The sequence below is a fragment of the Streptomyces sp. NRRL S-118 genome, from assembly GCF_000716335.1.
Classification (GTDB): Bacteria; Actinomycetota; Actinomycetes; order Streptomycetales; family Streptomycetaceae; genus Streptomyces.
In genome coordinates this window covers 56,707-114,377 of record NZ_KL591013.1, presented here as the reverse complement: position 1 = coordinate 114,377, position 57,671 = coordinate 56,707, and the positions used below count along the sequence as shown (strand labels likewise).

The window sequence follows — 57,671 nt, the reverse complement described above, 5'->3', positions numbered from 1 at the left end:
GGTCGGGCGGTGGGTCGGCAGGGCCGGTGGACGGCCCCCGCACGCGGGTTACGCGGCCGGGTCGGGCGGGGTCGCGGGCAGGACGTGGCGGGCCGCGATGGTCCTGGCCCTCTCGGAGTCCGGGCCCGGCTGGGGGACGAAGATCGCCTCGCGGTAGTAGCGGAGCTCGGCGATCGACTCGCGGATGTCGGCGAGCGCGCGGTGGTTGCCGCTCTTCTCCGGACTGTTGAAGTACGCCCTCGGGTACCAGCGGCGGGCCAGTTCCTTGACCGAGGAGACATCGACGATCCGGTAGTGGAGGTACTCCTCCAGGGTCGGCATGTCGCGCAGCAGGAAGCCGCGGTCGGTGGAGACCGAGTTTCCGCAGAGGGGAGCCTTGCCGGGCTCCTTCACGTGCTCGCGGACGTACGCCATGACCTGCTCCTCGGCATCGGCGAGGGTGGTGCCGGCGGCGAGTTCGTCGAGGAGGCCGGAGGCGGTGTGCATCTGGCGCACCACCTCGGGCATGGTCTCCAGGGCGGCGTCCGGCGGGCGGATCACGATGTCCACGCCGTGACCGAGTACGTTCAGTTCCGAGTCGGTGACCAGTGCGGCCACCTCGATGAGTGCGTCGTCCGTCAGCGAGAGCCCGGTCATCTCGCAGTCGATCCACACCATGCGATCGTTCATGCGTCCTACCTTAGATGGGCCGCGCCGGAGGGGGTGTGGTCGTGCACCCCCTCCGCCGCGGCCCATCGTCACGGTGCGCTGCGCTGGCCCGGGAAGGCCGGTCTGCCGACCGGCTCCGGCGGCCCGGAGGCCGCCGTCGCCCCCGCCGGGGCGGAGGCCGCCGCCGCGTGCCGCCTGGCCGGCGGCAACACGGTCTCCACGACCGACGTCGGCGGCGGTGCCGTGTCGCCTTGCGGGCGCCGGGCCCGGTAGGCGGCCCGGTAAGCGGCCGGCGACGAGCCCAGCTGGCGCCGGAAGTGGCCACGCAGCGCCACCGGCGAGCGGAACCCGCAGCGGCCCGCGACCTCGTCCACCGAATAGTCGGAGGTCTCCAGCAGCCGCTGCGCCTGCAGCACCCGCTGGGTGATCAGCCACTGCAGCGGTGCCGAGCCCGTCAGTGAACGGAAGCGCCGGTCGAAGGTCCGCCGGCTCATGTACGCGCGGGCCGCGAGCGTCTCCACGTCGAACTGCTCGTGGAGGTGCTCCAGTGCCCACGCGACCACTTCGGCCAGCGGGTCGGCGCCGATCTCCTCGGGCAGCGAGCGGTCGAGATACCGCTCCTGCCCGCCGCTGCGCCGCGGCGGTACGACGAGCCGCCGGGCGAGTGCCCCGGCCGCCTCGGCGCCGTGGTCCGTCCGCACGATGTGCAGACAGAGATCGATTCCGGCCGCCGTCCCCGCGGACGTCAGTACGTCGCCGTCGTCCACGAAGAGCTCCCGCGGGTCCACGTGGACCGACGGATAGCGCTTGGCGAGCGTCGGCGCGTACATCCAGTGCGTGGTCGCCGGTCTGCCGTCCAGTAAACCGGCCGCCGCGAGGACGAAGGCACCGGTGCACAGCCCGACGATGCGGGCGCCTTCCTCATGCGCGCGACGCAGCGCGTCGAGCGCCTCGGGCGGTGGCGGCGAAGTGATCGACCGCCATGCCGGCACGACGACGGTACCGGCCCTGCTGATGGCCTCCAGGCCGTACGGCGCGGAGAGTTCCAGTCCCCCGGTCGTGCGCAGCGGCCCTTCTTCGCCCGCACAGACCAGCAGCCTGTAGCGGGGCACTCCTGCGTCCTGGCGGTCAATCCCGAACACGGAGAGCGGAATGGAACTCTCGAAGATGGGGCCGCCGCTGAACAGCAGCACTGCGACGACCTCGCGACGGCGCCGTCCGGACAATTTTCGCCCGTTCTCCGGCGCGGCGGAGTCCTGGCTCATGACGCTAAGCCCCCCTCGGTGTTCGCGTCTCCTCGGTCCTGTCGCTCCTGCACGTTTCCCCTCGGTTTTGCACGAGTCCCCAGTCTTCGATAGTCATGATCGAATCTACTGCGTCCCGTGGCGCCGGCGTGACAAGTTCCGCATCCGGGACTATGTCGACAAGGCAACTTGGCGCGAAGCATTCGATCACGAAGCGTTCCACTCGTGGGGCCCGCAGGGAAGTGCGCCTCGCGTGCATGGCCCATCCGCATAGGGTTCCTCGGACGGGGAAGGTGCTTTCTCGCCTGGTGACAAGGGGGTTGGCAGGCCATTTCGGCAAGGAACGGCCACATCCCGGAAGTTGGCTGAAAACATACGGGTGCGCGTGTGCGGCCGCTCAATCCAGGGGTGTACAGCGACCCCCGTGACGGCCTCCGCCTCCGCTCCCGGCGCCGCCCCCGCGGTGCGCTCCTCCCGCCGCGCGGCAGTGCCGCCCGCGGGGCGGCCCGCCCGTCGCACCCCCGGCCGCCTGCCCGGCGAGCCGCTCCGAGCGCCGCAGCAGAGCCCGGCAGGCGGCGGTCACCGCGGCCAGGCCGAGCGCGGTCGCGACGGCGCCGCCGACGGACGTCCCGTGGGCCACCAGGACGACCGGCACCAGGGCGCAGCTGAAGGCCGACCACCGCACCACGTCGGTCGCGGCCCGCGAGGCGGGGGAGGGCTCGGACGGGGCGCCGGGCGGCGGTGCGGGGAGGGGCACGAGGAGCTCCTGGGGCGTGCGGCCGCCCGGCCCGGGCGCACCCGGGCGCGACCGGCGGAGGCGGGGGACGGAGGGGCTCGCCAGGGGGCGGGGATCCGGCGGCCGTGTGGCCAACGAGGGGTCCGCGCTCCGGTCACCGCGCGATCCGCCGGCCCCGGCTGTCGTGCCCGCGAGGTCACCCGGTGGTCACGGAACGTGACCGCGGGACGCCTGTAAGACACAACCGGCATTGCCATACGGGGCGGGCTCGGGCATGCTCCCTGGAACGCCTGTGACCGCCGTGGGCAGGGCGGCGAGCACTGGGCGGGGCGGGAGTGTCGCCGTACCCTTGGGGGTATGGGGTCGGGAAGATGATTCCCGGACACGCCGCCTCCCGTTGTTCCCCCGTTCCTTCTCACGAGGACTGTCTTCGCCGAGACTCCGATGGCCGGTCACGAAATCCCTGAACCCGCGGACCGCAGGCAGGTCGCCGACTCCACGGTCGACCCCCTCGCGGCGGACCAGACACGCCACGCCTGCGATCCCGCCTTCCTGCACGGAGTGGTCGTCGGTTTCGACGGCTCGACCTCGAGCGAGCGCGCCCTCGCCTACGCGATCGGCATGGCCCGGCGGTCCGGATCCGGCCTGATCATCGTGCACGTGGCCAACCGGCTGCCCACCACCGTCTGGGCCGGCTGCGAGCCGCCCGTCTTCGTCGACGTGCCGGACCACCGCACCGAGGTGCTCGGTCTGGAGCTGGCCTGCGCGGACTACCTGGCCGAGGTGCCGTGGATCCTCGTGGAGCGCGGCGGTGACATCTGTCACGAACTGGAGGAGGTCGGCCGGGAGTACTCGGCCGACGCCATCGTCGTCGGTTCGACGCACGGCCTCGTCGGGCGGATCTTCGGCTCGGTGGCCGGACGGCTGGCACGCCGCGCGCAGCGGCCGGTTGTCGTCATCCCGTAACCCGCTCCCGGCGGCTCCCAGTCCTCCCGTGGCCGACCTGTGATGAAGGCGTTGCCCCGGCGTCATCGCTGGTGAGGCGGCGTCAACTTCCTTCTCCCCCTCGGTGATTCGGTGACCCTCCCAGGTGGATCGTGCGCTTGTGAAGGGTATATCCAGGTGGCTGGGACGCAGTGCTCAGCACAGGCAGCACACCTGCACACGAAGGGAGCCCGCCGTGGACAACGACGTCTCTGCGGGGAGCACCACCACCTCCACTCTCGGCCACCTCGCACTCGGACTGACGCTGCTGGCCTTCGGCCTCGGCAACACCGGTGTGATCGACGGCGTCGGCGCGGCCGACGCCTCGGCACTCGCCACCTGGGTCGGCGGAGTCGCCCTGTTCATGGCCGGCCTGCTCGCGCTGCGCGCGGGCGACGGCGCCGACGGCACGGCCTTCGCGGGGCTCGGTGCCTTCTGGTTCACCTGGGGCACGGCCGCCGGCGGCGGGGCCTCCGCGGAGGCCACGGGCCTGTTCCTGCTGGTGTGGTCGCTGCTCGCGCTCTCCCTCACGGCCGCGACCTCGGGCCGTGGGGTGCTCGAACAGGGCGTGTACGGACTGCTGTTCCTCTCGCTGCTGCTCTCCGGCGTCGGTGCCTTCGCGGAGGTGTCCGCGCTCGGCAGGATCGGCGGCTGGACCGCCGCGGTGGCGGGCCTGGCGGCCTGGTACGGCGCGACGGCGGCGGTCGCGAAGTGGCCGGCGTTCAGCGGGCGCGCCGCGGGCCGGGGTGTGACGGCCACCGGCTGAGGCCTCCCCTTCCGGGGCGGCCACGCGGCCGCGAGGCCGGTGCGAGGGCGGCACCGGCCGTACGAAAAGGGTGACCCCCGGCGCGTCGGTGGCACGCGCCGGGGGTCACCCGCGTCCGGGTGCGGGGACCGGAACGGGGTCCGGTGCCCAGGACTACTCGACCGTGACCGACTTCGCCAGGTTGCGCGGCTTGTCGATGTCCCGGCCCAGGGCCAGAGCCGTGTGGTACGCGAAGAGCTGGAGCGGGATGCCCATCAGGATCGGGTCCAGCTCGTCCTCGTTCTTCGGGACGATGATCGTGTGGTCGGCCTTCTCCTGCTCGGAGTGGGCGACCGCGAGGATCCTGCCGCTGCGGGCCTTGATCTCCTCCATCGCCGCCCGGTTCTTCTCCAGCAGGGAGTCGTTCGGGACGATCGCGACGGTCGGCATCGCGGGCTCGATGAGGGCCAGCGGGCCGTGCTTGAGCTCGGAGGCCGGGTACGCCTCGGCGTGGATGTAGGAGATCTCCTTGAGCTTCAGGGAGGCCTCCAGGGCGACCGGGTAGCCCCGGACGCGGCCGATGAACATCATCGACTTGGCGTTCGCGTACTCCGCGGCCAGCTTCTTGATGTCCTCCTCGCCCTGGAGGATCTCCTGGATCTGCTCCGGCAGCTTGCGCAGGCCCTCGATGATCCGCTTGCCGTCGGAGACCGACAGGTCGCGGATGCGGCCCAGGTGGAGCGCGAGGAGCGCGAAGGCGACGACCGTGTTGGTGAAGCACTTGGTGGAGACGACGCAGACCTCCGGGCCGGCGTGGACGTACACGCCGCCGTCGGCCTCGCGGGCGATGGCGGAGCCCACCACGTTGACGACGCCCAGCACGCGGGCGCCCTTCCGCTTGAGCTCCTGCACCGCGGCCAGCACGTCGTAGGTCTCACCCGACTGCGAGACGGCGATGTAGAGCGTGTCGGGGTCCACGACCGGGTTGCGGTAGCGGAACTCGGAGGCCGGCTCGGAGTCGGCCGGGATGCGGGCCAGGCCCTCGATCAGCGAGGCGCCGATGAGGCCGGCGTGGTACGAGGTGCCGCAGCCGAGGATCTTCACGCGGCGGATGCCGCGGGCCTCGCGGGCGTCCAGGTTCAGGCCGCCGAGGTGCACGGTGGAGAACTTGTCGTCGATGCGGCCGCGCAGGACGCGGTCCACCGCGTCGGCCTGCTCCGAGATCTCCTTGTGCATGTACGTGTCGTGGCCGCCCATGTCGTACGAGGCGGCCTCCCACTCCACGGTCTCGGGCGTGGCGGTGGTCAGCGTGCCCGAGGTCGTGTAGGTGCGGAACTCGTCGGCCTTGAGGGTGGCCATCTCGCCGTCGTCGAGGGTGACGATCTGGCGGGTGTGGGCGATCAGCGCGGCGATGTCGGAGGCGACGAGCATCTCCTTCTCGCCGATGCCGAGGACGACCGGGGAGCCGTTGCGGGCGACGACGATGCGGTCGTTGAAGTCGGCGTGCATGACGGCGATGCCGTACGTGCCCTCGACGACCTTGAGCGCCTCGCGGACCTTCTCCTCCAGGGTGTCGGCCTGGGAGCGGGCGATCAGGTGGGTCAGGACCTCGGTGTCGGTCTCGGAGGCGAAGACCACCCCGTCGGCCTCGAGCTTCGCGCGCAGCTCGGCGGCGTTGTCGACGATGCCGTTGTGGACGACCGCGACCTTGTTCTCGGGGTCCATGTGCGGGTGCGAGTTGATGTCGCTGGGGGCGCCGTGGGTGGCCCAGCGGGTGTGGGCGATGCCGGTGGTGCCGGTGAAGCGCTTGGGGACGCGGGCCTCCAGGTCGCGGACGCGGCCCTTGGCCTTGACCATCTTGAGGCCGGGGGACTTCGGGCTGGTGATCACCATGCCCGCGGAGTCGTACCCGCGGTACTCCAGCCGCGCCAGGCCCTCCAGCAGCAGCGGAGCCACGTCACGCTTACCGATGTAACCGACAATTCCGCACATAAAGTTTTGCCCCTCCGAGTGATTGCGGGTGTGCCCGGCCTTCTCCGGCCCTGGATCAGCCGTAGACGATGCGGCGCAGCTGCCGGAGCGAGAGCTCCGGGGGCGCCACGGCGCGGTGCGGCAGCTCGGCCGCGATGCGCTCGAAGATCGTGGAGTTCACCTCGCCGCCGGCCTGCAGCTCGCGATGGCGGCGGCGGACGAACTCCTCGGTCGTCTCGTCGAAGTACGCCAGCACGTCGAGCACCACCCGGGCGGCCTCACCGCGCGGGAGCGCGGTGCTGCGCACCAGGTGGTCGATGAGGTCGTCATGCGACGGGCGGCGTTCGAGCACCCGTAGATACTGAGGGCTATGAGGGTCGCTTCGCAAGAATTCTGCCCGATATCGGGCAGACGACTCCTGATCGTCGGCTTGGGGCGCGGCCTAGAGCTGCCGCAGCACCGCCTGCTTGGCCGTCGTGAACTCCTCGTCCGTCAGTATCCCCGCCCGGTGCAGCTCGCCCAGTTCCCGCAGCCGGCGCAGCAGTACGTCCTGGTCCGGCGCCTGTGCCGGCGCGGGGACGGGAGCCGGGGCCAGGACGCGCTCCCCGGTGGCCTTCGCCGCGTTCGGGTGGGGCATCCGGGCGACCACCGCCGCGCCCACCAGCGCCATCAGCGGGTCCTTGCGGAAGCCCCACAGCTCGACGGCGTGCGGGTCGTACTTGGGGGCCGGGGGAGCGGCCGACGTGCCGCCCCGGCCCACCCGGAAGCGCAGGTAGCCGTTCTCCAGGCCGATGGCCGGCAGCCACTCGACGGCGTCCACGTCGGCCAGCGCGATGGTCCGGGCGCCGCCGGAGGCCTTGGAGTCCTCCGTCTTCCAGTTCCACTCCAGCCGGATGCGCTCGCCGTCGAAGGTCGCCGTGCCGTCCCCCGCGCCGACGGTGAGGGGGAGGGACGGCCCGGGCAGGAGGTACGCGTCGACGGGCCCGCCGTCCACCTGCTCCAGCAGCAGCGCGTTGCGCACCTCGTCCACGAGGTACTCCGCGACCCCGGCGCGGTCGTTCGCCACGGTGAGCCGGTACGGGTCGGAGCCGTCCTCCAGATGGCCCCCGGTGATCGCCAGGAGCGGGCAGACCCCGTCCCGCAGGCGCAGCCGCAGCCGCCCCGACTTCTTCCCCGCCTCGAACGAGATCCCGGCCACCGCCCGCAGCGGCACGGTGATCTCACCGAGCGTCCTGCGCAGCAGCCCGACACCCTTGTCGGTGCCCGGCACGATTCGGATGACGTCCCCGTCGAAACTCCAGGTCCCGTCCTTCTGGATGATCTCCGCCATGGCATGGATTCTGGCATCGGCGCCGCCGGGCCGGGCGGGCTGCCCCGTACTGCGCGGGCCGCAGCCGGTGGGGATCCGCGCCGGGGGTCCGGCCCGGGCCCCGGACCCGGGCCCAGGAATGGTCTACACCTTGACCGGCCCTGAGGCGCACGGTACCCATGGTGAGCGTTCGGTTGCTCCGCACCACAGTTGCGATGCCCGTCGAAGGGACCAGCTCGTGAGACAGCACAGAACGATCCCCCGCCTCCGCCTCCTCGGTTCGCTGCTGCTCGTCCTGGCCGCCGGGGTCGCCGGAACCGGGGCCGCGCCGGACGGGGCCGCCGCCGCGCCGGCCGTCCGGCCGCTGGGCGACATCGTGCCCGCGCCCACCTCCGTACGCCCCTCCGGGAGCCCGTACACCCTCACCGCACGCACCGCGATCCGGGTGGACGCCGACTCCCGCGCGGCGCGCCGCGTCGGGGCGTACCTCGCCTCCGTGCTGCGGCCCTCCACCGGCTACCCGCTGCCCGTCGTCGACGAGGACGAGGCCCGCGGCGGCATCCGGCTGCGGCTCGACGCCCGCGGGCGGGAGCTGGGCGACGAGGGCTACCGCATGGAGTCCGGCCGCCAGGGCGTCACCCTCACCGCCCGCACGCCCGCCGGGCTCTTCCACGGCGTCCAGACGCTGCGCCAGCAGCTCCCGGCCGCGGTGGAGCACGACACCCCCCGGCCCGGGCCCTGGACGGTCGCCGGCGGCACGGTCACCGACACGCCCCGGTACGGCTACCGCGGCGCGATGCTCGACGTGTCCCGGCACTTCTTCACCGTCGGGCAGGTCAAGCGCTACATCGACCAGATCGCCCTGTACAAGATCAACACGCTGCACCTGCACCTCAGCGACGACCAGGGGTGGCGCATCGCCGTCGACTCCTGGCCGCGCCTGGCCGCGTACGGCGGCTCCACGCAGGTCGGCGGCGGGCCCGGCGGTTTCTACACCAAGGCCCAGTACCGCGAGATCGTCGCGTACGCCGCCTCCCGGCACCTGGAGGTCGTGCCCGAGATCGACATGCCCGGCCACACCAACGCCGCCCTCGCCTCGTACGCGGAGCTGAACTGCGACGGCGTCGCCCCGCCGCTCTACACGGGCACGCAGGTCGGCTTCAGCAGCCTCTGCGTGAACAAGGACGTCACGTACGACTTCGTCGACGACGTCATCCGCGAGCTGGCCGCGCTCACCCCCGGCCGGTACCTCCACATCGGCGGCGACGAGGCGCACTCCACCAGCCACGAGGACTACGTCGCCTTCATGGACCGGGTGCAGCCGGTCGTCGCGAAGTACGGCAAGACCGTCATCGGCTGGCACCAGCTCGCCGGCGCCCGCCCCGCCCCGGGCGCGCTCGTGCAGTACTGGGGCCTGGACCGCACCGGCGACGCCGAGAAGGCCAAGGTGGCGCGGGCGGCGCAGAACGGCACGGGGCTGATCCTGTCGCCCGCCGACCGGCTCTACCTCGACATGAAGTACACCAAGGACACCCCGCTCGGGCTGTCCTGGGCCGGGTACGTCGAAGTGCGGCGCGCGTACGACTGGGACCCGGGCGCCTATCTGCCGGGAGTGCCCGCGAGCGCCGTCAGGGGGGTCGAGGCGCCGCTGTGGACCGAGACCGTCTCGTCGAGCGCGCACATCGACCGGATGGCCTTCCCGCGGCTGCTCGGCGCCGCGGAGCTGGGCTGGTCCCCGGCCGCCGCGCACGACTGGGAGACGTACCGCCAGCGGCTCGCAGGACAGGGGCCGCGCCTGGAGGCGATGGGCGTCGACTTCCACCGGTCGCCGCAGGTGCCCTGGCGCACGGAGTAGCAACGAGCCGGCGCCCGGGGGGACCGTACCCCCGGGCGCCGGCCGGCCTGTGTTACGCGAACCGCGCGATCGGGTTCTCCAGCGTGCCGATCAGCTGGAGCGCGGCCGACGGGTCCGACAGGTCCACCATCTGCTTGTTGTTGCGCAGCTGGAGCCGGTTGAGGCAGGACAGCGTGAACTCCCCGGCGAACATGTCGTACTGCCGGAACTTGTCCGCCAGCTCCGGCTTCGCGTCCTGGTACGCCTTCACGCACTCGGCCACCGTCCGCCAGAAGCCGTCCTCGTCCAGCACGCCCTCGGCGGCGAGCGTCGCCCCCAGGAAGCGGAAGAAGCAGTCGAAGACGTCGGTGAAGACGGACAGCAGCTTCGTGTCCTCGGGCACGTCGGCCCGGATGCGCTCGACGGCCGGCGGCAGCACCGCGTCGGCGTCCATCACCACGATCTCCTCGGCGATGTCCTTGAAGATCGCGCGCTGGACCGTGCCGTCCTCGATCACCAGGATCACGTTCTCGCCGTGCGGCATCCACGCCAGGTCGTAGGCGTAGAAGGTGTGCAGGATCGGCAGCAGGTACGCGTCCAGGTAGCGGCGCAGCCACTCGGTGGGGGCCAGTCCCGACTCGGCGATCAGCGCGCCCGCGAAGGACGCGCCCTCGTGGTCCGTGTGCAGCAGCGACGCCATGGTGGCGAGGCGCTGGCCGTCCTCGATCGTCGGTACCGGGCTCTCGCGCCACAGCGCGGCGAGCATTTTGCGGTACGGGGAGTACCGGTCGGTCGCCGCCTCGTACTCGAGGTGGCGGTAGCCGACGGCCGCGCGCTCGCGGATGATCGAGAAGCGGGCCGCCCGCAGGACGTCGTCGCCGTCGATCAGGTGCGCCAGCCAGTCGTTGATGGCGGGCGTGGCCTCCATGTAGGCGGCGGACAGGCCCCGCATGAAGCCCATGTTGAGGACGGAGATGGCCGTCTTCACGTAGTGCTTGGCGGGGTCGGTGGTGTTGAAGAAGGTACGGATCGACTGCTGAGCCAGGTAGCGGTCGTCGCCCTCGCCCAGGAAGACCAGGCGCCGCTGGGCGATCTCGGCGGCGAAGGTGACGGACAGCTTGTTCCACCACTGCCAGGGGTGGACCGGCATGAGGAGGTAGTCCGCGAAGTCCAGGCCCAGGCCGGCCAGGGTCTTGGCGAAGCCGTCCACCGTCGTGTCGCCGAGCTCGGCGCGGATGAACGCCTCGTACTCGATGCCCTCGCCCGCCGTGAAGGTGGTGCGGTCGCGCCGGGCGGCCAGCCAGACGAGCCGGAGAGGGCTCGCGGCCTCCGGTGCGTAGGCGTGGTACTCGTCGATGCCGAAGCCGAGACGGCCGTTGTTGGCCACGAAGCACGGGTGGCCCTCGGTCATGCCGGTCTCGACGGCCTGGAAGTCGGCCTTCGCCAGTTCGGAGGCCCGGACCGGCGGCTTGGCCGACTTGTACGCCGTGCCCGACAGGGTGGAGGAGATCTCCTCCAGGTAGACCGGGAGGACCTCGTCGCTCAGGCCGAGCGAGCCGCGCAGCTCGATGACGAACCGCAGCGCGTCGAGCGGAAGCTCCTCGCCGCTCTGGTGGCGGCTGATGGACGCGGCGTCGACCTGCCAGTGGTCGAGGGCGTACCGGTCGGCGGTGAAGCGGTACTCGGTCGTGCCGTCGTCGCTGAGGACGCGGTAGCGGCCCTCCCCGAGGGGCTCGGGCGTGAGGAGGCGCTCATGGGCGAACTCGGCGAGGGCCTTGCGGATCAGGAGGCGGTTGGCGTGCGCCCAGCGGTCGGGCGTGAGGTGCGCGACCGGGTCCACGACGTCGGCCCGGTTCATCGGGCGGCCCCCACGGCGGCCAGGAACTGCTCGCGGGTGCACACGCTGAGGTACGCGTCCTTCTCCGGCTTGGCTATCCGCTCGACGATCTCGAAACCGACGGCCGCGTTCAGGGCGTGGACGGCCTCGTTGCGGACGTCGGGCTCGACGACGACCCGCTCGGTGGCCGGATCGCGGAACAGCTCGGCCATCACGGCGGTGATGACGGCGCGCGTGAAGCCGTGCAGCGGGGTGTCGGTCGGGGCGACCAGGAAGTGCATGCCGACGTCGCCGGGCCGCGCCTGGTACAGGCCGACCAGCTCGACCTTCGCGGGGTCGTAGCGCTCCATCAGGAAGGCCGGCTCGCCGTCGTGCAGCCCGATGAAGGCGTCGTGGTGCTCGTGGGCGGCGATCGCCATGTACTCGCGCTGCACGTCGGCGACGGAGTGGTCCCCCATCAGCCAGAAGGCGGCCTTGGGGTGGGTGACCCAGGAGTGGACCAGTTCGCCGTCCGCGAGCGGGTCGAGGGGCCGGAACGCGAAGGTCCCGATGGCGCGGGTCGTGGTGGTGCTCATACGGAGAACTCCTGGAACGCGATGGTCTTCTCGACGGGGTAGTACTCGGAGCCCAGCAGTTCGCCGATGATGTACGCGTTGCGGTAGGCGCCCATGCCCAGGTCGGGGCTGGTGATCGAGTGGGTGTGCACGCCGGCGTTCTGCAGGAAGATGCCGCGGCCGGTGGTGTCGATGGAGTAGTTGCGGGCGACGTCGAAGCGGCCCTGGCCGTCCCAGCGGATGCGGTCGCGCACCGGCTCCAGGAACGCGGGCGTGACGTACTTGTAGCCGGTGGCCAGGATCAGGCCCTCGGTCTCGATCTCGTAGTCCTTGCCCTGCTCCTCCTGGCGCAGGCCGAGGACGTACGTGCCGTTCTCGTACGTCGCGGTGTTCAGCGACGAGTTGGTGAGCAGGCGGGTCGGGACCGGGCCGGCGATGTTCTTCTGGTACAGCAGGTCGAAGATCGCGTCGATCAGCTCGCCGTCGATGCCCTTGAACAGGCCCTTCTGCTGCGTCTCCAGCCGGTAGCGGGTGGCCTCCGGCAGGGCGTGGAAGTAGTCGATGTACTCCGGGGAGGTCATCTCCAGGGTGAGCTTGGTGTACTCCAGCGGGAAGAACCGCGGGGAGCGGGTGACCCAGTTCAGCTTGTAGCCGTGGACGTCGATCTCGCCGAGCAGGTCGTAGTAGATCTCCGCCGCGCTCTGGCCGCTGCCGACGAGGGTGATCGACTTCTTCTTCTGCAGCGCTTCCTTGTGGGGGAGGTAGCGCGAGTTGTGGATGAAGTCGCCCTCCAGGTCCCGGCAGGCGTCCGGGATGTACGGCGGGGTGCCGGTACCCAGCACGAGGTGGCGGGCCAGGAACGATTCTCCGCCCTCGGTGGCGACCGCGTACAGACCCGCCTCCTCGTCGAACTCGACCGTCGTCACGGTCGTGCCGAAGCGGATGCTGCTCAGCTTGGCGGCGGCCCAGCGGCAGTAGTCGTTGTACTCGGTCCGCAGCGGATAGAAGTTCTCGCGGATGTAGAACGAGTACAGCCGGCCGTTCTCCTTGAGGTACTGGAGGAAGGAGTACGGCGACGTCGGGTCGGCGAGGGTGACGAGGTCCGACATGAACGGCGTCTGGAGGTGGGCGCCTTCGAGGAACATTCCCGAGTGCCACTCGAAGTCCGGCTTGGACTCCAGGAAGAGGCCGTTCAGCTCGTCGATCGGCTCCGTCAGGCAGGCGAGGCCGAGGTTGAACGGACCCAGTCCGATACCGATGAAATCAAGAGGCGTGGACAAGGTTCTCTCCAAGGTACTGCTCGGCGTGGCCGGCGATCAGGTCGAGGACGGCGGCGATGTCGTGCACGGTCGTCTCAGGGTTGAGCAGGGTGAACTTGAGGTACTGGCGGCCGTCGACCTTCGTACCGGCGACCACGGCCTCGCCCGAGGCGAACAGCGCCTTGCGGGCGTGCAGGTTGGCGCGGTCGATCTCCGTGGGGGAGGTGACGTCGGCCGGGATGTAGCGGAAGACCAGGGTGGACAGGGAGGGCTGGACGACGACGTCGTAGCGCGGGTCGCCGGCGAGCAGGTCCCAGCCGGCCGCGGCGAGGTCGCAGACCTCGTCGAAGAGCTGCCCGACGCCGTCCGCGCCCATGACGCGCAGCGTCATCCAGAGCTTGAGCGCGTCGAAGCGGCGGGTGGTCTGCAGCGACTTGTCGACCTGGTTGGGGATCCTCTCCTCCACGGTGCGCCGCGGGTTGAGGTAGTCCGCGTGGTACGTGGCGTGGCGGAGCGTCGCCCGGTCCCGGACCAGCACGGCGGAGGAACTGACCGGCTGGAAGAAGGACTTGTGGTAGTCGACCGTGACGGAGTCGGCGCGCTTGATGCCCTCGAGGAGCCCGCGGCGGGTGGGGGAGACCAGCAGACCGCAGCCGTAGGCGGCGTCGACGTGCATCCAGGCGCCGTACTGGGCGGCCAGTTCGGCGATCTCGGGCAGCGGGTCGATGGAGCCGAAGTCGGTGGTGCCGGCGGTGGCGACGATCGCCATCGGCGTCAGGCCCTGGGCGGCGCACAGCTCCAGCTCGGCGGCGAGGGCGACGGACTGCATCCGCTTGTCGCGGTCGGTGGGGACGGCGACGACCGCCTGCGGGGACAGGCCGAGGAGTTTGGCGGACTTCTGGACGCTGAAGTGGCTGCACTCGGAGGTGAAGATCCGCAGTTTCGCCAGGTCGTCCGTCTTGGCCTCCTCGCGGGCGAGGAGCAGCGCCTGGAGGTTGGACTGCGTACCGCCGCTGGTGAAGATGCCGTCGGCGGCGGGGCCCAGGCCGATGCGGCCGGCCGTCCAGTCGATCAGGCGGCGCTCGATGAGGGTGCCGCCCGCGCTCTGGTCCCAGGTGTCCAGCGAGGAGTTGACGGCGGAGAGGACCGCTTCGCCGAGCACCGCCGGGATGACGACCGGGCAGTTGAGGTGGCCGAGGTAGCGGGGGTGGTGGAAGTAGACGGCGTCGCGCAGGTAGACCTGCTCCAGCTCGTCGAGCGCGGCGGAGGCGTCGCCGAGCGGCTGGTCGAGGTCGACCGCGGCGACGAGGGGCGCCAGCTCGTCCGGGGTGACGCCGGTGAACGGCCGCTGGGTGGAGGCGAGTTTGGTCGCCACCCGCTCGACTCCTTCGGTGACACAGCGCCGGTACTGGTCCGCCGTCGCGTCATTGAGCAGGTGCGAGCGCATGCGATGTCCTTCCGGGGACAGGGGGGTTGTCGGCCCCCCGGGACATGGAGAGGGGGGCGAGGGGCGACGTTCGAACTGAGGTTAGCCTAACCTAAGTTCAACGCGCAATCTTCCCTCGCCCCCCACGGGGCACGGCAGTTACAACGTGATCTGCGTTACGCCGCGTCGCCGGACGGCTCGTCGTCGGACGGCTCCGGCGCCTCGCGCAGGGCGTCCTCGCTCAGGCCCTTGCGCCAGTAACCGACGAACGTCACGCGCCTGCGGTCCAGTCCGCGCTCGTTCACCAGGTGGCGGCGCAGCGCCTTGACCGACCCGGACTCGCCCGCGATCCAGGCGTACGGCGCGGAGCCCCACAGCTCGGTGGCGCGCACGGCCTCGACGGCACCGGGCGCGCCCTCCTCCCGGACGAGCCAGGTGACGGTCGCGTCCGCCTCCGTCGCCAGCTCCAGGCGGTCCGCCGCGTACGGCACTTCGAGCCACACCTGGGCCCGCAGGCCCGCCGGCAGCGACTCCAGGATCGACGAGGCGGCGGGCAGCGCCGTCTCGTCGCCCCAGATCAGCACCTCGTCGGCGTCCTCGGGGAGCCGGAAGCGCACACCGGTGTTGTCGGCGACGGCCGGGCCGAGGACGACCACGCGGTCGCCCGCGGTGGCGTTCTGGGCCCAGCGGCAGGCCGGTCCGCCGTCCTCGTGGACGGCGAAGTCGATGTCGACCTCGGTCGTCCCGTCCTCGGTCAGGCGCTGCTCGCGCACGGAGTACGAGCGCATGACGGCCCGTACGTCGTCGGGCATGGCGCGCCAGGCGCCGAGGACCGCGTACAGGTCGTCGGTGTCCAGCGGCGGCAGGACCGGCTCCGGCTGGCCGGGGTGCGGCAGGAACAGGGACAGCGACTGGTCGCGGCCGCCCGAGGCGAAGCCCTTCAGCTCCCCGGCGGTCACGCCCGTGAAGGTGACGCGGACGAGCGACGGGCCGAGCCGCCGCGTCCGGTCGACCTGGAGGGCGAAGAAGCGGAACGGGACGGTCTCGGCTGTCGTCATCGGGGTCAGGCCACCTTCTTGGCGTTCTCGATCGCCTTGGCGAGGTCCTCGAGGATCGGGGCGCACTTGCCGTACGAGTAGACGGGCTCGGTCACACGCGGGACGACCTGGCCGGCCTTGACGGCGGGCAGCTGTGCCCAGGTCGGCTTGGACTTGAGGGCCTCGGGCTGGAGCGCGGAGGAGCGGTTGTCCAGCAGGATGATGTCGGCCTGGTACGTGTCGACGTTCTCCCAGCTCAGGCTCTCGAACCAGCCGCCCTGGTCCAGCTTCTTGGGCGTGACCAGGTTGACGCCGAGCTCCTTGAAGTACAGCGTGTCGCTGGGCCGGGCCGGGGTGGAGACGTAGAACAGGTCGGCCGCGGCGGAGCCGATCAGGACCTTGATCCCCGGCTTGGCCTTGGCGGCCTGGCGCAGCCGCGCGGCCGCCTTCTCGAAGCGGGCCTTGTCGTCCTGGATCTTCTTCGCCTTGACGTCGGCCCCGAGCGCCGCGGCCAGGTCGACGTGACGCTGGAGCACCTTGGGCATGGTGGCGTCGGCCGCCCACAGGGCCACGCTCGGCGCGATCTTGAGGATCTTGTCCTTCTGCTCCTCCGGCACGTACCAGAGCTGGTCCTTCTCCCACATGTCCGTGATGAGCAGCTCGGGCTGGAGCTTGAGGTACTCCTCGATCTTGAACTCGCCCCAGGTGTTGCCGATGACCTCGACCTTGTCGATGTCGAGGTCGCCGGCCTGGACGTCGGGCGTGCGCTTCTTGGTCTTCGGGTCCTCGACGTACGTCGGGCCGAAGACTCCCTTGACCTCGACACCGAAGTCGTGGAGTGCGGCGGCCATGCCGGTGAAGGCCACGATGTTCTTCGGGGTGGACTTCAGCTCGACGGCCTTGCCGCGGTCGTCCTTGAAGGTGAACGGACCTGACTTGCCGGCGGCGGCGCCGGAGTCCTTGTCGCCCTTGCCGGTGTCGGTGCCGCACGCGACGAGCGCGGCGCCGAGCCCGAAGGCACCGCCTGCGGCGAGCAGACCACGACGGGTGAGATGAGTGGCTCGGGCGTTGCTGGGCATGGCGGGATCGCTTTCGTACGAGCCGATGATCGGCCTGGGCAAGTTCGAAGGTAGGTTAGCCTAACCTCAGGACTTGTCCAGAGGGTGCCCCTGACATATTCGTCCGGGGCCCGCGGTGCCCGCCGCGGCGACGGCTCCCGCGCCAACGGCGGCGGGCCCGGCACGGGGTCCTCCCCGGCCGGGCCCGCCGTGTCGGTCTGCGTCAGGCCGAAAGCCCCAACTCGCGTGCGATCAGCATGCGTTGCACCTCGCTGGTGCCCTCGCCGATCTCCAGGATCTTGGAGTCGCGCCACATGCGGGCCACCGGATACTCGTTCATGAAGCCGTAGCCGCCGTGGATCTGGGTCGCCTCGCGGGCGTTGTCCACCGCGACCGTCGACGAGTACAGCTTCGCCAGCGCCGCTTCCTTCTTGAAGGGCTCGCCGCTCACCAGCCGGGAGGCGGCGTCACGCCAGCCGATGCGGGCCATGTGCGCCCGCATCTCCATGTCGGCGATCTTGAACTGGATGGCCTGGTTGTCTCCGATGGGGCGCCCGAACGCCCGCCGCTCCTTGGCGTACTTCACCGACTCGTCCACGCACCCCTGCGCCAGCCCGGTCGCCAGGGCCGAGATGGCGATACGGCCCTCGTCCAGGATGCGCAGGAACTGCGCGTACCCGCGGCCCTCCTCGCCCAGCAGGTTGGTGACGGGCACCCGGACCTCGGAGAAGGACAGCTCGCGCGTGTCCGAGGCGTTCCAGCCCACCTTGGAGTAGGGCGCGGCCACCGTGAACCCCGGGGTGCCGGACGGCACGATGATGGACGAGATGAGCGGCTTGCCCTCCGGGGTGCGGCCGGTGACGGCGGTGACCGTGACCAGGCCGGTGATGTCCGTACCGGAGTTGGTGATGAAGCACTTCGATCCGTTGATGACCCATTCGTCACCCTCGCGGCGGGCCGTCGTCTTCGTCCCGCTCGCGTCCGAGCCGCCCTCGGGCTCCGTCAGGCCGAACGCACCCAGGATCTCGCCACTGCACATGCGCGGCAGCCACTGCTGCTTCTGCTCCTCGGTGCCGAAGCGGTACAGCGGCATCGCCCCGAGCGAGACGCCCGCCTCGAGGGTGATGGCCACGGACGAGTCGACGCGCGCGAGCTCTTCGAGGGCGATGCCGAGGGCGAGGTAGTCCCCGCCCATGCCGCCGTACTCCTCCGGGAAGGGCAGGCCGAACAGGCCCATCTGCCCCATCTCCCGGACGATCTCGTAGGGGAATTCGTGGCGCTCGTAGAAGTCGCCGATCTTCGGTGCGACGACCTCGTGGGCGAACTCCTCCACGGTGCGGCGCAGTTCCTCGTGCTCCGGTGAGAGCCGGTGGTCCAGTGACATGGGTCGGTCACTCCTTGTGGGAGGCGGCGCCGGCGAGGGCGCGGACGGTGCGGGAGGGGCTGGGACGGCCCAGCCGGCCGGCCAGCCACACGCTCGTGGCGGTGAGCAGGCCGAGGTCGACCCCGGTGTCGATACCGAGGCCGTGGAGCATCCACACGAGGTCTTCGGTGGCGAGGTTGCCCGTGGCGGACTTGGCGTACGGGCAGCCGCCGAGGCCGCCCGCCGAGGCGTCCACGGTGGTTACGCCGTGCTGGAGCGCGGCGAGGGTGTTGGCGAGGGCCTGGCCGTAGGTGTCGTGGAAGTGCACGGCGAGCGCGCTCACCGGGATCCCGGCGTCGTTCAGCGCGGTGAGGAGCTCCCGTACGTGACCGGGGGTGGCCACGCCGATGGTGTCGCCGAGGCTCAGCTCGTCGCAGCCCATCTCCCTCAGCCGGCGGGCCACGCGGGCCACCTGGGCGACGGGGACGGGCCCCTCCCACGGGTCGCCGAAGCACATGGACAGATAACCGCGCACCGTCAGGCCCGCCTCCATGGCCCGGGTCACGACGGGCTGGAACATGTCGAGCGACTCGTCCACGGTGCGGTTGAGGTTGGCCTTCGCGAACGACTCGGTGGCGCTCGCGAACACGGCGACGTGCCGGGCCCCGAGGGCCAGCGCCCGGTCCAGGCCGCGCTCGTTGGGCACGAGCACCGGCAGGCGTACGCCTTCGAGATCCCGGACGAGCGGGAACACCTGCTCGGCGTCCGCCAGCTGGGGCACCCACTTGGGGTGCACGAAGCTGGTCGCCTCCACGGTGGTCAGGCCCGCGGCGGCCAGCCGCCGGATGAACTCGGCCTTCACCTCGGTGGGGACGGTGCCCTGCTCGTTCTGCAGACCGTCGCGCGGGCCGACCTCGTGGATCCGCACACGAGCGGGGAGACCGGGCGCGGGCACGGTCATCGGGAGCCCCGCGGGTCCCGCGGGCCGGGTGGCTCCCGCGGGTTCGGTGGGTCCGGTGGCTCCGGTGGGTCCGGTGGTCATTCCTCCTCCTTCGGGACGACCACGGCCAGGACCTGGTCCATGGCGACGGTGGTGCCGGGCGTGACGTCCAGCTCGGCGACGGTGCCGTCGTGCGGGGCGGAGATGACGTGCTCCATCTTCATCGCCTCCACGACGACCAGCCCCTGACCGGCGACGACTTCGTCCCCGACGGCGACCTTGACGACGGTGACCGTCCCCGGCATGGGCGCGGTGAGCGAGTCGGCGCCACCGTGCGCGGCCCGGCTGAGCGATGCCTCGACGGGGTCGTGGTCCAGGACGTTCCAGCTGTCCCCGTCCCGGCCGAGCCACGTCCCGGCGCGGCGGAAGGTGTGGGTGACGCCGTCCAGGGTGACCGTGACCGCGTCGTCCGTGACCCGCGCCCGGCCCCGGGTCCGGTGGGCGACGGGTTCGGACCCCGCCACCCGCAACCAGTGCGTCACGGGCGAAGGTTCACCGCCGAGGCGCCACCCGCTGGGCACCGAGAAGGGGTCCACCCAGCCGCCGCTGTCCGGCCGGGGCCGCAGCGCGGCCTCCCGGACGGCCGCGGCCGCCTCGTAGACCTCCTCCGGGACGCCGTCGGGGACGAGGCCGTCCACCTCCCGCTCGACCAGGCCGGTGTCCAGCTCGCCGGAGACGACGTCCGGGTGGGCGAGGAGGCGTCGCAGGAAGCCGGCGTTGGTGGGGACGCCGAGGGTGACCGTGCCGGCGAGCGCGGCGCGCAGCGTGCGCAGGGCGGTCGGCCGGTCCTCCGCGTGGACGATGACCTTCGCGAGCATCGGGTCGTACAGGCTGGAGACCTCCGAGCCCTCGCTCAGGCCGGAGTCGGTGCGCACGCCCTCGCCCTGCGGCTCGTCGAGCGCCAGGACGGTGCCGCCGGAGGGCAGGAAGCCCCGGGAGGGGTCCTCGGCGCAGATGCGCGCCTCGACGGAGTGCCCGGTCAGCCGGATGTCGTCCTGGGCGAAGCCCAGCGGCTCCCCGGCGGCCACCCGCAGCTGCCACTCCACCAGGTCGATGCCGGTGACCAGTTCGGTGACCGGGTGCTCGACCTGGAGGCGGGTGTTCATCTCCATGAAGTAGTACGAGGAGGGGTCGCCGCCCGGGACGATGAACTCGACCGTGCCGGCGCCGCGGTAGCCGCAGGAGCGGGCCGCCTGCACGGCCGCCTCGCCCATCGCCGCGCGGGTCGCCTCGTCGAGCAGGACGCTCGGCGCCTCCTCGATGATCTTCTGGTGGCGGCGCTGGAGGGAGCACTCGCGCTCACCGAGGTGGACGACGTTGCCGTGCCCGTCCGCCAGCACCTGGATCTCGATGTGCCGGGGCCGGTCGATCCACCGCTCCACGAGCAGCGTGTCGTCGCCGAAGGAGGCGCGGGCCTCGCGCCGGGCGGCCGCGATCTCGTCCAGAAGCGCCGACTCGACGCGGGTGAGCCGCATGCCCTTGCCACCGCCGCCCGCCGACGGCTTCAGCAGCACCGGCATGCCGATCTCGCGGGCGGCCGCGGCCAGTTCGTCGTCGGTCAGTCCGCTGCCCGAGGAGCCGGGCACCACCGGGACACCGGCGGCCCGCACGGTCTCCTTGGCGCGGATCTTGTCACCCATCAGAGCGATGGCCTCGGCCGGCGGCCCGATGAAGACGAGCCCCGCGTCCGTGCACGCCCGCGCGAACGCGGCGTTCTCCGCGAGGAACCCGTACCCCGGGTGGACCGCCTGGGCGCCGGTGCGCCGCGCGGCCTCCAGGAGCCGGTCCACGCGCAGATAGCTCTCGGCGGCGGCCGGCGGGCCGATCCGTACCGCCGTGTCCGCCTCCCGTACGTGCCGGGCGTCGGCGTCCGCGTCGCTGAAGACCGCGACCGACCGGATGCCGAGGGCCCGCAGCGTACGGATGACACGGACCGCGATCTCGCCTCGGTTGGCCACCAGGACGGTGTCGAACATCGTCGTCCTCATCGTCATCGTCGTAGGTCCCCTCACATCCGGAAGACGCCGAAGCCCGGCTCGCCGAGCGGGGCGTTGGCACACGCGGTCAGGGCCAGCCCGAGCACCTGGCGGGTCTCCAGCGGGTCGATCACGCCGTCGTCCCACAGCCGCGCCGTGGCGTAGTAGGCGCTGCCCTGCCGCTCGTACTGCGCGCGGATCGGCGCCTTGAACGCCTCCTCGTCCTCGGCGGGCCAGTCGTCGCCGCGCGCCTCCAGCTGGTCGCGCTTGACGGTGGCGAGGACGGACGCCGCCTGCTCGCCGCCCATGACGGAGATCTTGGCGTTGGGCCACATCCACAGGAAGCGGGGCGAGTACGCCCGGCCGCACATGGAGTAGTTGCCCGCGCCGTACGAGCCGCCGACGACGACCGTCAGCTTCGGCACGCGCGTGCAGGCGACGGCCGTGACCATCTTCGCGCCGTGCTTGGCGATGCCGCCCGCCTCGTAGTCCCGGCCGACCATGAAGCCGGAGATGTTCTGCAGGAAGAGCAGCGGGATGCCGCGCTGGTCGCACAGCTCGATGAAGTGGGCGCCCTTCTGGGCGGATTCGGCGAACAGGATGCCGTTGTTGGCGACGATGCCCACCGGGTGGCCGTGGATCCGGGCGAAGCCGGTGACGAGCGTCTGCCCGAACTCGGACTTGAACTCCTGGAACCGCGAGCCGTCCACGATCCGCGCGATGATCTCCCGGGCGTCGTAGGGCGTGCGCGAGTCGACCGGTACCGCGCCGTACAGCCCCGCGGGGTCGACCTTCGGCTCCTCGGCGGGCTCCACGGACCAGGGCAGCGGGCCGCGGGCGGGGAGGGTGGAGACGATGTTGCGCACGATGCGCAGCGCGTGGGCGTCGTCCTCCGCGAGGTGGTCGGTGACGCCGGAAATGCGCGAGTGCACCTCGCCGCCGCCGAGCTCCTCGGCGGTGACGACCTCGCCGGTCGCCGCCTTCACCAGCGGCGGTCCGCCCAGGAAGATCGTGCCCTGGTTGCGCACGATCACGGCCTCGTCGCTCATCGCCGGGACGTACGCCCCGCCGGCCGTGCAGGAGCCGAGGACGGCGGCGATCTGCGGGATGCCCGCGCCCGACATGCGGGCCTGGTTGTAGAAGATCCGGCCGAAGTGCTCGCGGTCGGGGAAGACCTCGTCCTGCATGGGCAGGAAGGCGCCGCCGGAGTCGACGAGGTACACGCAGGGGAGCCGGTTCTCCAGGGCCACCTCCTGGGCGCGGAGGTGCTTCTTGACCGTCATCGGGTAGTACGTGCCGCCCTTGACGGTCGCGTCGTTCGCGACGACGACGACCTCCCGGCCGGCGACCCGTCCGATGCCGGCGATCACCCCGGCGGCGGGCGCCTGGTCGTCGTACATGCCGTTGGCCGCGAGCGGGGCGAGCTCCAGGAACGGGGAACCGGGGTCCAGGAGCGTGTCGACGCGGTCGCGCGGCAGCAGCTTGCCGCGCGCGGTGTGCCGGGCGCGGGCCTTCTCACCGCCCCCCAGACGGACGGCGACGAGCCGGGCCCTCAGCTCGTCCGCGAGTTCCTGGTGCGCGGCCTCGTTGGCCTGCCAGGCCGCGGAGGCCGGGTCGGCCGTGCTGCTCAGCACGGGTGCCTGCTGCATCGTGTCGAGCTCCCTTGCTCGTACGACTGAAGTTAATGAGCGTTAACGCGTTTCGTTCAGGTTAACGAGCGCTAACCGCCTTGTCTAGAATCAATCCCATGAGCACCAGAACCGACGCCCCGACGCGCCGCGAGCAGATCCTGAAGGAGGCCGCCCGCCTCTTCGCCGAGCGCGGCTTCCACGGCGTGGGCGTCGACGAGATAGGGGCCGCGGTCGGCATCAGCGGGCCCGGCCTCTACCGCCACTTCCCGGGCAAGGACGCGATGCTCGCGGAGCTCCTGGTCGGGATCAGCGAGCGGCTCCTCGACGGCGGCCGCCAGCGGGTCCGCGAGCACGAGCGCGCCGCCGCCCCGGCCCGGGAGCTGCTCGACGCGCTCATCGAGGGCCACATCGACTTCGCCCTCGACGACCGCCCGCTCATCACCTTGCACGACCGGGAGCTGGACCGCCTCCGGGAGAGCGACCGCAAGCGCGTCCGCCAGCTCCAGCGCCGGTACGTCGAGCTGTGGGTCGAGGCCGTCCGCGAGACCTACCCGGTCCTCGCCGAGTCCGACGCCCGCGCCTCCGTCCACGCCGTCTTCGGGCTGCTCAACTCCACCCCGCACCTCGGCCCCGCGAGCGCCCTGCCCGGCCGCGCGGCGACCGCGGCGCTGCTGCACCGGCTGGCGAGCGGGGCGTTCGCGGCGGCGGCCGACGGCACGGACCCGCACGATCCTGCCCCCGGCGCCTGACGCGCGTCCCCGTTCGTCCCGGCACACCTCTCCACCCCAGGTCGGAGAGGGTGTCCTGCCCAGGTGTGACGCGTTTGCGCCGACCGGCTGACATGCTCGTCACCGGAAACCGGCCCACCGGCCGCAGAACCACCGACCGGGGACGTGAAGTGACGCAGGACCACGCGGACATACCCGCTCAGCCGGTGGCGCCGCGACCGGCCGCCGGACGGCGCATCCTCGAAGTGGACGCGCTGCGCGGCTTCGCACTCGGCGGCATCCTCCTGGTGAACATCCTGGTGATGTCGGGCACGCACGGCCGCACGGCGGCCGACCCGGCCGTGGCGGGCGCCGACCTGGTCGCCCACTGGCTGGTCACCGCTCTCGTCGAGACCAAGTTCTACCTGCTGTTCTCCTTCCTCTTCGGGTACAGCTTCAGCCTGCAGGAGGAGTCGGCGCAGCGCGCCGGAGCACCGTTCGTCCCCCGGATGCTGCGCCGGCTCCTCGGCCTGTTCGTCCTCGGCGCCCTGCACATGGCGCTGCTGTACAGCGGCGACATCCTCACCATGTACGCCGTACTGGGCCTCGTCCTGCTCCTCGTCCGGAACGCGGCGGCCGAGCGCCTGCGGCGCGCCGCGCGCTGGGTGTACGCGATCCCCATCGGCCTGCTGTTCCTCCTGGGCGCCCTCGCCGCGCTCGCACCGGAACCCGGCCCGTCCGAGAGGGCGCGGACCGCGCGGGACGCCGCCCGGCTGGTCTCCGACATGCGGGGCGACGCCGCCGACGTCGTCGCCGCGAACCTCTCCGCCTGGCCCGACGCCGTGGCCGCCCTGCTGCTCGCCGGCGGATCCGTCGTCGCGGCCTTCCTGGCGGGGCTCGTGGCCGGGCGGCGGCACCTGCTCACCGGCGGCACGGCCGGCCCGGCCCGGCTGCGGCGTACGCGCACCATCGGGCTGGCCGTGGGCCTGCCGGGCGGGATCGTGATGGCCGCGGGAACCGTCGCGCCCCTCCCGGAGCGCTGGGAAGTCCTGTGCTACACCGTGGGCCTGGCCACCGCTCCGGCGCTCACCGCCGCCTACGCGAGCGCGCTGATGCTGTGGTTCGCCGGGCCGCGCGGCGCACGGGCGGCCGCCCTCCTCGCACCCGCCGGCCGCATGGCGCTCACCAACTACCTGTGCCAGTCGGTGGTGATGGCACTGCTCTTCACCGGCTACGGACTCGGGCTGTACGGCCGCGCGGGCGCGGCTGCCGCCGTGGCCGCGGCCCTCGCCCTGTACGCGGCCCAGCTGTTCGTCAGCCCCCGTGTGCTGGGGCGCTTCCGGCAGGGGCCCGTGGAGTGGCTGCTGCGCACGGTGACGCTGGGCCGGACGCCCCGGAACTCCGGCATGTGGGACGGCGGGCCTTCCGGGCCCCGCTGACGGCAGAATGGGGGGCATGCCGATACCCAGCCGCGCCGCCCTCGTCGAGCACCTCGTCCGCACCCGGATCGCCGGAGACGTCGCCACACCCCGCGACAACAACCTCTCCCACTACCGCAAGCTCGCGAACGGCGACCGCCACTACTGGCTCGGCCTGGAGCTGGGCGGCCGGTGGACCGACGAGCAGGACGTGCTCGCCGTCATGGCCGAGCGGTGCGGGGTCAACGACGATCCGGCGCACCGCGCCGGGCAGGACACCATCGACCCCGAGCTGACCGTCGACGGGCTCGACCGGATGGCCGCACGGCTGCGCAAGGCAGCCGCCGGCAAGGAGCGGGTGCTGTTCGCGACCGGCCACCCCGGCGCGCTGCTGGACGTGCACAGCCGCACCGCCGCCGCCCTGCGCGCCGCCGGGTGCGACATCGTGCGCATCCCGGGCGGGCTGACGGCCGACGAGGGGTACGTCGTGCAGTTCGCGGACGTCGCGGTCTTCGAGCGCGGCGCGAGTCTGTGGCACACCCACTCGCCGGAGCCGATGAACGCCATCCTCGACCACCTGGCGGTCCAGCCCGACCTGGTGGTCGCGGACCACGGCTGGGCGGGCCGGGCGGGCCAGCGCGGCATCGACTCCGTGGGGTACGCCGACTGCAACGACCCGGCCCTCTTCATCGGCGAGGCCGAGGGCACCATGCAGGTCACGGTGCCGCTCGACGACCACGTCGTCGACCCGCGCTTCTACGAGCCGATGACGGAGTACCTGCTGGACGCCGCGGGGCTCGGCGTCTAGGCGTCACGAGCCCGGCAGGGGCCGGACGCGGGGACCCGGGGACGCGCCGCGGGGCTCAGCCCCGGGGGACGCGGACCACGCCCTCCTGGATGACGGAGATCGCCAGCCGTCCGTCCTGGGTGTAGATGCGGGCCTGGCCCAGTCCGCGGCCGCCCGACGCGGAGGGTGACTCCTGGTCGTACAGGAGCCACTCGTCCGCGCGGAAGGGCCGGTGGAACCACATCGCGTGGTCCAGCGAGGCGCCCACCACGTCGCCGACCGCCCAGCCGCCGCGGCCGTGCGCGAGCAGCACCGAGTCGAGCAGCGTCATGTCGGAGACGTACGTGGCGAGGCAGACGTGCAGCAGGGGGTCGTCCGCGAGCTTGCCGTTGGTGCGGAACCAGACCTGGGAGCGCGGCTCGCGCGGCTCCCCGACGCTGCCCCACGGCGGCACCTCGGCGTATCGCAGGTCGACCGCCGCGCGGGCTTCCACCAGCCGCTCGGCGACCGCGGCGGGCAGGTGGCGCGGCAGCATCTCGGCGGCCGTCGGCAGGGTCTCGGGGTCCGGGGCGGGCGGCATGTCCGCCTGGTGCTCCAGGCCCTCCTCGTACGTCTGGAACGACGCAGAGAGGTGGAAGACCGGCTGTCCGTGCTGGACGGCGACGACCCGCCGCGTGGTGAAGGAGCGGCCGTCGCGGATGCGGTCCACGGTGTAGACGATCGGCGCACCCGGGTCGCCGGGGCGCAGGAAGTACGCGTGGAGCGAGTGGGCGAGCCGGTCCCCGGGGACCGTGCGGCCGGCCGCGACCAGTGCCTGGGCGGCGACCTGGCCCCCGAAGACGCGGGGGACCAGGGCCGACCGGGACTCGCCGCGGAAGATGTCCTGCTCGATCCGCTCCAGGTCGAGCAGAGCGAGCAGGTCGTCGAGCGCTTGGGTCACAGGGCCTACAGGCCCATCGACTTGGCGATGATGGACTTCATGATCTCGCTGGTGCCGCCGTAGATGCGGTTGACGCGGTTGTCCGCGTACAGGCGGGCGATCGGGTACTCGTTCATGTAGCCGTAGCCGCCGTGCAGCTGCAGGCAGCGGTCGATGACGCGGTGAGCGACCTCGGTGCAGAAGAGCTTGGCGCTGGCGGCCTCGGCCGGGGTCAGCTCGCCCGCGTCCAGGGCCTCCAGGGCGCGGTCGGCGACGGCTTCGGCGGCGTCGACCTCGGCCTGGCAGGCGGCCAGCTCGAACTTGGTGTTCTGGAAGTGGGCGACCGGCTTGCCGAAGACGGTGCGCTCGGTCACGTACTGCTGCGCGAACCGGACGGCCGCCTTGGCCTGCGCGTACGCGCCGAAGGCGATGCCCCAGCGCTCGGAGGCCAGGTTGTGGCCGAGGTAGTAGAAGCCCTTGCCCTCCTCGCCGAGCAGGTCCTCGACCGGGACCTTGACGTCGACGAAGGCGAGCTCGGCGGTGTCGGAGGTGCGCAGGCCGAGCTTGTCCAGCTTGCGGCCGATGGAGTAGCCCTCGGACTTGGTGTCCACGGCGAACAGGGAGATGCCGAAGCGGCGGTCCTGCTCGCTCGGGGCGGAGGTGCGGGCGCAGACGATGACGCGGTCGGCGTGGACACCACCGGTGATGAAGGTCTTGGCGCCGTTGAGGACGTAGTGCGTGCCGTCCTCGGAGAGCTTGGCGGTGGTCTTCATGCCCGCGACGTCGGAGCCGGTGCCCGGCTCGGTCATCGCCAGCGCCCACATCTCCTCGCCGGAGACGAACTTCGGCAGGTAGCGCTTCTTCTGCTCGTCGCTGGCGAGCATCTTGATGTACGGCAGGGCGAGCAGCACGTGCACGCCGGAGCCGCCGAACTGGACGCCCGCGCGCGAGGTCTCCTCGTACAGCACGGCTTCGAACTTGTGCGTGTCGAGGCCCGCGCCGCCGAACTCCTCGGGGACGTTGATGCCGAAGATCCCGAGCTCGCCCAGCTTGTAGTAGAAGTCGCGCGGCGCCTGGCCCGCCGCGAACCACTCGTCGTAGACGGGGACGACCTCGGCCTCGATGAAGGCGCGGATGGTCTCCCGGAACGCCTCGTGGTCCTCGTTGAATACGGTACGGCGCACCGACGCCTCCTTGGGCTGCATGTGGCTAAGCGCTTGCTCAGGGTCTCACCCTCGAAGTTACCCGGCAGTCACCGTGGCTGTCCAGGGTCGTTCATGTCACAACCACTCAGCGCAGGCGCAGCGCGAACCACAGCTCCATGCGGACCTCGGCGTCGTCCAGGTCGGCCTCCAGTAGGGCGGCGCACCGCGCGATGCGCTGGCGGACCGTGTTGCGGTGCACGCCCAGCGCCGTCGCCGTGCGGTCCCAGTTTCCGTGCAGCGACAGCCAGGTGCGCAGGGTCTCCGTCAGGGGCTCGGTGAGCGGTCCGAGCAGCGCGCGGGCGTGGGCGGCGGCCTCCTCCGGGTCGACCAGCGCCGCCAGGCCCGCCTCGCGGTGCCGGGCCAGCGGGGTGTGCGCGGCCCGGGCGCGGCGCAGCGCCCGGGCCGCTTGGCGGTCCGCGGCGCCGAGCCCGTCGGGGTCCGCCGGGGCGCTGACCCCGAACGTCCAGCCCCGGGGCGGCGCCGCCGGCTCGCGGCCGGCGGGCAGGAGCGCCCGGACCCTCCCCTCCCGGGCGTCCACCAGCGGGGTGCCCAGCGCCGGCGGAGGACCGTCACCGCGCGCGTGCACCACGGTCCACGGCGCGTCGCCCAGCAGCGGGGCCACCTCCGCGGGCGCCGCTCCCAGCAGCAGCCGTACCAGCGCGCTTGAGCGGGCGGCCTCCTCGGCGCCCTGGTGCGGCGCCGTCAGCAGCGACAGCAGCACCACAGCGACCCCCGCGACCGTGTGGTCCCCCGGCTCCCGCCGCGCCGCCGCGACACCGAGCGAGAGGCGCCGCTCGCCGCCGAGGGCGTACGCGGCGAGGTGCATCCCGCCGGCGGTGTCCGTGGCGGAGGAGGGGCGGGCCCCGGTGCGGAGCACCCCGGCCAGCCGCACCAGCGCCGCGGCCGCCTCCGGTGCGACCGCCTGCCCGGCCGCCGCGTACTCCGTGCCGTCCGGCGCGTGGAGCGCGGCCCGTCCGCCCAGCCGGGACGCCAGCGCCCGGAGCACCGCGGGCACCGGATCGGGCCGCGCCGCGGCGGACGCCAGCGCCTGCTGCGCCTGCGTCACGCGCCGCAGCTCGTGGTGGCGGGCCTGCTCCATCAGCCGCCACACCGCGCGCCCCACCGCCGCGAACGGGGTCCCGGGCGGTACCTCCAGCAGCGGCAGTCCGTGCCGCGCGCAGGCCGCGACCAGCCCGTCCGGCACGGTGTCGTGCACCGGCGCCACCCCGAAACCGAGCGCCGCGGCGCCCGCCGCCACCACCCGCGCGACGTACCGCTCGGGGTCGGTGAGCTGCACGCCCGCCGTCAGCAGCAGCTCGCCGCCGAGCAGGTACGGGTACGGGTCGGCCATCTCGGAGGCGTGCACCCAGTGGATGCCGGTCCCGGGCGGGCCCGCGATCAGGCGCAGCCCGAGGTCCTCACGGCCGAGCAGGTCCCGGAGCGGGACCGACGGCCCGGGCGGCGCGGGCGCCGCCTCGGCGCCGGAGGGCGCGGGGTCCGCCGGTCCGGGCGGCGTGGACGAGGACGACATGGACACTTCCTCCATCCATAACACCGGTAGTGGAGGAAACGTACACTTCAGCCCCGCTCGCGGGCCACCTACTGTCGTCCCGTCGGCAGCGACCGGGGTGGTTCCGGCCCACGGTTAGCCTTATAGGTCGAAAAGCTGAAAAGTCGCTGAAAGAAGGCATGTGGACATGAGCAGCACCGAGAACGCGACGCCGCGCGGCCCCATCGACTCGTCCCGCATCCCGCGGTACGCCGGACCCGCCACGTTCGCGCGGCTGCCGCGGCTCGACGAGGTCGGCACCGCCGACGTCGCCGTCGTCGGCGTGCCCTTCGACTCCGGTGTCTCCTACCGCCCCGGTGCCCGCTTCGGCGGCAACGCCATCCGGGAGGCCTCGCGCCTGCTGCGCCCGTACAACCCGGCCCAGGACGCCTCGCCCTTCGCGCTCGCGCAGGTGGCGGACGGCGGCGACATCGCCGTGAACCCGTTCAACATCAACGAGGCCGTGGAGACGGTGGAGGCCGCCGCCGACGACCTGCTCGGCACCGGCGCCCGCCTGATGACGCTGGGCGGTGACCACACCATCGCGCTGCCCCTGCTGCGCTCGGTGGCGAAGAAGCACGGCCCGGTCGCCCTGCTCCACTTCGACGCCCACCTCGACACCTGGGACACCTACTTCGGCGCCGAGTACACGCACGGCACGCCGTTCCGCCGGGCCGTCGAGGAGGGCATCCTCGACACCGAGGCGCTCTCGCACGTCGGTACGCGCGGCCCGCTGTACGGCAAGCAGGACCTGACGGACGACGAGAAGATGGGCTTCGGCATCGTGACGTCGGCCGACGTCTACCGCCGCGGCGCCGACGAGATCGCCGACCAGCTCCGCCAGCGCATCGGCGACCGCCCGCTGTACATCTCCATCGACATCGACTGCCTCGACCCGGCCCACGCGCCCGGCACCGGCACCCCCGAGGCGGGCGGCATGACCTCCCGCGAGCTGCTGGAGATCCTGCGCGGCCTGGCCTCGTGCAACCTGGTGTCGGCGGACGTCGTCGAGGTCGCCCCGGCGTACGACCACGCCGAGATCACCTCGGTCGCCGCCTCCCACACGGCGTACGAGCTGACGACGATCATGTCCCGCCAGATCGCGGCGAACCGCGCGGCGGCCGCGGAGTCCCCGGCGAAGTAACCCGCACCGCCGCGGGCCCGGCCCTGCGAGCCGCCCGCCTCCGGGGGCCGTGCTTCACGGGCACGGTTCCCGCGAGGACTGTGCCCCGGAGGTGCGGGTGACCGTCTCCCGGAGCTCCGGGCCCGCCCCCGTGGAACCTTCGGGCTCACCCCTGTGGAACCTTCGGGCTCACCCCCGTGGAGCCTTCGGGCACCCCAGTGGAGCCTTCGGGCTCGGCCCCGTGTGACCGAAGGGGAGTGAGGCGAAGGGGCGCGGCGGTGTCGAAAGGGAGAACGCGCGGAGATTCGCGAGGCACGAGCGAATCGAGCACGATGGACCGTCGACACCGCCGACAGGCGCCCCGGAGCTGAACCGAACCCATCAAAAAAAGGGGGCGCCCCGGAGCCGAACCGAGCCCTGAAAAAGAAGGCACACGTGACTCACGACCACGACCTGGTGCTGCGGCCCTCCACGGCGCAGACGGAGGCCGCGCTGAACCCGCCGCCCGGCCGGACCGGGGGCGACCTCGTGGTGGAGACGCTCGCGGGGCTGGGGGCCACCACGGTCTTCGGCCTGCCCGGGCAGCACGCGCTGGGCATGTTCGACGCGCTGCGCCGCTCCTCGCTGCGGTACGTGGGCCTGCGGGCCGAGAACAACGCGGGTTTCGCCGCCGACGCGTACGGCCGCATCACGGGCGAGGCGGCGCCGCTGCTGCTGTCCACGGGGCCCGGGGCCCTGATGTCGCTCCCCGCGCTCCAGGAGGCGGCCGCCGCCAGCGCCCCCGTCCTGGCCATCGGCAGCCAGATCCCGGTCGCCGGGCTCGGCGGGAGCCGCCGCGGCTACCTGCACGAGCTGCGTGACCAGCAGGCGTCCTTCCGTGACGTCGTGAAGTCCGTGCACACGGTGCGGTCCCAGTCGCAGATCCCGTCGGCGGTCGCCGCCGCCTGGCAGTCGGCGCTGACCGTGCCGCACGGTCCCGTCTGGGTGGAGATCCCGCAGGACGTGCTGCTCGCCGAGGCGGCCCTGCCGGTGGTCACGGCTGTCGACGCCACTCCGGAGGAGCTCGCCCCGCGCCCGGAGCTGACGGCCGTGGCCGCGCACCTGCTCGCCCGCGCCGAGCGGCCCGTGATCATCGCGGGCGGCGGGGTCGTGCGCTCCGACGCGTCCGGCAAGCTGCGGGCGCTGGCCGAGCGGCTGAGCGCTCCTGTCGTGACCACCTTCGGCGGCAAGGGCGCCTTCCCCTGGGAGCACCCGCTGTCGCTCCAGTCGTGGCTGGAGGACCGGCACACCACCGATTTCCTGGAGGACGCGGACGTCCTTCTGGTGGTCGGTTCCGGGCTGGGTGAGCTGTCCTCGAACTACCACACGTTCGCCCCGCGGGGCCGGATCATCCAGATCGAGGCCGATCTCGGCAAGCTGGAGTCCAACCATCCCGCCCTCGGCATCCACGCCGACGCCCGGCTCGCCCTCATGGCGCTGCTGGAGACGGTTCCTGCGCGCGAGGACCCCGCCGCCGCCGAGCGCGTCCGCGCGGTGCTGGCGAAGGTGCGCGCGCGGCTCGCCGCCCAGGACCTCGCCCTGGAGCAGGAGGTCCTGGCGGCCGTGCGCGGTGCCCTGCCGGACGACGCGCCGAGCTTCTGGGACATGACGATCCTCGCCTACTGGGCCTGGTCGGCCTTCGACACCCGCCGCCCCAACACCATGCACTCGGCGCAGGGCGCCGGCGGCCTCGGGTACGCCTTCCCGGCGGCGCTGGGCGCGGCGGTCGCCGACCCGACGGGGCCGGTCCTGGCCGTCTCCGGCGACGGCGGCGCCATGTATTCCCTCGCGGAGCTCGCCACGGCGAAGCAGTACGGCCTCGACGTCACCTGGCTCATCGTCGACGACGGCGGTTACGGCATCCTGCGCGAGTACATGACCGACGCCTTCGGCACCGCCACCGGCACGGAGCTGGACCGCCCGGACTTCGTCGCCCTGGCCGGGTCCTTCGGCGTGCCCGCGGTCCGTACGACCCCGCAGGCCCTGCGCGCGGACCTCGCGGCCTCCCTCGCCACGCGCGGACCCTCGGTGGTCGTGCTCCCGGCCCGCCTGCGGATGTTCGCGCCGACGCACGGGTGATCCGGGCCGTACGGCAGCGCCCCCGGCGGGGCGCTGCCCGGCCCGTCGCCGCCGCCCGTACAACCTTCCGCGCACCCGGGTGTCTGACAGGGTGTGACATCCATACACCGCACCCGACGCGGCGCGCTGTGCACGGCCCTCGCCCTCGGGGTCCTGCTGCCCACCGCCGCCACGGCGACGCCCGCCGCCGCCGCGACCCCGGCCGTGACGTGCACGTCCGGCCAGGCGGGGCTCGCCACCAAGCTGTCCCAGGACATCGCCGCCGCCCTCAAGGGCCGCGCTTCCACGACGGCCGTCGCCGTCTACGACCGCACCACCAAGACGCACTGCGAACTGCGCGCCACGCAGAAGTTCGACTCGGCCAGCATCGTCAAGACGACCATGGTGGCCACCCTGCTGTGGGACGCGGGCAAGCAGAAGCGCCGGCTGACCCAGCGCGAGATCGACCTGAGCACCGCCGCGATCACCAAGTCCGACAACGCCGCGACCAGCGCGCTGTGGAAGCAGCTCGGCGTGGCGAAGATCAGCGCGTTCCTGCAGACCGCCGGGATGACGCAGACCGTGCCCGGCTCGGGCGGCTACTGGGGGCTCACCCAGGTCACCGCGCGTGACCAGCGCAAGCTGCTCGGTCTGCTCACCAACCAGAACGGTGTGCTGAGCGACAGCGCGCGCTCGTTCGTGCAGAGCCTCATGCGGCGGGTGATCTCGTCGCAGCGCTGGGGCACGCCGGCCGGTACGCCGACCGGCGTCACCGTGCACGTCAAGAACGGCTGGCTGTCGCGCGCCACGCACGGCTGGCGGGTGCACAGCATCGGCGCGTTCACCAGCGACAAGGCGAACTACTCGATCACCGTCCTGACGCACGACAACGCGACGATGACCGACGGCGTCAACACCATCCAGGCCGTCGCGCGGGTGGTCCACCGGGATCTCAACCCGACCGCGTCCACGACCGGCCGGTCGTTCTTCACGCCGCCCGCCGTCCCGCACGAGGTCATGCCGCCGGTGCCCGAGACCGGTCCCGCCTCCTAGCCGGCGAGCCGCTCACCCCACGCCCCGGTCCGGCCCGTCGCGGCACGCCGCGCGCACGGCGCAGCACCATGAAATGTTGCGACGGGATGAAATTCGTACCGGGGCGTGTTGGTGCCTTCCGTCGGATTGCGTCCGGACGGACAACGGGAGGCACCAGTGGCGGCGGCTGAGGCGGCGGAACAAGGGTGGGCACGGCGGCTGGCCGGCTACGCCTGGCGGTACCGGCGCAACGTCGTCCTCGCCCTGGGCTCGTCCCTCGCCGGCATGGCCGTCATGGCCGTCGTCCCGCTGATCACCAAGGTCGTCATCGACGACGTCATCGGCGACGGCAGGAGACCGCTCGCCGTGTGGACCGGGCTCCTCGTCGCCGCCGCACTCGTCGTCTACGTCCTGACGTACGTGCGCCGCTACTACGGCGGACGCCTCGCCCTCGACGTCCAGCACGACCTGCGCACCGAGATGTACGGGACGATCACCCGGCTCGACGGGCGGCGCCAGGACGAGCTGTCCACCGGGCAGGTCATCGGCCGCGCCACCAGCGACCTCCAGCTGATCCAGGGCCTGCTCTTCATGCTCCCGATGACCATCGGGAACGTCCTGCTGTTCCTGATCTCGCTCGTCGTCATGGCGTGGCTGTCGCTGCCCCTCACCCTCGTCGCCCTCGCCGTCGCGCCGGCCCTGTGGTTCATCGCCCGCCGCAGCCGCACCCGCCTGCACCCCGCCACCTGGTACGCCCAGGCCCAGGCCGGGCACGTGGCGGGCGTCGTCGACGGCGCCGTCTCCGGCGTCCGCGTGGTCAAGGGCTTCGGGCAGGAGGAGCAGGAGACCGGCAAGCTGCGCGACGCGAGCCGCAAGCTCTTCGCCGGCCGGCTGCGCACCATCCGCATGAACGCCCGCTACACCCCGGCGCTCCAGGCCGTGCCCGCCCTCGGGCAGGTCGCCATGCTCGCCCTCGGCGGCTGGCTGGCCACCCGCGGCCAGATCACCCTCGGCACCTTCGTCGCGTTCTCCACCTACCTGGCGCAGCTCGTCGGACCGGTCCGGATGCTCGCCATGGTGCTGACCGTGGGACAGCAGGCCCGAGCGGGCGTCGAGCGCGTCCTGGAGCTGATCGACACCGAGCCGGTGATCCGGGACGGGACGAAGGAGCTGCCCGCCGACGTCCCCGTGGGCGTCGAGTTCGACGACGTGTCGTTCGCGTACGAGGACGGGCGTCCCGTCCTCGACGGCTTCTCGCTGGAGATCCGCCCCGGCGAGACCGTCGCCGTCGTCGGCGCCTCCGGCAGCGGCAAGTCCACCGTCTCGCTGCTGCTGCCGCGCTTCTACGACGTGACGCACGGCGCCGTGCTGGTGGGCGGGCACGACGTGCGCGAGCTGACCCTCGCCTCGCTGCGGGCCGCCATCGGGCTCGTGCCGGAGGACAGCTTCCTCTTCTCCGACACCGTCCGCGCGAACATCGCGTACGGCAAGCCCGGCGCGACCGACGAGGAGATCCGCGCGGCGGCGCGCGCCGCGCAGGCGGACGGCTTCATCGACGAGCTGCCGGAGGGGTACGACACCAAGGTCGGCGAGCACGGGCTGACCCTCTCCGGCGGCCAGCGCCAGCGCGTCGCCCTCGCCCGCGCGATCCTCACCGACCCGCGGCTGCTGCTCCTCGACGACGCCACCTCGGCGGTCGACGCGCGCGTGGAGCACGAGATCCACGAGGCGCTGCGCTCGGTGATGGCCGGGCGCACCACGCTGCTCATCGCCCACCGCCGCTCCACCCTGAACCTCGCCGACCGGATCGCCGTCCTCGACGACGGCCGGCTGTCCGACATCGGCACGCACGAGGAGCTCCAGGCGCGCTCCGCGCTCTACCGGCGGCTGCTGACCGACCCCGACGAGCTCGGCGGCGTCTCGCCCGGCCACGCGGTGGCGGCGTCCGCGCCGGAGGAGGACCACACCGTCCGCGAGGAGCTGGACGCCGAGTACGACGCGGAACGCGGCATCACGCCCTCCCTGTGGGAGCGCGACGTCCACGCGGCCGGCGACTCCGACACCCCCGGCGCCACACCGGAGCTGCTCGCCCAGGTCGAGGCCCTGCCGCCGGCCACCGACGCGCCGGACGTCGACGAGGCCCGGGCGGTCACGCCCGAGGAGTCGTACGGGTTGCGCCGGCTGCTGGGCGGCTTCGGGCTGCCCCTGCTGGTGAGCCTGCTGCTGGTGGCGGTCGACGCCGGGACGGGCCTGCTGCTGCCGGTGCTGATCCGGCACGGCATCGACGAGGGCGTCGAGCAGCTCGCGCTGGGCGCCGTGTGGGTGGCCTCGGCGCTGGCGCTGGGGACCGTGGTCGTGCAGTGGGTGGCGCAGACCGGTGAGATCCGGATGACCGGCCGCACCGGCGAGCGGGTGCTGTACGCGCTGCGCCTGAAGATCTTCGCGCAGCTCCAGCGCCTCGGGCTCGACTACTACGAGCGCGAGCTGACCGGTCGGATCATGACCCGGATGACCACGGACGTGGACGCCCTGTCGACGTTCCTCCAGACCGGGCTCGTCACCGCGTTCGTGTCGGTCGTGACCTTCTTCGGGATCATGGTGGCGCTCCTCGTCATCGACGTGCAGCTGGCACTGGTCGTCTTCGCTACGCTGCCGGTGCTGATCGTCGGGACGTTCTTCTTCCGACGCTCCAGCGTCAAGGCGTACGAGCTGGCGCGTGAGCGGATCAGCGTGGTCAACGCCGACCTCCAGGAGTCGGTGGCCGGGCTGCGGATCGTCCAGGCGTTCGGGCGCGAGGGCACCGGCGCGCGGCGGTTCACCGAGCTGAGCGCGGAGTACCGTGCGGCCCGGGTGCGCGGCCAGTGGCTGATCTCGGTGTACTTCCCGTTCGTGCAGCTGCTGTCGTCGGTGGCGGCCGCGGCGGTGCTGATCGTCGGCGCGGGACGCGTGGAGGCGGGCACCCTGACGACCGGCGCCCTCGTCGCGTACCTGCTCTACATCGACCTGTTCTTCGCGCCCGTGCAGCAGCTGTCGCAGGTCTTCGACGGCTACCAGCAGGCGACGGTGTCGCTGGGACGGATCCAGGAGCTGCTGCGGGAGCCCACGTCGACCGCCGCCCCCGAGCGGCCGCGCCCCGTGCCCTCCCTCCGGGGCGAGATCGCCTTCGAGAAGGTCTCCTTCTCGTACGGCGCGGACACCGGCGGCGAGGAGGAGGCGGCGCTCACCGGCGTGGACCTGCGCATCCCGGCCGGGCAGACGGTGGCGTTCGTCGGCGAGACCGGCGCGGGCAAGTCGACGCTGGTCAAGCTGGTCGCACGGTTCTACGACCCGACGTCGGGCCGCGTCACCGCCGACGGCACCGACCTGCGCGACCTCGACCTCACGGCGTACCGGCACCGCCTCGGCGTGGTGCCCCAGGAGGCGTACCTCTTCCCGGGCACGGTCCGCGACGCCATCGCGTACGGGCGACCGGACGCGACCGACGCGGAGGTGGAGGCGGCGGCGCGCGCGGTCGGCGCGCACGACATGATCGCCACGCTGGACGGCGGCTACCTCCACGAGGTCGCCGAGCGCGGCCGGAACCTGTCGGCGGGCCAGCGCCAGCTGATCGCCCTGGCCCGCGCGGAGCTGGTCGACCCGGACGTCCTGCTCCTCGACGAGGCGACCGCGGCGCTGGACCTGGCCACCGAGGCGCAGGTGAACGCCGCCACCGACCGGCTGGCCGGCCGGCGCACCACCCTGGTGGTCGCCCACCGGCTCACCACGGCGGCGCGGGCGGACCGGGTGGTCGTCATGGACCACGGCCGCGTCGCGGAGGACGGCACCCACGAGGAGCTCCTGGCCCGGGGCGGCCGGTACGCCCAGCTGTGGGCCACCTTCGTGGGCGAGGCGCCGCTGGTGGCCTGATCCCGGATGCGACGCTCCGCGCGCCCGGCGGGCCGACCGCCGGGCGCCCGCACGCAACCATCCACCGGCCGCTTGCGTCGTACGCATGTACGCTCACGAGGCGAAGAGGAGCAAGCGTGTTCGGTGGGGCGCAGGTGGCCGGAACGGCGAAACGACTGTTCGTGCACGTCCTCGCGGTGCTCGTCGCCGTGAGCGCCCTCACCCTCGCCGGGCCCGGTACCTCCCGCGCCGAGGCGGTGGCCGCCTGCTCCGGGCGGCTCGTCAAGACCCTGCCGTTCCGCACCGGAACGCTGAAGGTCTACAAGAACCGCCAGTACGCCTGCGCCGTCGCCGTGGCGAACAAGCCGGGCGCCCGCCGGGCGATGGCCGTGTCCGTGCAGCCGCGCGGCGGCCGCGCCGCCGTCGACGCGGGGCGGTTCACCCGGCAGGCCGGGCCCGTCACCGTGCACGCCCTCAACCGCTGCGTCCGCGTCTCGGGTTCCGTCGCCGGCCGGGGCGGCACCACGGGGTGGATCCTCTGCTGAATCCCGCTGGTGTCCGCAAGTCACTCTGGTCCCGGGGGCGTTGACCCCGCTAGGTTCACGGCGACCACCGTGAACCCAGTGGAGGGTGCATGCGCAAGGCGCTCAGATGGCTGCTGTCCCTCGTGGTGCTCATAGGCACCGCGAGCGCAGCCGGCACGGCCACCGCCGCCGGTCCGGCCGACAGCCGCACGACCACGGACATCAAGGACCGCATCCTGGACATCCCCGGGATGAGCCTGATCGAGGAGAAGCCCTACCCCGGCTACCGCTTCTTCGTCCTCGGATACACCCAGCCGGTCGACCACCGCGACCGTTCGCGGGGCACCTTCCAGCAGCGCCTCACCCTGCTGCACAAGGACACCGGCCGCCCCACGGTCTTCCACACCAGCGGGTACGAGGTCAGTACCCGGCCCTGGCGCGCCGAGCCGACGTCCATCGTCGACGGCAACCAGGTCTCCCTGGAGTACCGCTTCTTCACCCCGTCCCGCCCCGCCCCCGCCGACTGGTCCAAGCTGGACATCTGGCAGGCCGCCTCCGACCAGCACCGCGTCTTCACCGCGCTGAAGCCGCTCTACGACCGCAGGTGGCTCGCCACCGGCACCTCCAAGGGAGGCATGACCGCCACCTACTACGAGCGCTTCTACCCGCGAGACATGGACGCCGTCGTCGCCTACGTCGCACCCAACGACGTGGTGGAGAAGGAGGACTCGGCCTACGACCGGTTCTTCGCCACCGTCGGCACGGCGGAGTGCCGCGCCCGCCTCGGCGCCATGCAGCGCGAGGCGCTGGTCCGCCGTACGCCGCTGCAGAAGAAGTACCGCGCCTGGGCCGACGCCGAGGGCGCCACCTTCCGGACCGTCGGCAGCCTGGACAGGGCGTACGAAGCCGTCGTCCTGGACTTCGCCTGGGCCTTCTGGCAGTACCACACCGAGGCCGACTGCACCAGCCTCCCGGACGCCGCCACCGCCACCGACCAGGTCGTCTACGACACCATCGACACCTACTCGGGCTGGGCCTACTACACCGACCAGGGCCTCGAACCGGCCGTCCCGTACTACTACCAGGCCGCCACCGAACTCGGCTCGCCCGCCCTGCGGATGGACCATTTGAAGGGCCTGACCCGGTACGGCTACCAGCCCGCCCGCAACTTCGTGCCGCGCGAGATCCCGCTGCCCCGCTTCAAGCCCCGGGTGATGCGCGACGTGGACACCTGGGTGCGCACGCGGGGGCAGCGGATGCTCTTCGTGTACGGCGCGAACGACCCGTGGGGCGCGGAGCGGTTCCGCGTCGACAAGGGCGCCCGCGACAGCTACGTCCTCGCCGCCCCCGGCGCCAACCACGGGGCCGGTGTGGCGGACCTGGTCGAGGCCCAGCGCGCGAAGGCCACGGCGCGGATCCAGGCGTGGGCGGGCGTCGCCCCGGCGGACGTACGCACCGATCCGCGACTGGATCGGCGCGTCCTGGACCGGAAGCACACCCTGCGTCCCTGACGTACCGCCGGCGGGGCGCGGACGTGCCCCGCCGGCCGCCTCAGAGGCGGCGCGCGCAGCCCACCGGTCCGTCGCCGTCCAGCGCCACGTACAGGGCCGTCGACGCGGGACACTGCGCCCGGCGCTCGACGGCCGCCGTGACGCGGTACCGCGGCCGGTGCTCGCCCGGCCCCTTGCAGGCCGTCTCCCGCACCTGCCCCGCGCGGGTGCCGGAGAGGCAGTCGCCGACCAGGGTGTACGGGCCCCCTCCGCCGCCCGGGTCACCGGGGTGCGGCGGCTCCAGGTTGCGCATGCACGCGTAGCCCCGCGGCACGGCACCGTCACCGTCCTCGTCCGCGGCGGGCCGGTGCTCCGAGACGTGCAGCACGAAGTCGGTGGCCCTGGGACAGTCCGGCCTGCCGGCCGCCGGACCCGCGTACCGGGTCAGCACCCGGGCCGCCGCCCGCTCGCTGCCGCAGGACACCTCGCGGAACTCCCGGCCGCGGGTGCTGCAGTCGCCGGCACCGAGGAAGACCTCCCCGTACCCGGTGCTGGCGGCCGGCTCCGGCAGCCCGGCCGCACCCGCCCGGTCCGCGGCGGCCCGCTGGCAGGCGGTGGTGAACGCCGTCACCGCGAGCACGACGGCGCACACCACCCCGATGGTCCGTTCCCGGCGCATCCCCAACCCCCCGATCGCTCGCTCCAGCGTGGCCCGCCGTGGCGGACCCACGCCACCGGAGCGCGGAAGGTTGCGTCACCGAGTACGTCTAGTACGTCAGGCCGTACCCCACCGGATACAGCACCCGGGTCGGATCGTCCGCGCGCTGGACCGGGACGGGCAGCCGCCCCTCCGGCCGCGCCCGCCCGGCGATCACCCGCGCCGCGGCGCGCAGTTCGACGTCGGTCCAGGAGTACGTGGCGAGGGTGGCGCGCTGCCCGCCCAGCCGCGCCACGTCGTACGGGTTGCGGATCGCGACGGTCACCACCGGCACGCCGGTCGCCGCGAGCCGGGAGACCAGCGTGCGCTGCGTGCTGGTGGCGGAGACGTTGTACGTCCCCACGACGATCGCGTCCTTTCCGGCCGAGGCCGCCACCGCCTCGTCGATCCGTGCCGCGGAGGGAGCCGTACCGGTGGACAGGGCCGCCACCGTGAAGCCGAGTTCGGTCAGGGCGGTGGCGAGGGTGGCGGTCGGCGGGCCGGTGGTCCCGGAGGGGGACGCGGGATCGGCGCCCACGACGAGCAGGTTCGGCCGCTCGCGGCGGTCGAGCGGAAGCAGCCCGCCGTCGTTGAGCAGCAGCGTCGTGGTCCGCTCGGCGATCCGGTCGGCGGCGGCGAGGTGGGAGCGGGTGCCGACGGCGCGGTCGACCCCCTCGTGGGAGACGTACGGATCGCGGAACAGGCCGAGCTTCGCCTTCAGGCGCAGGATGCGGAGAATCGATTCGTCGAGGCGGGCCTCGCTGATCTCGCCGCTCCGTACGGCCCGCAGCACGGCGTTCCAGGCGAGGGCCAGGTCCGGCGGGTTGAGCAGTTGGTCGCAGCCCGCCTTCAGCGCGAGGACGGGCACGCGGTCGTCGCCGTACTTGGTGCGCACCCCCTCCATGCCGAGCGAATCCGTCACCACGACGCCGTCGTAGCCGAGGCGTTCGCGCAGGATGCCGGTGAGGATGGGGCGGGAGAGGGTGGCGGGGTCCTCGGCGGCGTCGAGGGCCGGGACGACGATGTGCGCCGTCATGATGGAGTCGATGCCAGCGGCGACGGCCGCCCGGAACGGCGGCGCGTCGAGCGCCTCCCACTGCGCGCGCGTGTGGCCGATCCGCGGCAGCCCGTAGTGGCTGTCGGTCTCGGTGTCGCCGTGCCCGGGGAAGTGCTTGGCCGTGGCCGCCACGCCCGCCGCCTGATAGCCCCTCACCTGCGCGGCCACCAGACCGGCGACGGCCTGCGGGTCGGCGCCGAAGGAGCGTACGCCGATGACGGGATTGGCGGGGTTGACGTTGACGTCGGCGACGGGCGCGTAGTTCTGGCGGATGCCCATCGCGGCGAGCTCGGAGCCCGCGATCCGCGCGGCGCGCCGCGCGTCGGAGCGGGAGCCGGCCGCGCCGAGCGCCATCGCGCCGGGCATCAGCGTGGCGGGTTCCCCTATCCGGGCCACGATGCCGTGCTCCTGGTCGATGGAGATCAGCAGCGGGACGGGCGTGGGCCGGTCCAGCCCGGCGCGCTGGATGCCGTTGGAGAGGTCGGCGATCTGGTGCGGCTCGCGGGTGTTGTGCGCCCACGAGAAGTAGATGATGCCGCCGACGTGGTACCGGGCGATGAGCTCGGCGGCGGTACGGACGCCGATCTCCTTGAGGTTGGCGTCGGCGTCGGCCTGGTCGGGGGCGGTGGCGGAGTGCCCGTACACCCGCATGACGAAGAGCTGGCCGACCTTCTCCTCCAGGCTCATGCGGGAGATGAGTCCGTGGAGGCGGCGGTCGCCGGAGGCCCCGGCGTGGGCGGACGCCGTGGCACCGGTCGCGGCGGCGGCCGCCGCGGCGGCGGTGACGGTGAGGAGAGTACGTCTGGAGGTGGTGGCCCGGTGGTGCACTGGTGCTCCTTCCGGCCGTGCGTGGAGGGAAGTGGAGGTGGTGAAGGAAACTTCCAAGGTGTCACGCATAGCCGGAAAGTAACTGCCAGGTCAAGGACCCCGGCAGCCGCGGGGGCGACGGGTCCGCCACCGGCGCAGCGGAGGGGGGCGCGCCGGTGGCGGCGTACCGCCGGCCGCGGGGCGGCCGGAGAGGGGGAGCCGGCGACCGCACGGCGGGGCCGGCACCGCGCCGCGGTGACTCCCCGGCAGTACACCCGGTTCGACGGACCCGGCGGCCGCCGGGTTCCCCGCGGCGCGGCCCGCTGCGGTGCGGTGCGGTGCGTCGGCAGGGCGTCATGAGGGCGGTGGCAAGGCGTGCCCGACGGCCCCTCAGGCCCCGTGCTCGACGGTCCTTCAGGGGTGGGGCGGCGTACCGAACGGGCTGGCGGACTGCGCGGAGACGTGCCGGGCGGACCCTCTCGGGGTGCCGGTGGATCGGCGTGCGCCCGTGGGGAACGATCGGCGGGCCACCGGGCGGTGCGCTCCCGGGCGGTGCCGGGGGGTGGGGCGGCGCTGCCCGACGGGCCGCAGGCGGCGCGGCAGCGTGCCGGACGGTCCCTCGGGCGGGTGGGGCAGCCTGTCCGACGGACCCTCAGGGGGCAAGGCAGCGCGCCCGGCGGACCCTCGGGGGGCAAGGCGGCGCGCTCGGGTGCCGGTCCTGGGCGCCGCCGGAAGGCGGGGGTCAGCGCGCCCGAACGGTCCTCACGTGGCGGCGACCGAGGGCCACAACTCCTGCAGGGTCCGGACCGTCTCGGTGATCGCCGGCCGCCGTGCGGCGCCCGCCCGCCACAGCGCCGACAACCGCCGCTTCGGCACCGGTTCGAGGCGCACGGTGGCCACCCCGTCCGGCAGCGTGCCACGGCCCAGGCGCGGGACCAGCGCCACCCCCAGGCCGGCTGCGACGAGGGCCACCTGCGTGTGGTTCTCCTCCGCCTGGTGCACGATGTGCGGCTCGCGCCCGGCCGCCCGCAGCGTGCGGACCAGCCAGTCGTGGCAGACCGTGCCGGGCGGCTGCACGATCCACCGCTCCTCGGTGAGGTCCTCCCGCCGGACGGCGTCACGCGCCGCCAGCGGATGCCCGTGCGGTACGAGGACGTCGCACAGGTCGTCCCCGATGACGGCCTGCTCGACCCCCGGCGGCGCGGGCAGCGGCGCGATGTCCCAGTCGTGCGCCACCGCCAGGTCGAGCACGCCCCGCCCGACGAGGTCGACCGACAGGTGCGGATCCACCTCCGTCAGACGGGCGTCGAGCGCGGGGTGACGCCGCGCCAGCTCGGCGAGGGCGCGCGGCATCAGCCCCCGGGCGGCGCTGGCGAAGCACCCGACGCGCAGCCGCCCGGACGGCAGGCCCCGCCGTTCCTCCAGTCGCACCTCGGCCTCCTCGACGATCGACAGCAACCGCTCCGCCGTGGCGGCCAGCCGGTGCGCCTCGTCGGTGAGGCGGACACCGCGCCCCTGCCGTTCCAGGAGCGTGGTGCGGGTCTCCCGCTCCAGCTTGGCGATCTGCTGCGAGACGGCCGACGGGGTGTAACCGAGCGCGGCCGCGGCGGCGCCGACCGTGCCGTACACCGAGACCGCGTGGAGCGCCCGCAGCCGTCCGAGGTCCAGCACGGCGGCCCCCTTTCGTAAGCGATGCTTCATCCAATCATGAAGAGATCCGCGCTGGTGCTACATGGTTCGGGCCCGGGATGCTCGGTGCATGCGCCCGTCCCACATCGCACTCGCCACGCTCGTCGCCGCCGTCTGGGGGGTCAACTTCGTCGTCATCGACATCGGCCTCGACCACTTCCCGCCCCTGCTCTTCTCCGCCCTGCGCTTCCTGGTGGCCGCCCTGCCCGCCGTCTTCTTCGTCGGTCGCCCGAAGGTGGCGTGGAGGTGGATCGTCGGGGTCGGCCTGACGCTCGGCGTCGCGAAGTTCGGCCTGCTCTTCACCGGCATGGACCGGGGCGCCCCGGCGGGTCTGTCCTCGCTGGTCCTCCAGATCCAGGCCGTCTTCACCGCGCTGTTCGCCTTCGCGGCGCTCGGTGAACGCCCGGGCCGCACCCGGCTGGCCGGCATGGCCGTCGCGCTCGGCGGGATCGCGGTCGCGGCGGTCGACGAGGGCACCTCCGGGCCCCTGCTGGGCCTCGCGCTGTGCGTCGCGGCCGCCGCGTTCTGGGGTGTGTCCAACGTCCTGACCCGCAAGGCGGCCCCGCCCGACGCGCTCAACTTCATGGTGTGGGTCAGCACCGTCCCGGTCCTGCCGCTGCTCGCGCTGTCCTTGCTGTTCGAGGGTCCGGCGCGGGACGCGGCCGCGCTGCGGTCGCTGGACTGGACGGGCGCGGGCGTCATCGTCTACGTCGCCTGGGTCACCACCGTCTTCGGCTTCGGTGCCTGGGGGTGGCTGCTGCGCCGCCACCCCGCATCCTCGGTCGCGCCCTTCTCCCTCCTGGTCCCCGTCTTCGGCATGTCCTCGGCCGCCCTGTTCCTCGGGGAGGGGATCACCGTCCTGCGCTGGTGCGCGGCCGCGCTGCTGGTGGGCGGGGTGACGCTGACGTCACTGGGGCGTGCGGGACGCCGGCCCGCGGCGGTGGCCGCCAAGGAGGCGGCCGGGGCCGCCGCGGTGCGGGGCGAGCGGCGCCCGGACCCGGCCGGGACGTCCCCGGCACGGGTGGGATAGCGGCGGTACGGGCCCGGTCCGGGACCGGTGCGGTCAGGTCCGCGGTGTGCCCGACAGGCGCTCGCGTCCCGCCGCGAGCAGGGCCGGGAGCTCGGCGGCATCCGCGTACCAGCGCTTCTCGTACTCCCAGCACACCCAGCCCTGCCCGCGCATCAGGGACAGGCACTCGTCGAGCGGCAGCACCCCGGCACCGAGGGGGAGAGGCGTGGTGTCCTCGCGGGACGCGATGTCCTTGACCTGTACATAGCCGAGGTAGGGCGCCAGGACGGCGTGCGTGTCCTCGGGCGCCTCGCCCGCGAGCCAGGTGTGCATCAGGTCCCAGACCACGCCCACGTGCTTGTGGCCCACCGTCCCCGCGACCCGGGCCACGTCCGCACCCGCGCGGTGCGAGTCGTGCGTCTCCAGGAGGATGCGTACGTCGAGCTCGGCGGCGACCTCCGCGGCGGCGCCCAGCCGCCGGGCCGCCGTCGCGTCCGCGTCGGCGGGGTCCTGGTCCCCGCCGCCCGGGAACACCCGGACGTACGGGGCGCCCAGGTCGGCCGCGAGGTACAGGAGCCGGTGCAGCTCCTCGTACACGGGCTCGTCGTCACCCGCCGCCGCGACCTGCGCGTATCCCGCCACGGCGAGGATGTCGACGCCCGCCCGGGCGAACTCCTCGGCCACGGCCCGCCGTTCGTGCGCCACCAGCCCCGGGTGCACCGGCTCCTCGGGGTGGGCGCGCAGTTCGACACCGTCGTACCCCGTTCCGGCGGCGAGCCGCACGACGTCAGCGACGGGCATTCCGGGGACACCGAGGGTGGAGAAGGCGTACTTCATGCCGGCGAACCTACCCGCTCGTCCGCCACCCATGACCGAACGTCCCGCCGCCACGCGCGGCCGGACGCCGGCCCGGTCACGCGGTGCGCGGGAAGCCGTCCGTCCTGACGGTGATCGAGCGGCCCTCCTGCGGCGTCGTGATGATCTTCCCGTCCGTGATCTCGACGCGGTACCGCGGGGCAGGCCGGCGCCTTCCGGTGCGTCCCGGGCGCCGGGCGCGTCCAAGGTGATGGTCATGCGGGCCTCCGCGTGCCGTCGTCAGCACGACAGTGCGGTGTCACGCGCCCCGCGGCCGCCCCGTCGAGGCCCGCACCATCAGTTCCGCGCCGATCTTCGCGATGCCGCCCGGGGGCGGGGTCTCCGTGCCGATCGCGAGCCGGCCGGCCCGTGCGCCCGCCTCCGACAGGGGCAGTCGCACCGTGGTCAGCGCGGGCACCGCGTCCACCGAGAAGGGCAGGTCGTCGAAGCCCGCCACCGAGACGTCCTCGGGGATGCGCAGGCCCTGGTCCCGCAGGGCGGCGCAGGCGCCCAGCGCCACCGTGTCGTTGGCGGCGACCACCGCGGTGAGCTCCGGGTCGCGCCGGAGCAGTTCGAGCGTCGCGTCGTACCCCGAGCGGCGGTCGTACGGGCCGTGCACGGTGAGCCGCCGCAACTCCTCGTCCGCCGCTCCCGCCGCCGTCATCGCCTCGCGGTGGCCCTCCAGCCGGTGCCGCGTCGTGGTGCGCTCGGCCGGCCCGGCCACGTATCCGATCCGCCGGTGGCCGAGCGCCAGCAGGTGCTCGGTGAGCCGCCGCCCGCCGCCGCGGTTGTCGAAGGCCAGCGCGGCCGTGATCGCGGCGTCCCCACCGGTCCCCGGCGCCGGCGGGCGCCCGCACAGCACCACGCGCGTGCCCGCGTCCGCCAGCTTGGCGAACCGCGCGGTCATCGCCGCCGTGTGGCCCGGGTCCTCCAGCGCGCCACCGGTGAGGACGACGGCCGCCGCCCGCTGGCGCTGGAGCAGCGTCAGATAGCGCAGCTCCCGCTCGGGGGAGCCGCCCGTGTTGCAGACCACGGCGAGCTTCTCGCCGCCCGCGCGCCCCGACGCGCCCTCGCCGATGGCGCTCTGCGCCGCACCCGCCATGATCCCGAAGAAGGGGTCGGCGATGTCGTTGACGAGGATCCCGACCAGGTCGGAGGTGGCGGCGGCGAGCGAGCTGGCCGGCCCGTTCAGCACGTAGTCGAGTTCGTCGACCGCGCGCAGCACCCGCTCGCGCGTGGACGCGGCGACCGGGTAGTTGCCGTTCAGGACACGCGACACGGTCGCCGGGGACACCCGGGCGCGCGCCGCCACATCGGCCAGGGTGACTGTCATCGCTTTCCTCCGCGGAGAGTCGGGCGTGGCTCTTGTACGGGCCGTTGCCCGCAGGCTAGCGTCACCCCTCGTAGAAAGCGCTTGCTACCGCCGCGCGGGCCGACGAGATCTGGAGGGACCTCCGTGACACGCAGGACGATGCGGATCGCCATGAACGGCGTCACGGGCCGGATGGGCCACCGCCAGCACCTGGTGCGTTCCATCCTGGCCATCCGCGAACAGGGCGGCCTCGACCTCGGGGACGGCCGGGTCCTGTGGCCCGAACCCGTCCTCGTCGGCCGCCGCGAGCACGCCCTGCGCGCGCTCGCCGAACGCCACGGCCTGACCGAATGGACCACCGACCTCGACGCGGCCCTCGCCGACGAGACCACGGAGATCTACTTCGACGCACAGGTCACCTCGGCCCGCGCCGACGCGCTGACGAAGGCCGTCGCGGCCGGCAAGCACGTCTACACCGAGAAGCCGACCGCCACCGGCACCGCCGGAGCCCTGGAACTGGCCCGCCTCGCCCGGGACGCCGGCATCAAGCACGGCGTCGTCCAGGACAAGATCTTCCTGCCGGGCCTGCTCAAGCTGAAGCGCCTCATCGACGGCGGCTTCTTCGGCGAGATCCTGTCCGTGCGCGGCGAGTTCGGCTACTGGGTCTTCGAGGGCGACTGGCAGCCGGCCCAGCGCCCCTCCTGGAACTACCGCGCCGAGGACGGCGGCGGCATCGCCGTCGACATGTTCCCGCACTGGGAGTACGTCCTGCACGAGCTCTTCGGCCGGGTGACCTCCGTCAGCGCCCACGTCACCACCCACATCCCGCAGCGCTGGGACGAGGACGGCGAGCCGTACGCCGCCACCGCCGACGACGCCGCGTACGGCATCTTCCAGCTGGAGAGCGGTGCCGTCGCGCAGATCAACTCCTCCTGGGCGGTACGCGTCCACCGCGACGAGCTCGTCGAGTTCCAGGTCGACGGCACCCACGGCTCGGCGGTCGCCGGCCTGCGCGGCTGCCGCGTCCAGCACCGCTCCGCCACGCCCAGGCCGGTGTGGAACCCCGACCTGCCGGCGACGCACGCGTTCCGCGACCAGTGGCAGGAGGTCCCGGACAACACCGGGTTCGACAACGGCTTCAAGGCGCAGTGGGAGCTCTTCCTGCGCCATGTCGCGCTCGACGAGCCGTACCACTGGGACCTGCTGGCGGGCGCGCGTGGTGTTCAGCTCGCCGAGCTGGGCCTGAAGTCCTCGGCGGACGGCCGCCGTTACGACGTACCGGAGCTGACGCCGTGACGATCCGGCTGCCGCACGGCACGTACGAACCGCGGACCGAACCCGCCGCCTTCACCGCGGGCGGCGCCCCGCTCGCCTCCCGCACGGTCTTCTCCGCCGCCCACGTCGTGGCCGACCCGTACGCGGACGTGTCCCCCGACGCGCCCGCGGCGGTCGACTGGGACGCCACGCTCGCCTTCCGCCGCCACCTGTGGTCCCACGGGCTCGGCGTCGCCGAGGCGATGGACACCGCGCAGCGCGGCATGGGCCTGGACTGGGACGGCGCCGCCGAGCTGATCCGCCGCTCGGCGGCCGAGGCGAAGGCGGTCGGCGGCCGCATCGCGGCGGGCGTGGGCACCGACCAGCTGTCCGGTCCGGTGGACCTGGCTGCCGTCCGCGCCGCGTACGAGGAGCAGCTGGCGCTGGTCGAGGAGACGGGCGCGCAGCCCATCCTGATGGCGTCCCGCGCGCTGGCCGCGGCCGCGCGCTCCCCCGACGACTACCTCACCGTCTACGGGCACCTGCTGCGCCAGGCGGGCGACCCCGTGATCCTGCACTGGCTGGGCCCGATGTTCGACCCGGCACTGGAGGGCTACTGGGGCTCGGCCGGTCCGGACGCGGCGACCGACACCTTCCTGAAGGTCATCGCCGAGCACCCGGACAAGGTCGACGGCATCAAGGTGTCCCTGCTGGACGCGGAGCGCGAGGCCGGCCTGCGCCGCCGCCTCCCGGACGGCGTGCGCTGCTACACCGGCGACGACTTCCACTACCCCGAGCTGATCGCGGGGGACGAGCACGGCTTCAGCCACGCCCTGCTGGGCATCTTCGACCCGCTGGGCCCGGTGGCGGCGGAGGCGGTCCGCGTCCTCGACACCGGGGACACGGCAGGCTTCCGCGCGCTTCTCGACCCCACCGTCGCGCTGTCCCGCCACCTCTTCCGGGCGCCGACGCGGTTCTACAAGACGGGCGTGGTCCTCCTGGCGTGGCTCGCCGGCCACCAGGACCACTTCACGATGGTCGGCGGGCTGCAGTCCGCGCGCTCCCTGCCGCACCTCGCGCGGGCCTACGAACTGGCCGACGGACTCGGCCTCTTCCCCGATCCGCAGCTCGCGGAGGCGCGCATGAAGTCCCTGCTCACGGTGTACGGAGTCGCCCAGTGACGGACCTGGCCCGCTTCAGCATCAACCAGATGACGGTCAAGCAGCTGTCCATGCCCGAACTGACCGAGGGCTGCGCACGCCTGGGCGTCCCCGGCGTCGGCCTGTGGCGCGGACCGGTCGCCGAGTACGGCCTGGAGGCCACCGCCGAGCTCGTCCGCGACGCCGGCCTGGCGGTCACCACGCTGTGCCGCGGGGGCTTCTTCACCACCGCCGCCGACCTCGACGACAACCGCGCCGCCGTCGACGAGGCCGTCACCCTCGGGACGGACACCCTCGTCCTGGTCTCCGGCGGCCTGCCGCCGGGCGGCAGGGACCTGGCGGCCGCCCGCGGGGTCATCGCCGGCGCGCTCGCCGAACTCGTCCCGTACGCGGCCGGGCGGGGCGTCCGGCTCGCGATCGAGCCCCTGCACCCGATGTACGCGGCGGACCGCTGCGCCGTCTCCACCCTCGACCAGGCGCTGGAGCTCGCGGCACCGTTCCCGGCGGGGCAGGTCGGGGTCGTCGTGGACACGTACCACGTCTGGTGGGACGACCGCGCCCCGGCGGCGGTCGCCCGGGCCGGCGAGGAGGGCCGTATCCACGCCTTCCAACTGGCCGACTGGACCGTTCCGTTGCCCGCCGGCGTCCTCAACGGGCGCGGGCAGCTCGGCGACGGCACGATCGACCTGCGCGCCTGGTGCGACCGCCTCGACGCGGCCGGCTACACCGGCCCGGTGGAGGTCGAGCTCTTCAACGACGACCTGTGGGCGCGGGACGGCCTGGAGGTCCTGGAGGAGACGGCACGGAGGTTCGCCCGGCTGGCCGGGTAGCGACCGTGATCCGGAATCGGAATTCCGGAAAAATTACCGCGCGCATCCGTGCAACCCTTCCGGTGTGACGTGTGTCGTACATGGCATCAGGGCTTCCGGGGAGGGATCCGGGGGGATTCGGGAAGCCCAGACGGAGGGGGAGCACGCAGGGGCCCGGTCGACGGACCGGGCCCCTTGTCGCAGTTCCCTTCCCGGCAGGCGTCCGCCCCGCTCTTCGCCGTGGATCCCTCCCCCGCGGCCGTCCGCCCCGCTCTTCGCCGCGGGGGCGGGCCGGGGGAGTTGTCCACAGGGCCGCCGGCATGTCCGACCCGGCGGGTAGCGTCGGAGGCATGTCCAGTCCAGCAGTGGTCGAAGGCGTCCTCGAGCGGATCACGTACGCCAACGAGGAGAACGGCTACACGGTCGCGCGGGTCGACACGGGCCGCGGCGCCGGCGAACTCCTCACGGTCGTCGGCTCGCTGCTCGGCGCGCAGCCGGGGGAGTCGCTGCGCATGGAGGGCCGCTGGGGCTCCCACCCCCAGTACGGCAGGCAGTTCACCGTGGAGAACTACACCACCGTCCTGCCGGCCACCGTCCAGGGCATCCGCCGCTACCTCGGCTCCGGCCTGATCAAGGGCATCGGCCCCCGCATCGCCGAGCGGATCGTCGACCACTTCGGCGTCGAGACGCTCGACGTCATCGAGCAGGAGCCGCAGCGGCTCATCGAGGTGCCGGGGCTCGGGCCCAAGCGGACCCGGCTGATCGGCGCCGCCTGGGAGGAGCAGAAGGCGATCAAGGAGGTCATGGTCTTCCTCCAGGGCGTCGGCGTCTCCACCTCCATCGCGGTGCGGATCTACAAGAAGTACGAGGACGCCTCGATCTCCGTCGTGAAGAACCAGCCCTACCGCCTCGCCGCCGACGTGTGGGGCATCGGGTTCCTCACCGCCGACCGGATCGCGCAGGCCGTGGGCATCCCCCACGACAGCCCCGAGCGCGTCAAGGCCGGGCTCCGGTACGCCCTTTCCCAGTCCAGCGACCAGGGCCACTGCTTCCTGCCCGAGGAGCAGCTGATCGCCGACGCGGTCAAGCTGCTCCAGGTCGACACGGGTCTGGTCATCGAGTGCCTCGCCGACCTCGCGGCCGACGAGGAGGAGGGCGGGATCGTGCGGGAGCGGGTGCCCGGCCCCGACGGGCAGCCGCTGACCGCGGTGTACCTGGTGCCGTTCCACCGAGCCGAGATCTCCCTGTCCGCCCAGCTGCTGCGGCTGCTGCGCACCGACGAGGACCGGATGCCGGCCTTCCGGGACGTCGCCTGGGACAAGGCCCTGGCATGGCTGGCGGACCGGACGGGGGCGGAGCTCGCGCCCGAGCAGGAGGAGGCCGTCCGGCTGGCGCTCACCCGGAAGGTCGCCGTCCTCACCGGTGGCCCCGGTTGCGGCAAGTCGTTCACGGTCCGGTCCATCGTGGAGCTGGCCCGCGCCAAGAAGGCCAAGGTCGTCCTCGCGGCCCCCACCGGCCGCGCCGCCAAGCGGCTGTCCGAGCTCACCGGCGCCGAGGCGTCCACCGTGCACCGCCTGCTGGAGCTGAAGCCGGGCGGGGACGCGGCGTACGACCGCGACCGGCCGCTCGACGCCGACCTCGTCGTCGTCGACGAAGCGTCCATGCTGGACCTGCTGCTGGCGAACAAGCTGGTCAAGGCGGTGGCGCCGGGCGCGCACCTGCTCCTGGTCGGTGACGTGGACCAGCTGCCGAGCGTCGGCGCCGGTGAGGTGCTCAGCGACCTGCTGGCCCCGGACAGCCCCCTCCCCTCCGTACGGCTCACCAGGATCTTCCGCCAGGCGCAGCAGTCCGGGGTCGTCACCAATGCCCACCGGATCAACTCCGGCCAGCAGCCGATCACCTCGGGGCTGCCGGACTTCTTCCTCTTCGTCACGGAGGACACCGAGGAGGCGGGCCGGCTCACGGTGGACGTCGCGGCCCGCCGCGTCCCGGCGAAGTTCGGCCTCGACCCGCGCCGCGACGTGCAGGTCCTCGCCCCCATGCACCGCGGACCGGCGGGCGCGGGCACCCTCAACGGTCTGCTCCAGCAGGCCGTCACCCCCGCCCGGCCCGACCTGCCCGAGAAGAGGTTCGGCGGACGGGTGTTCCGCGTCGGAGACAAAGTGACCCAGATTCGCAACAATTACGAGAAGGGGGCGAACGGCGTCTTCAACGGCACCGTGGGCGTGGTCACGTCGCTCAGCGTGGACGACCAGCGCCTGACGGTGCGGACGGACGAGGACGAGGAGGTGCCCTACGACTTCGACGAACTGGACGAGCTGGCGCACGCGTACGCCGTCACGATCCACCGCTCCCAGGGCAGCGAGTACCCGGCGGTGGTGATCCCCGTCACCACCGGTGCGTGGATGATGCTGCAGCGCAACCTGCTCTACACCGCCGTCACCCGCGCCAGGAAGCTCGTCGTGCTCGTCGGGTCGCGCAAGGCGATCGCCCAGGCCGTCCGCACCGTCTCCGCCGGCCGGCGCTTTACCTCACTGCGCCACCGACTGACAGGTGAGCTGCGGGTGGGAAACATCACCTAGAAGATCGCAGGACTTTCGCAAGCGGGGCGAAGGGGGCAGGATGAGCAGGTTGACGGCACTGAGTGCCGCCAATTGGCCGAATGGTCGACCCCGAGTGCACTCTGCTGAGCCAAGTGGGGGATGGTAGAGACAGTCAGGGCACCTCGAAGAAGAGGCACTACGTCGGTGAGGGATGACGTGAGCGACAACTCTGTAGTACTGCGGTACGCGGACGGTGAGTACACCTACCCGGTGGTCGAGAGCACCGTCGGTGACAAGGGCTTCGACATCGGGAAGCTCCGAGCCCAGACCGGTCTGGTGACCCTGGACAGCGGGTACGGCAACACCGCCGCCTATAAATCCGCGATCACCTACCTCGACGGCGAGCAGGGCATCCTGCGGTACCGCGGCTACCCCATCGAGCAGCTGGCCGAGCGCTCCACCTTCCTCGAGGTGGCCTACCTGCTGATCAACGGTGAACTTCCCAAGGTCGACGAGCTTGCGGCCTTCCGGAACGAGATCACGCAGCACACGCTGCTGCACGAGGACGTCAAGCGGTTCTTCGACGGCTTCCCGCGCGACGCGCACCCGATGGCGATGCTGTCCTCGGTGGTCAGCGCCCTGTCGACGTTCTACCAGGACAGCCACAACCCGTTCGACGAGAAGCAGCGCCACTTGTCCACGATCCGGCTGCTCGCCAAGCTGCCGACGATCGCGGCGTACGCGTACAAGAAGTCGATCGGCCACCCGTTCGTCTACCCGCGCAACGACCTTTCGTATGTCGAGAACTTCCTCCGGATGACCTTCTCCGTGCCGGCGCAGGAGTACGAGCTGGACCCGGTCGTGGTCGCCGCGCTCGACAAGCTGCTGATCCTGCACGCGGACCACGAGCAGAACTGCTCGACCTCGACCGTGCGCCTGGTCGGCTCGTCGCAGGCGAACATGTTCGCCTCGATCTCGGCCGGCATCTCGGCCCTGTGGGGCCCGCTGCACGGTGGCGCCAACCAGTCGGTGCTGGAGATGCTCCAGGGCATCCAGGCCAGCGGCGGCGATGTCGACTCCTTCATCCGCAAGGTGAAGAACAAGGAGGACGGCGTCCGCCTGATGGGCTTCGGCCACCGCGTCTACAAGAACTTCGACCCCCGGGCGAAGATCATCAAGGCTGCGGCGCACGACGTCCTCTCGGCCCTCGGTAAGTCCGACGAGCTGCTGGACATCGCGCTGAAGCTGGAGGAGCACGCGCTCGCCGACGACTACTTCGTCTCGCGCAACCTCTACCCGAACGTCGACTTCTACACGGGTCTGATCTACCGGGCGATGGGCTTCCCGACCGAGATGTTCACCGTGCTGTTCGCGCTGGGCCGCCTGCCGGGCTGGATCGCCCAGTGGCACGAGATGATCAAGGAGCCCGGCTCCCGCATCGGCCGTCCGCGCCAGATCTACACGGGTGAGGTCCTGCGCGACTTCGTCCCGGTCGAGAGCCGCTGACGCCTGCGCCTCCCGCGGACGCGAAAGCGCCCCGCCTCCGATCCCCCCACGGGTCGGCTGGCGGGGCGCTTCCATATCCCGGAGCGGATTCCCCCCACGGGATCCGGGCCGGGCGTCTGCCGGGTTTCAGCAGAAGCTCGCGATGCGATCTGCCGGGGTACGTACGTACGGGAGGGCCGCTCAAAGCTCCCCGGTGCACGTGCCCCGGCCTACGCTTGCCTGGGACGTCCCCCAAGACATCCCATGAACGTCCCCCAAGACGTTCTTGGCATCGCCCATTTAGACTCGCGAGCCGTCCAAATGGTTACCCCCAAATATCTGTGATCTAGGTCTCTTTGTGAAGGTCTTGTGTGTCACGTGAAGGCAAACTCACGTGAACGACCGCAGACGAAGACTGTTAGTTACGACGAAAACGGACGAAAATGCCATGGTCAGTCCGGCGATCATGGGGTTCAGCAGTCCGGCAGCCGCCAGCGGCAGCGCCGCGACGTTGTAGCCGAAGGCCCAGAACAGGTTGCCCTTGATCGTGCCGAGGGTGCGGCGCGAGAGGCGGATGGCGTCCGCCGCGACGCGCAGGTCCCCGCGGACGAGGGTGAGGTCGCCCGCCTCGATGGCGGCGTCCGTGCCGGTGCCCATCGCCAGCCCCAGGTCGGCCTGGGCCAGCGCGGCCGCGTCGTTGACGCCGTCGCCGACCATCGCGACGACCCGCCCCTCCTTCTGGAGGCGCTGGACGACGTCCGCCTTCTCCTCCGGCAGGACCTCCGCGTACACCTCCTCGATCCCCACCTCGGCGGCGACCCGCTCGGCGACCGCCCTGCCGTCGCCGGTGAGCAGGACCGGCGCCAGGCCCAGCCCGCGCAGCCGCCGGACCGCCTCGGGGCTGGTCTCCTTGACCGCGTCCGCGACGGTGAGCGTGCCGCGCAGCCGCCCGTCCCAGGCGACGTGGACCACGGTGGCCCCTTCGGAGGGGCCCGCGGTGATCCCCGCGCGTTCGAGCAGCGCCGCGCGGCCGGCCAGGACCTCGCGGCCCTCGACGATCCCGCGCACGCCGAGCCCGGGCACGTTCTCGAAGCCCTCCGGCACGGGCAGGACGCCCACACGCTCGGCGGCGCCCGCGGCGACGGCGCGCGCCACCGGGTGCTCGGAGGCGTGCTCGAGACCCCCGGCGAAACGCAGCAGCTCGCGCTCGTCCGTGCCCTCGTGGACCTGCACGTCCCGGAGGGTCATGCGGCCGGTGGTGACCGTTCCGGTCTTGTCGAGGACGACGGTGTCGACGCGGCGCGTGGACTCCAGCACCTCCGGGCCCTTGATGAGGATCCCGAGCTGGGCGCCGCGCCCGGTGCCGACCAGGAGGGCGGTCGGTGTGGCGAGGCCCAGCGCGCAGGGGCAGGCGATGATCAGGACGGCGACCGCCGCGGTGAAGGAGGCGGTGGCATCACCGGTCACGGCCAGCCGGATCAGCAGCGTACCGAGCGAGACGACCAGCACGACCGGGACGAACACGGCGGAGATCCGGTCCGCGAGGCGCTGGACCTGCGCCTTGCCGCTCTGTGCCTGCTCCACGAGCCGGGCCATCCGGGCGAGCTGGGTGTCGGCGCCGACACGGGTGGCACGGACGACGAGCCGGCCGGAGGTGTTGAGCGTGGCACCGGTGACCGGGTCGCCCGCGGTGACGTCGACGGGTACGGACTCGCCGGTCAGCATGGAGGCGTCCACGGCGGAGGCGCCCTCGGTGACGACGCCGTCCGTGGCGATCTTCTCGCCGGGGCGGACCACGAAGCGGTCGCCGGTGCGCAGCTCGCCGACGGGGACGCGCACCTCGCGGCCGTCGCGCAGGACCGTCACGTCCTTGGCGCCCAGGTGCAGGAGCGCGCGCAGTGCGGCGCCGGCGCTGCGCTTGGCGCGGGCCTCCAGGTAGCGGCCGAGGAGGATGAAGGTGGTGACGCCGGCGGCGACCTCCAGGTAGATCACCGACGCGCCGTCCGCCGGGGTCGCGGTGAGGTCGAACCCGTGGCGCATGCCGGGCATGCCGGCGTGCCCGAGGAACAGGGCCCACAACGACCAGCCGAAGGCGGCGAGCGTTCCCATGGAGACCAGCGTGTCCATGGTGGCGGCGCCGTGCCGGAGGTTGGTCCACGCCGCCCGGTGGAAGGGCAGGCCGCCCCAGACGACGACGGGGGCGGCGAGGGTGAGGGAGAGCCACTGCCAGTTGTCGAACTGGAGCGGGGGCACCATCGCGAGCAGCACGACGGGCAGGCTGAGGAGGGCGGAGACGACGAGGCGCTGCCGCATCGAGGTCTCCGGCCCGGGGGCGGCGGGCGCGTCGGCCCCGGCGTCGCCGACGTCGTGGCCGGCGGCGTCGTGGCGGGTGGCCGGGCCTGTGGTGCTTGCGCTGCCTGCGAGGCGTGTGGCCTCACGGGGGCGGGGGCGTCGGCGGTGCGCGGGGCGGCCGGGGCGTCGGCGGTCTGTGGGGCCGCAGGGGCTGAAGAGGCCGAAGGCGCAGACCGGGCCGACGAGGCCGGCGGGGGCGGCGCGGGGCGCGCCTTCGCCGTGTAGCCCGTCTTGACGACCGTCGCGATCAGGTCGGCGACCCGCACCTCCGGCGGGTGCGTGACGGTCGCCTTCTCGGTCGCGTAGTTGACGGTCGCGGTGACGCCGTCCATGCGGTTGAGCTTCTTCTCCACGCGAGCCGCGCAGGAGGCGCAGGTCATGCCACCGACGAGGAGTTCGGTGGTCGCGGTCTCCGGGGTGCTCGTGGTGCTGGTCATGTGCGCTTCCAGGGGCGGGAGCCGGGCCGGCCGTCGTCACGGTACGGCCCGGCGAGTGAGCCGTTTCTCGCGGGTGTTCCCGCTCAGGCCTGGCCGACGAGCTCGTAACCCGCCTCGTCGACGGCCGCGCGTACCGCGGCCTCGTCCAGCGCGGCCTCGGACACCACGGTAACGCGACCCGTGGCCGCCTCCGCCGTGACGGAGGTGACGCCGGGGATCTCGGAGATCTCGCTGGAGACGGCGCCCTCGCAGTGCCCGCACGTCATGCCCGTGACCTGGTAGACGGTGGTGACCGCGCCGGCCGCAGGGGTCTGTGCCGCGCTGTCGTGGCAGGAGCCGGAGGGCGAGCAGCAGGAACCCGAGCCCGCGTCGGCCTGGGGAAGCTCGGTCTTCGTCTCGGTGGTCATGGCGTACTCCTCTGGGTCGGTCATGGTGCGCCAGGGGGCCGCGGGAAGGGCGGGACTCCCTGACACTCCTCACTGTATACCCCTAGGGGGTATGAATGCCAGGGAGGCTCGCGGTTGCGTCATGTCGCGGCGTCGTGCCGCGGTCCGCGGGTACGACGTGGCCGATGACCGGCTCCAGGTAGCGGAACATCACCAGCTTCAGCTCCCGGACGTACGCCTCCCGCTCCTCGTCCTCGTGGCCGATGACCAGGTCCAGGCCGGCCTTGAAGAGCGCGAACGCCATGCTCGCCGTGCGGGTCCGGTCGGCGGCGGGCATGTCCGGCAGGTAGTGGCCGAGCAGCTCCTCGACCCGTGTCAGCAGGGAGGCGTGCAGGGCGTCGTGCTCCTCGGCGATGCGGCCGGGGACGTCCGAGCCGTGCATGAGCGCGAGGAACACCGGATTGGCGCAGT

General features: G+C 72.7%; 44 protein-coding genes and 1 pseudogene (1 of these 45 running past the window's edge). 18 read left to right on the top strand and 27 right to left on the bottom strand.

Annotated features, from left to right (window positions below; all coding sequences use genetic code 11):
* Positions 1–48 precede the first annotated feature (48 nt).
* From orn to IH00_RS0121865, 3 genes are all read right to left on the bottom strand, one after another.
* Complete coding sequence (orn, locus tag IH00_RS0121875) at positions 49–669, bottom strand: oligoribonuclease (RefSeq protein WP_031076168.1); 621 nt, start codon at positions 667–669, stop codon at positions 49–51.
* 68 nt (positions 670–737) lie between these two features.
* Positions 738–1,913: a helix-turn-helix domain-containing protein gene (locus IH00_RS0121870; protein WP_031076166.1), complete on the bottom strand. Its 1,176-nt coding sequence runs from the start codon at positions 1,911–1,913 to the stop codon at positions 738–740.
* Positions 1,914–2,289: 376 nt separating this feature from the next.
* On the bottom strand, positions 2,290–2,649 hold the full coding sequence (locus IH00_RS0121865; protein WP_031076164.1) for a hypothetical protein: 360 nt from the start codon (positions 2,647–2,649) through the stop codon (positions 2,290–2,292).
* Positions 2,650–3,072: 423 nt separating this feature from the next.
* On the opposite strand from IH00_RS0121865, the gene IH00_RS0121860 reads away from it, so the two are divergent.
* Both IH00_RS0121860 and IH00_RS0121855 read left to right on the top strand, forming a co-directional pair.
* Positions 3,073–3,594, top strand: a complete 522-nt coding sequence (locus IH00_RS0121860; protein WP_031076162.1) for a universal stress protein — start codon at positions 3,073–3,075, stop codon at positions 3,592–3,594.
* A gap of 214 nt (positions 3,595–3,808) precedes the next feature.
* Complete coding sequence (locus tag IH00_RS0121855) at positions 3,809–4,378, top strand: GPR1/FUN34/YaaH family transporter (protein ID WP_031076160.1); 570 nt, start codon at positions 3,809–3,811, stop codon at positions 4,376–4,378.
* 153 nt (positions 4,379–4,531) lie between these two features.
* On the opposite strand, the gene glmS is transcribed toward IH00_RS0121855, so the two are convergent.
* The 3 genes from glmS to IH00_RS0121840 form a co-directional block, all read right to left on the bottom strand.
* The gene (glmS, locus tag IH00_RS0121850; RefSeq protein ID WP_031076159.1) at positions 4,532–6,349 is read right to left on the bottom strand and encodes a glutamine--fructose-6-phosphate transaminase (isomerizing); all 1,818 of its coding nucleotides are present in this window, start codon (positions 6,347–6,349) and stop codon (positions 4,532–4,534) included.
* Between the two features lie 55 nt (positions 6,350–6,404).
* Positions 6,405–6,680, bottom strand: a complete 276-nt coding sequence (locus IH00_RS0121845) for a hypothetical protein (RefSeq protein WP_031076157.1) — start codon at positions 6,678–6,680, stop codon at positions 6,405–6,407.
* A gap of 90 nt (positions 6,681–6,770) precedes the next feature.
* Complete coding sequence (locus IH00_RS0121840; protein ID WP_031076155.1) at positions 6,771–7,658, bottom strand: DUF4429 domain-containing protein; 888 nt, start codon at positions 7,656–7,658, stop codon at positions 6,771–6,773.
* 217 nt (positions 7,659–7,875) lie between these two features.
* Here IH00_RS0121840 and IH00_RS0121835 point away from each other — a divergent pair, with 217 nt between their 5' ends.
* The gene (locus IH00_RS0121835; RefSeq protein WP_031076152.1) at positions 7,876–9,492 is read left to right on the top strand and encodes a beta-N-acetylhexosaminidase; all 1,617 of its coding nucleotides are present in this window, start codon (positions 7,876–7,878) and stop codon (positions 9,490–9,492) included.
* 52 nt (positions 9,493–9,544) lie between these two features.
* Here the strand turns inward: IH00_RS0121835 and IH00_RS0121830 are convergent, their stop codons facing one another.
* The 10 genes from IH00_RS0121830 to IH00_RS0121785 form a co-directional block, all read right to left on the bottom strand.
* Positions 9,545–11,329, bottom strand: a complete 1,785-nt coding sequence (locus IH00_RS0121830) for an IucA/IucC family protein (RefSeq protein WP_031076150.1) — start codon at positions 11,327–11,329, stop codon at positions 9,545–9,547.
* Positions 11,326–11,883, bottom strand: coding sequence for a GNAT family N-acetyltransferase (locus tag IH00_RS0121825; RefSeq protein WP_031076149.1), 558 nt, complete (start codon positions 11,881–11,883; stop codon positions 11,326–11,328). The genes IH00_RS0121830 and IH00_RS0121825 overlap by 4 nt, the downstream gene beginning before the upstream one ends.
* Complete coding sequence (locus IH00_RS0121820) at positions 11,880–13,142, bottom strand: lysine N(6)-hydroxylase/L-ornithine N(5)-oxygenase family protein (RefSeq protein ID WP_031076147.1); 1,263 nt, start codon at positions 13,140–13,142, stop codon at positions 11,880–11,882. Before IH00_RS0121820 ends, IH00_RS0121825 begins: the two co-directional genes overlap by 4 nt.
* On the bottom strand, positions 13,126–14,568 hold the full coding sequence (locus IH00_RS0121815) for a pyridoxal phosphate-dependent decarboxylase family protein (RefSeq protein WP_031076145.1): 1,443 nt from the start codon (positions 14,566–14,568) through the stop codon (positions 13,126–13,128). The genes IH00_RS0121820 and IH00_RS0121815 overlap by 17 nt, the downstream gene beginning before the upstream one ends.
* A gap of 155 nt (positions 14,569–14,723) precedes the next feature.
* On the bottom strand, positions 14,724–15,605 hold the full coding sequence (locus tag IH00_RS0121810; RefSeq protein ID WP_031076143.1) for a siderophore-interacting protein: 882 nt from the start codon (positions 15,603–15,605) through the stop codon (positions 14,724–14,726).
* A 5-nt stretch (positions 15,606–15,610) separates the two neighbouring features.
* Positions 15,611–16,663 carry an ABC transporter substrate-binding protein gene (locus tag IH00_RS0121805; protein ID WP_031076141.1) on the bottom strand — a complete coding sequence of 351 codons (1,053 nt, stop codon included), beginning with the start codon at positions 16,661–16,663 and terminating at the stop codon, positions 15,611–15,613.
* Positions 16,664–16,865: 202 nt separating this feature from the next.
* Positions 16,866–18,026 (bottom strand): acyl-CoA dehydrogenase family protein, encoded by a 1,161-nt coding sequence (locus IH00_RS0121800; protein WP_031076139.1) that lies wholly within the window; start codon positions 18,024–18,026, stop codon positions 16,866–16,868.
* A gap of 7 nt (positions 18,027–18,033) precedes the next feature.
* Positions 18,034–19,047 carry a hydroxymethylglutaryl-CoA lyase gene (locus tag IH00_RS0121795; RefSeq protein WP_078887892.1) on the bottom strand — a complete coding sequence of 338 codons (1,014 nt, stop codon included), beginning with the start codon at positions 19,045–19,047 and terminating at the stop codon, positions 18,034–18,036.
* Entirely contained in the window at positions 19,044–20,993 is a 1,950-nt protein-coding gene (locus tag IH00_RS0121790; protein ID WP_031076136.1) for an acetyl/propionyl/methylcrotonyl-CoA carboxylase subunit alpha, read from the bottom strand. The genes IH00_RS0121795 and IH00_RS0121790 overlap by 4 nt, the downstream gene beginning before the upstream one ends.
* A gap of 20 nt (positions 20,994–21,013) precedes the next feature.
* Entirely contained in the window at positions 21,014–22,630 is a 1,617-nt protein-coding gene (locus IH00_RS0121785; RefSeq protein WP_031076134.1) for a carboxyl transferase domain-containing protein, read from the bottom strand.
* Positions 22,631–22,728: 98 nt separating this feature from the next.
* Here IH00_RS0121785 and IH00_RS0121780 point away from each other — a divergent pair, with 98 nt between their 5' ends.
* From IH00_RS0121780 to IH00_RS0121770, 3 genes are all read left to right on the top strand, one after another.
* Complete coding sequence (locus IH00_RS0121780) at positions 22,729–23,361, top strand: SACE_7040 family transcriptional regulator (RefSeq protein ID WP_031076133.1); 633 nt, start codon at positions 22,729–22,731, stop codon at positions 23,359–23,361.
* Between the two features lie 149 nt (positions 23,362–23,510).
* On the top strand, positions 23,511–24,758 hold the full coding sequence (locus IH00_RS0121775) for a DUF418 domain-containing protein (protein ID WP_052411577.1): 1,248 nt from the start codon (positions 23,511–23,513) through the stop codon (positions 24,756–24,758).
* Positions 24,759–24,774: 16 nt separating this feature from the next.
* Positions 24,775–25,545, top strand: a complete 771-nt coding sequence (locus IH00_RS0121770) for a phosphatase (RefSeq protein ID WP_031076129.1) — start codon at positions 24,775–24,777, stop codon at positions 25,543–25,545.
* 55 nt (positions 25,546–25,600) lie between these two features.
* Here IH00_RS0121770 and IH00_RS0121765 read toward each other — a convergent pair whose 3' ends face one another.
* From IH00_RS0121765 to IH00_RS0121755, 3 genes are all read right to left on the bottom strand, one after another.
* Complete coding sequence (locus IH00_RS0121765) at positions 25,601–26,464, bottom strand: acyl-CoA thioesterase (protein WP_031076127.1); 864 nt, start codon at positions 26,462–26,464, stop codon at positions 25,601–25,603.
* Between the two features lie 5 nt (positions 26,465–26,469).
* Complete coding sequence (locus IH00_RS0121760; protein WP_031076125.1) at positions 26,470–27,627, bottom strand: acyl-CoA dehydrogenase family protein; 1,158 nt, start codon at positions 27,625–27,627, stop codon at positions 26,470–26,472.
* Positions 27,628–27,733: 106 nt separating this feature from the next.
* Complete coding sequence (locus IH00_RS0121755; protein WP_234334923.1) at positions 27,734–29,179, bottom strand: helix-turn-helix domain-containing protein; 1,446 nt, start codon at positions 29,177–29,179, stop codon at positions 27,734–27,736.
* Between the two features lie 166 nt (positions 29,180–29,345).
* Between IH00_RS0121755 and speB the strand changes: the two genes are divergently transcribed.
* The 6 genes from speB to IH00_RS0121725 all read left to right on the top strand — a co-directional run bounded on the left by speB (position 29,346) and on the right by IH00_RS0121725 (position 39,369).
* Positions 29,346–30,341, top strand: a complete 996-nt coding sequence (speB, locus tag IH00_RS0121750) for an agmatinase (protein WP_031076121.1) — start codon at positions 29,346–29,348, stop codon at positions 30,339–30,341.
* Positions 30,342–30,755: 414 nt separating this feature from the next.
* Entirely contained in the window at positions 30,756–32,438 is a 1,683-nt protein-coding gene (locus IH00_RS0121745; protein WP_031076120.1) for a thiamine pyrophosphate-binding protein, read from the top strand.
* A 93-nt stretch (positions 32,439–32,531) separates the two neighbouring features.
* On the top strand, positions 32,532–33,470 hold the full coding sequence (locus IH00_RS0121740; RefSeq protein WP_031076117.1) for a serine hydrolase: 939 nt from the start codon (positions 32,532–32,534) through the stop codon (positions 33,468–33,470).
* 156 nt (positions 33,471–33,626) lie between these two features.
* Entirely contained in the window at positions 33,627–37,355 is a 3,729-nt protein-coding gene (locus tag IH00_RS0121735; protein WP_031076115.1) for an ABC transporter ATP-binding protein, read from the top strand.
* Between the two features lie 116 nt (positions 37,356–37,471).
* The gene (locus IH00_RS0121730) at positions 37,472–37,879 is read left to right on the top strand and encodes a hypothetical protein (protein ID WP_052411550.1); all 408 of its coding nucleotides are present in this window, start codon (positions 37,472–37,474) and stop codon (positions 37,877–37,879) included.
* Between the two features lie 89 nt (positions 37,880–37,968).
* Entirely contained in the window at positions 37,969–39,369 is a 1,401-nt protein-coding gene (locus IH00_RS0121725; protein ID WP_031076112.1) for a S28 family serine protease, read from the top strand.
* A gap of 40 nt (positions 39,370–39,409) precedes the next feature.
* Here the strand turns inward: IH00_RS0121725 and IH00_RS0121720 are convergent, their stop codons facing one another.
* The 3 genes from IH00_RS0121720 to IH00_RS0121710 form a co-directional block, all read right to left on the bottom strand.
* On the bottom strand, positions 39,410–40,027 hold the full coding sequence (locus IH00_RS0121720) for a hypothetical protein (RefSeq protein WP_031076110.1): 618 nt from the start codon (positions 40,025–40,027) through the stop codon (positions 39,410–39,412).
* Between the two features lie 88 nt (positions 40,028–40,115).
* A complete protein-coding gene (locus IH00_RS0121715; protein WP_031076108.1) occupies positions 40,116–41,930 on the bottom strand; it encodes a glycoside hydrolase family 3 protein in 1,815 nt (604 codons plus the stop codon).
* 741 nt (positions 41,931–42,671) lie between these two features.
* Positions 42,672–43,580, bottom strand: a complete 909-nt coding sequence (locus tag IH00_RS0121710) for a LysR family transcriptional regulator (RefSeq protein ID WP_031076106.1) — start codon at positions 43,578–43,580, stop codon at positions 42,672–42,674.
* Positions 43,581–43,668: 88 nt separating this feature from the next.
* On the opposite strand from IH00_RS0121710, the gene IH00_RS0121705 reads away from it, so the two are divergent.
* Positions 43,669–44,628 (top strand): EamA family transporter, encoded by a 960-nt coding sequence (locus IH00_RS0121705; protein WP_031076104.1) that lies wholly within the window; start codon positions 43,669–43,671, stop codon positions 44,626–44,628.
* Between the two features lie 33 nt (positions 44,629–44,661).
* Here the strand turns inward: IH00_RS0121705 and IH00_RS0121700 are convergent, their stop codons facing one another.
* Both IH00_RS0121700 and IH00_RS0121695 read right to left on the bottom strand, forming a co-directional pair.
* Complete coding sequence (locus IH00_RS0121700) at positions 44,662–45,444, bottom strand: sugar phosphate isomerase/epimerase family protein (RefSeq protein ID WP_031076101.1); 783 nt, start codon at positions 45,442–45,444, stop codon at positions 44,662–44,664.
* A 277-nt stretch (positions 45,445–45,721) separates the two neighbouring features.
* Entirely contained in the window at positions 45,722–46,795 is a 1,074-nt protein-coding gene (locus tag IH00_RS0121695; protein WP_031076099.1) for a LacI family DNA-binding transcriptional regulator, read from the bottom strand.
* A 138-nt stretch (positions 46,796–46,933) separates the two neighbouring features.
* Here IH00_RS0121695 and IH00_RS0121690 point away from each other — a divergent pair, with 138 nt between their 5' ends.
* The 5 genes from IH00_RS0121690 (at position 46,934) to IH00_RS0121670 (ending at position 54,046) form a co-directional block, all read left to right on the top strand.
* Positions 46,934–48,070, top strand: a complete 1,137-nt coding sequence (locus IH00_RS0121690) for a Gfo/Idh/MocA family protein (protein WP_031076097.1) — start codon at positions 46,934–46,936, stop codon at positions 48,068–48,070.
* Positions 48,067–49,209, top strand: a complete 1,143-nt coding sequence (locus IH00_RS0121685; protein ID WP_031076096.1) for a dihydrodipicolinate synthase family protein — start codon at positions 48,067–48,069, stop codon at positions 49,207–49,209. Before IH00_RS0121690 ends, IH00_RS0121685 begins: the two co-directional genes overlap by 4 nt.
* Complete coding sequence (locus IH00_RS0121680) at positions 49,206–50,018, top strand: sugar phosphate isomerase/epimerase family protein (protein WP_031076094.1); 813 nt, start codon at positions 49,206–49,208, stop codon at positions 50,016–50,018. The genes IH00_RS0121685 and IH00_RS0121680 overlap by 4 nt, the downstream gene beginning before the upstream one ends.
* 329 nt (positions 50,019–50,347) lie before the next feature.
* A complete protein-coding gene (locus IH00_RS0121675; RefSeq protein WP_031076092.1) occupies positions 50,348–52,579 on the top strand; it encodes an SF1B family DNA helicase RecD2 in 2,232 nt (743 codons plus the stop codon).
* A 177-nt stretch (positions 52,580–52,756) separates the two neighbouring features.
* Entirely contained in the window at positions 52,757–54,046 is a 1,290-nt protein-coding gene (locus IH00_RS0121670) for a citrate synthase (RefSeq protein WP_031076091.1), read from the top strand.
* Positions 54,047–54,415: 369 nt separating this feature from the next.
* Here the strand turns inward: IH00_RS0121670 and IH00_RS0121665 are convergent.
* The 3 genes and pseudogenes from IH00_RS0121665 to IH00_RS0121655 all read right to left on the bottom strand — a co-directional run.
* Positions 54,416–56,757 (bottom strand): annotated as a pseudogene (locus tag IH00_RS0121665) (copper-translocating P-type ATPase); the annotation flags it as partial.
* Positions 56,758–56,897: 140 nt separating this feature from the next.
* A complete protein-coding gene (locus IH00_RS0121660) occupies positions 56,898–57,221 on the bottom strand; it encodes a heavy-metal-associated domain-containing protein (protein ID WP_031076086.1) in 324 nt (107 codons plus the stop codon).
* A gap of 82 nt (positions 57,222–57,303) precedes the next feature.
* On the bottom strand, positions 57,304–57,671 hold the 3' portion of the coding sequence (locus tag IH00_RS0121655; RefSeq protein ID WP_052411549.1) for a TetR/AcrR family transcriptional regulator. Its footprint extends 325 nt past the window's final position; the window shows 368 of its 693 coding nt (coding positions 326–693); the start codon falls outside the window, past its right edge; the stop codon is at positions 57,304–57,306.

Excerpts from the sequence above, each read along its gene's own strand:
- orn (WP_031076168.1), bottom strand. The coding sequence starts at position 669 with ATGAACGATCGCATGGTGTGGATCGACTGCGAGATGACCGGGCTCTCG.
- IH00_RS0121870 (WP_031076166.1), bottom strand. The coding sequence starts at position 1,913 with ATGAGCCAGGACTCCGCCGCGCCGGAGAACGGGCGAAAATTGTCCGGA.
- IH00_RS0121860 (WP_031076162.1), top strand. The coding sequence starts at position 3,073 with ATGGCCGGTCACGAAATCCCTGAACCCGCGGACCGCAGGCAGGTCGCC.
- glmS (WP_031076159.1), bottom strand. The coding sequence starts at position 6,349 with ATGTGCGGAATTGTCGGTTACATCGGTAAGCGTGACGTGGCTCCGCTG.
- IH00_RS0121840 (WP_031076155.1), bottom strand. The coding sequence starts at position 7,658 with ATGGCGGAGATCATCCAGAAGGACGGGACCTGGAGTTTCGACGGGGAC.
- IH00_RS0121830 (WP_031076150.1), bottom strand. The coding sequence starts at position 11,329 with ATGAACCGGGCCGACGTCGTGGACCCGGTCGCGCACCTCACGCCCGAC.
- IH00_RS0121825 (WP_031076149.1), bottom strand. The coding sequence starts at position 11,883 with ATGAGCACCACCACGACCCGCGCCATCGGGACCTTCGCGTTCCGGCCC.
- IH00_RS0121815 (WP_031076145.1), bottom strand. The coding sequence starts at position 14,568 with ATGCGCTCGCACCTGCTCAATGACGCGACGGCGGACCAGTACCGGCGC.
- IH00_RS0121810 (WP_031076143.1), bottom strand. The coding sequence starts at position 15,605 with ATGACGACAGCCGAGACCGTCCCGTTCCGCTTCTTCGCCCTCCAGGTC.
- IH00_RS0121805 (WP_031076141.1), bottom strand. The coding sequence starts at position 16,663 with ATGCCCAGCAACGCCCGAGCCACTCATCTCACCCGTCGTGGTCTGCTC.
- IH00_RS0121800 (WP_031076139.1), bottom strand. The coding sequence starts at position 18,026 with ATGTCACTGGACCACCGGCTCTCACCGGAGCACGAGGAACTGCGCCGC.
- IH00_RS0121795 (WP_078887892.1), bottom strand. The coding sequence starts at position 19,047 with ATGACCACCGGACCCACCGGAGCCACCGGACCCACCGAACCCGCGGGA.
- IH00_RS0121790 (WP_031076136.1), bottom strand. The coding sequence starts at position 20,993 with ATGAGGACGACGATGTTCGACACCGTCCTGGTGGCCAACCGAGGCGAG.
- IH00_RS0121785 (WP_031076134.1), bottom strand. The coding sequence starts at position 22,630 with ATGCAGCAGGCACCCGTGCTGAGCAGCACGGCCGACCCGGCCTCCGCG.
- IH00_RS0121780 (WP_031076133.1), top strand. The coding sequence starts at position 22,729 with ATGAGCACCAGAACCGACGCCCCGACGCGCCGCGAGCAGATCCTGAAG.
- IH00_RS0121770 (WP_031076129.1), top strand. The coding sequence starts at position 24,775 with ATGCCGATACCCAGCCGCGCCGCCCTCGTCGAGCACCTCGTCCGCACC.
- IH00_RS0121755 (WP_234334923.1), bottom strand. The coding sequence starts at position 29,179 with ATGTCGTCCTCGTCCACGCCGCCCGGACCGGCGGACCCCGCGCCCTCC.
- speB (WP_031076121.1), top strand. The coding sequence starts at position 29,346 with ATGAGCAGCACCGAGAACGCGACGCCGCGCGGCCCCATCGACTCGTCC.
- IH00_RS0121725 (WP_031076112.1), top strand. The coding sequence starts at position 37,969 with ATGCGCAAGGCGCTCAGATGGCTGCTGTCCCTCGTGGTGCTCATAGGC.
- IH00_RS0121720 (WP_031076110.1), bottom strand. The coding sequence starts at position 40,027 with ATGCGCCGGGAACGGACCATCGGGGTGGTGTGCGCCGTCGTGCTCGCG.
- IH00_RS0121705 (WP_031076104.1), top strand. The coding sequence starts at position 43,669 with ATGCGCCCGTCCCACATCGCACTCGCCACGCTCGTCGCCGCCGTCTGG.
- IH00_RS0121700 (WP_031076101.1), bottom strand. The coding sequence starts at position 45,444 with ATGAAGTACGCCTTCTCCACCCTCGGTGTCCCCGGAATGCCCGTCGCT.
- IH00_RS0121695 (WP_031076099.1), bottom strand. The coding sequence starts at position 46,795 with ATGACAGTCACCCTGGCCGATGTGGCGGCGCGCGCCCGGGTGTCCCCG.
- IH00_RS0121690 (WP_031076097.1), top strand. The coding sequence starts at position 46,934 with ATGCGGATCGCCATGAACGGCGTCACGGGCCGGATGGGCCACCGCCAG.
- IH00_RS0121675 (WP_031076092.1), top strand. The coding sequence starts at position 50,348 with ATGTCCAGTCCAGCAGTGGTCGAAGGCGTCCTCGAGCGGATCACGTAC.
- IH00_RS0121660 (WP_031076086.1), bottom strand. The coding sequence starts at position 57,221 with ATGACCACCGAGACGAAGACCGAGCTTCCCCAGGCCGACGCGGGCTCG.